The organism is Mongoliimonas terrestris (assembly GCF_001927285.1).
GTDB lineage: Bacteria > Pseudomonadota > Alphaproteobacteria > Rhizobiales > Pleomorphomonadaceae > Chthonobacter > Chthonobacter terrestris.
In genome coordinates this window covers 167,653-223,781 of record NZ_MSIG01000009.1, presented here as the reverse complement: position 1 = coordinate 223,781, position 56,129 = coordinate 167,653, and the positions used below count along the sequence as shown (strand labels likewise).

The 56,129-nt window shown below is 69.3% G+C and carries 54 protein-coding genes (2 of these 54 only partly in view); 14 read left to right on the top strand and 40 right to left on the bottom strand.

The window, feature by feature from the left end:
- A protein-coding gene (locus BUQ68_RS14895) for a DUF6513 domain-containing protein (RefSeq protein ID WP_075216767.1) crosses the window boundary here: on the top strand, positions 1–277 show its final stretch. It extends 1,283 nt beyond the left edge of the window; 277 of the gene's 1,560 nt are visible here — the last part of the coding sequence; its start codon lies off the left edge, out of view; it ends in the stop codon at positions 275–277.
- Positions 277–837 (top strand): DUF447 domain-containing protein, encoded by a 561-nt coding sequence (locus tag BUQ68_RS14890; RefSeq protein ID WP_075216766.1) that lies wholly within the window; start codon positions 277–279, stop codon positions 835–837. Before BUQ68_RS14895 ends, BUQ68_RS14890 begins: the two co-directional genes overlap by 1 nt.
- On the opposite strand, the gene BUQ68_RS14885 is transcribed toward BUQ68_RS14890, so the two are convergent.
- The 8 genes from BUQ68_RS14885 to BUQ68_RS14850 all read right to left on the bottom strand — a co-directional run bounded on the left by BUQ68_RS14885 (position 825) and on the right by BUQ68_RS14850 (position 8,594).
- A complete protein-coding gene (locus BUQ68_RS14885; protein ID WP_075216765.1) occupies positions 825–1,139 on the bottom strand; it encodes a type II toxin-antitoxin system RelE/ParE family toxin in 315 nt (104 codons plus the stop codon). The genes BUQ68_RS14890 and BUQ68_RS14885 overlap by 13 nt on opposite strands.
- The gene (locus BUQ68_RS14880) at positions 1,136–1,384 is read right to left on the bottom strand and encodes a hypothetical protein (RefSeq protein ID WP_075216764.1); all 249 of its coding nucleotides are present in this window, start codon (positions 1,382–1,384) and stop codon (positions 1,136–1,138) included. Before BUQ68_RS14880 ends, BUQ68_RS14885 begins: the two co-directional genes overlap by 4 nt.
- 107 nt (positions 1,385–1,491) lie before the next feature.
- The gene (locus BUQ68_RS14875) at positions 1,492–4,221 is read right to left on the bottom strand and encodes a valine--tRNA ligase (protein WP_075216763.1); all 2,730 of its coding nucleotides are present in this window, start codon (positions 4,219–4,221) and stop codon (positions 1,492–1,494) included.
- Between the two features lie 137 nt (positions 4,222–4,358).
- Entirely contained in the window at positions 4,359–5,210 is an 852-nt protein-coding gene (locus BUQ68_RS14870; protein ID WP_075216762.1) for an aminotransferase class IV, read from the bottom strand.
- The gene (locus BUQ68_RS14865; protein WP_075216761.1) at positions 5,207–5,791 is read right to left on the bottom strand and encodes an anthranilate synthase component II; all 585 of its coding nucleotides are present in this window, start codon (positions 5,789–5,791) and stop codon (positions 5,207–5,209) included. The genes BUQ68_RS14870 and BUQ68_RS14865 overlap by 4 nt, the downstream gene beginning before the upstream one ends.
- On the bottom strand, positions 5,788–7,188 hold the full coding sequence (gene pabB / locus BUQ68_RS14860) for an aminodeoxychorismate synthase component I (RefSeq protein WP_075216760.1): 1,401 nt from the start codon (positions 7,186–7,188) through the stop codon (positions 5,788–5,790). The genes BUQ68_RS14865 and pabB overlap by 4 nt, the downstream gene beginning before the upstream one ends.
- A gap of 117 nt (positions 7,189–7,305) precedes the next feature.
- A complete protein-coding gene (locus BUQ68_RS14855; protein WP_075216759.1) occupies positions 7,306–7,713 on the bottom strand; it encodes a carboxymuconolactone decarboxylase family protein in 408 nt (135 codons plus the stop codon).
- 53 nt (positions 7,714–7,766) lie between these two features.
- Positions 7,767–8,594 carry a cyclase family protein gene (locus tag BUQ68_RS14850; RefSeq protein ID WP_075216758.1) on the bottom strand — a complete coding sequence of 276 codons (828 nt, stop codon included), beginning with the start codon at positions 8,592–8,594 and terminating at the stop codon, positions 7,767–7,769.
- Positions 8,595–8,812: 218 nt separating this feature from the next.
- Here BUQ68_RS14850 and rimO point away from each other — a divergent pair, with 218 nt between their 5' ends.
- Positions 8,813–10,177: a 30S ribosomal protein S12 methylthiotransferase RimO gene (gene rimO, locus BUQ68_RS14845; RefSeq protein ID WP_075216757.1), complete on the top strand. Its 1,365-nt coding sequence runs from the start codon at positions 8,813–8,815 to the stop codon at positions 10,175–10,177.
- A gap of 417 nt (positions 10,178–10,594) precedes the next feature.
- Positions 10,595–11,920, top strand: coding sequence for an NAD(P)/FAD-dependent oxidoreductase (locus tag BUQ68_RS14840; RefSeq protein WP_075216756.1), 1,326 nt, complete (start codon positions 10,595–10,597; stop codon positions 11,918–11,920).
- A gap of 161 nt (positions 11,921–12,081) precedes the next feature.
- On the opposite strand, the gene BUQ68_RS14835 is transcribed toward BUQ68_RS14840, so the two are convergent.
- Positions 12,082–12,651, bottom strand: a complete 570-nt coding sequence (locus BUQ68_RS14835) for a TetR/AcrR family transcriptional regulator (protein ID WP_075216755.1) — start codon at positions 12,649–12,651, stop codon at positions 12,082–12,084.
- A 171-nt stretch (positions 12,652–12,822) separates the two neighbouring features.
- On the opposite strand from BUQ68_RS14835, the gene BUQ68_RS14830 reads away from it, so the two are divergent.
- On the top strand, positions 12,823–13,269 hold the full coding sequence (locus BUQ68_RS14830; RefSeq protein ID WP_075216754.1) for a DUF2214 family protein: 447 nt from the start codon (positions 12,823–12,825) through the stop codon (positions 13,267–13,269).
- Positions 13,270–13,314: 45 nt separating this feature from the next.
- Here BUQ68_RS14830 and BUQ68_RS14825 read toward each other — a convergent pair whose 3' ends face one another.
- Genes BUQ68_RS14825 through uraD form a run of 3 tightly spaced genes read right to left on the bottom strand, consistent with a single transcriptional unit; the run spans position 13,315 to position 16,350 of the window.
- Complete coding sequence (locus BUQ68_RS14825) at positions 13,315–14,532, bottom strand: ArgE/DapE family deacylase (protein ID WP_075216753.1); 1,218 nt, start codon at positions 14,530–14,532, stop codon at positions 13,315–13,317.
- A 4-nt stretch (positions 14,533–14,536) separates the two neighbouring features.
- Complete coding sequence (locus BUQ68_RS14820) at positions 14,537–15,808, bottom strand: allantoate amidohydrolase (RefSeq protein WP_245293266.1); 1,272 nt, start codon at positions 15,806–15,808, stop codon at positions 14,537–14,539.
- Entirely contained in the window at positions 15,805–16,350 is a 546-nt protein-coding gene (gene uraD / locus BUQ68_RS14815) for a 2-oxo-4-hydroxy-4-carboxy-5-ureidoimidazoline decarboxylase (protein WP_075216752.1), read from the bottom strand. The genes BUQ68_RS14820 and uraD overlap by 4 nt, the downstream gene beginning before the upstream one ends.
- Before the next feature lie 179 nt (positions 16,351–16,529).
- On the opposite strand from uraD, the gene BUQ68_RS14810 reads away from it, so the two are divergent.
- Positions 16,530–17,195, top strand: coding sequence for a MarC family protein (locus tag BUQ68_RS14810; RefSeq protein ID WP_075216751.1), 666 nt, complete (start codon positions 16,530–16,532; stop codon positions 17,193–17,195).
- A 7-nt stretch (positions 17,196–17,202) separates the two neighbouring features.
- Here BUQ68_RS14810 and BUQ68_RS14805 read toward each other — a convergent pair whose 3' ends face one another.
- A complete protein-coding gene (locus tag BUQ68_RS14805) occupies positions 17,203–17,601 on the bottom strand; it encodes a DUF2306 domain-containing protein (RefSeq protein ID WP_075216750.1) in 399 nt (132 codons plus the stop codon).
- A gap of 81 nt (positions 17,602–17,682) precedes the next feature.
- Positions 17,683–18,228, bottom strand: a complete 546-nt coding sequence (ssb, locus tag BUQ68_RS14800) for a single-stranded DNA-binding protein (protein ID WP_075216749.1) — start codon at positions 18,226–18,228, stop codon at positions 17,683–17,685.
- A 565-nt stretch (positions 18,229–18,793) separates the two neighbouring features.
- Here ssb and uvrA point away from each other — a divergent pair.
- From uvrA to trmFO, 3 genes are all read left to right on the top strand, one after another.
- Complete coding sequence (gene uvrA / locus BUQ68_RS14795; RefSeq protein ID WP_075216748.1) at positions 18,794–21,712, top strand: excinuclease ABC subunit UvrA; 2,919 nt, start codon at positions 18,794–18,796, stop codon at positions 21,710–21,712.
- Positions 21,713–22,262: 550 nt separating this feature from the next.
- Positions 22,263–22,412, top strand: coding sequence for a DUF1127 domain-containing protein (locus tag BUQ68_RS14790; protein WP_075216747.1), 150 nt, complete (start codon positions 22,263–22,265; stop codon positions 22,410–22,412).
- Between the two features lie 565 nt (positions 22,413–22,977).
- On the top strand, positions 22,978–24,393 hold the full coding sequence (trmFO, locus tag BUQ68_RS14785; RefSeq protein ID WP_075216791.1) for a methylenetetrahydrofolate--tRNA-(uracil(54)-C(5))-methyltransferase (FADH(2)-oxidizing) TrmFO: 1,416 nt from the start codon (positions 22,978–22,980) through the stop codon (positions 24,391–24,393).
- Between the two features lie 34 nt (positions 24,394–24,427).
- Here the strand turns inward: trmFO and BUQ68_RS14780 are convergent, their stop codons facing one another.
- From BUQ68_RS14780 to yajC, 5 genes are all read right to left on the bottom strand, one after another.
- A complete protein-coding gene (locus tag BUQ68_RS14780) occupies positions 24,428–25,291 on the bottom strand; it encodes a phytoene/squalene synthase family protein (RefSeq protein ID WP_075216746.1) in 864 nt (287 codons plus the stop codon).
- A 4-nt stretch (positions 25,292–25,295) separates the two neighbouring features.
- Entirely contained in the window at positions 25,296–25,712 is a 417-nt protein-coding gene (locus tag BUQ68_RS14775) for an Mth938-like domain-containing protein (RefSeq protein ID WP_075216790.1), read from the bottom strand.
- Between the two features lie 91 nt (positions 25,713–25,803).
- Positions 25,804–26,748: a protein translocase subunit SecF gene (secF, locus tag BUQ68_RS14770; protein WP_075216745.1), complete on the bottom strand. Its 945-nt coding sequence runs from the start codon at positions 26,746–26,748 to the stop codon at positions 25,804–25,806.
- A gap of 28 nt (positions 26,749–26,776) precedes the next feature.
- Positions 26,777–28,390 carry a protein translocase subunit SecD gene (gene secD / locus BUQ68_RS14765; protein WP_075216744.1) on the bottom strand — a complete coding sequence of 538 codons (1,614 nt, stop codon included), beginning with the start codon at positions 28,388–28,390 and terminating at the stop codon, positions 26,777–26,779.
- A gap of 221 nt (positions 28,391–28,611) precedes the next feature.
- Entirely contained in the window at positions 28,612–28,953 is a 342-nt protein-coding gene (gene yajC, locus BUQ68_RS14760) for a preprotein translocase subunit YajC (protein ID WP_075216743.1), read from the bottom strand.
- Positions 28,954–29,246: 293 nt separating this feature from the next.
- On the opposite strand from yajC, the gene BUQ68_RS14755 reads away from it, so the two are divergent.
- On the top strand, positions 29,247–30,125 hold the full coding sequence (locus BUQ68_RS14755; protein ID WP_075216789.1) for an ATP-binding protein: 879 nt from the start codon (positions 29,247–29,249) through the stop codon (positions 30,123–30,125).
- 79 nt (positions 30,126–30,204) lie between these two features.
- Here BUQ68_RS14755 and BUQ68_RS14750 read toward each other — a convergent pair whose 3' ends face one another.
- The 14 genes from BUQ68_RS14750 to BUQ68_RS14685 all read right to left on the bottom strand — a co-directional run bounded on the left by BUQ68_RS14750 (position 30,205) and on the right by BUQ68_RS14685 (position 46,356).
- A complete protein-coding gene (locus BUQ68_RS14750; protein ID WP_210215648.1) occupies positions 30,205–31,590 on the bottom strand; it encodes a peptidoglycan DD-metalloendopeptidase family protein in 1,386 nt (461 codons plus the stop codon).
- Between the two features lie 278 nt (positions 31,591–31,868).
- Positions 31,869–32,522: a protein-L-isoaspartate(D-aspartate) O-methyltransferase gene (locus BUQ68_RS14745; protein WP_245293264.1), complete on the bottom strand. Its 654-nt coding sequence runs from the start codon at positions 32,520–32,522 to the stop codon at positions 31,869–31,871.
- Positions 32,523–32,529: 7 nt separating this feature from the next.
- Positions 32,530–33,315 carry a 5'/3'-nucleotidase SurE gene (surE, locus tag BUQ68_RS14740; protein ID WP_075216741.1) on the bottom strand — a complete coding sequence of 262 codons (786 nt, stop codon included), beginning with the start codon at positions 33,313–33,315 and terminating at the stop codon, positions 32,530–32,532.
- 79 nt (positions 33,316–33,394) lie between these two features.
- A complete protein-coding gene (serS, locus tag BUQ68_RS14735) occupies positions 33,395–34,693 on the bottom strand; it encodes a serine--tRNA ligase (protein ID WP_075216740.1) in 1,299 nt (432 codons plus the stop codon).
- A gap of 59 nt (positions 34,694–34,752) precedes the next feature.
- On the bottom strand, positions 34,753–35,541 hold the full coding sequence (gene tatC, locus BUQ68_RS14730; RefSeq protein WP_075216739.1) for a twin-arginine translocase subunit TatC: 789 nt from the start codon (positions 35,539–35,541) through the stop codon (positions 34,753–34,755).
- Positions 35,538–36,125: a Sec-independent protein translocase protein TatB gene (gene tatB / locus BUQ68_RS14725; protein WP_075216738.1), complete on the bottom strand. Its 588-nt coding sequence runs from the start codon at positions 36,123–36,125 to the stop codon at positions 35,538–35,540. The genes tatC and tatB overlap by 4 nt, the downstream gene beginning before the upstream one ends.
- A gap of 76 nt (positions 36,126–36,201) precedes the next feature.
- On the bottom strand, positions 36,202–36,444 hold the full coding sequence (locus BUQ68_RS14720; protein WP_075216737.1) for a twin-arginine translocase TatA/TatE family subunit: 243 nt from the start codon (positions 36,442–36,444) through the stop codon (positions 36,202–36,204).
- Between the two features lie 105 nt (positions 36,445–36,549).
- Entirely contained in the window at positions 36,550–37,665 is a 1,116-nt protein-coding gene (locus BUQ68_RS14715) for an ABC transporter ATP-binding protein (protein WP_083656596.1), read from the bottom strand.
- A gap of 265 nt (positions 37,666–37,930) precedes the next feature.
- Positions 37,931–38,713 (bottom strand): SMC-Scp complex subunit ScpB, encoded by a 783-nt coding sequence (scpB, locus tag BUQ68_RS14710; RefSeq protein WP_075216736.1) that lies wholly within the window; start codon positions 38,711–38,713, stop codon positions 37,931–37,933.
- Positions 38,710–39,576 (bottom strand): segregation and condensation protein A, encoded by an 867-nt coding sequence (locus BUQ68_RS14705; protein ID WP_075216735.1) that lies wholly within the window; start codon positions 39,574–39,576, stop codon positions 38,710–38,712. Before BUQ68_RS14705 ends, scpB begins: the two co-directional genes overlap by 4 nt.
- 69 nt (positions 39,577–39,645) lie before the next feature.
- A complete protein-coding gene (gene nagZ, locus BUQ68_RS14700) occupies positions 39,646–40,659 on the bottom strand; it encodes a beta-N-acetylhexosaminidase (RefSeq protein ID WP_075216734.1) in 1,014 nt (337 codons plus the stop codon).
- Positions 40,660–41,615: 956 nt separating this feature from the next.
- A complete protein-coding gene (locus BUQ68_RS24445) occupies positions 41,616–43,193 on the bottom strand; it encodes an SPOR domain-containing protein (protein WP_139315249.1) in 1,578 nt (525 codons plus the stop codon).
- A gap of 90 nt (positions 43,194–43,283) precedes the next feature.
- The gene (gene argS / locus BUQ68_RS14690; protein WP_075216732.1) at positions 43,284–45,035 is read right to left on the bottom strand and encodes an arginine--tRNA ligase; all 1,752 of its coding nucleotides are present in this window, start codon (positions 45,033–45,035) and stop codon (positions 43,284–43,286) included.
- A gap of 73 nt (positions 45,036–45,108) precedes the next feature.
- Positions 45,109–46,356: a deoxyguanosinetriphosphate triphosphohydrolase gene (locus tag BUQ68_RS14685; RefSeq protein WP_075216731.1), complete on the bottom strand. Its 1,248-nt coding sequence runs from the start codon at positions 46,354–46,356 to the stop codon at positions 45,109–45,111.
- A 184-nt stretch (positions 46,357–46,540) separates the two neighbouring features.
- Between BUQ68_RS14685 and erpA the strand changes: the two genes are divergently transcribed.
- Complete coding sequence (gene erpA / locus BUQ68_RS14680) at positions 46,541–46,909, top strand: iron-sulfur cluster insertion protein ErpA (RefSeq protein WP_075216786.1); 369 nt, start codon at positions 46,541–46,543, stop codon at positions 46,907–46,909.
- A 19-nt stretch (positions 46,910–46,928) separates the two neighbouring features.
- Here the strand turns inward: erpA and BUQ68_RS14675 are convergent, their stop codons facing one another.
- Positions 46,929–47,750 carry a hypothetical protein gene (locus BUQ68_RS14675; RefSeq protein ID WP_075216730.1) on the bottom strand — a complete coding sequence of 274 codons (822 nt, stop codon included), beginning with the start codon at positions 47,748–47,750 and terminating at the stop codon, positions 46,929–46,931.
- Between the two features lie 128 nt (positions 47,751–47,878).
- Between BUQ68_RS14675 and xth the strand changes: the two genes are divergently transcribed.
- Both xth and BUQ68_RS14665 read left to right on the top strand, forming a co-directional pair.
- Positions 47,879–48,670, top strand: coding sequence for an exodeoxyribonuclease III (gene xth, locus BUQ68_RS14670; RefSeq protein WP_075216729.1), 792 nt, complete (start codon positions 47,879–47,881; stop codon positions 48,668–48,670).
- 260 nt (positions 48,671–48,930) lie between these two features.
- Positions 48,931–50,016 carry a glycosyltransferase family protein gene (locus tag BUQ68_RS14665; RefSeq protein ID WP_075216728.1) on the top strand — a complete coding sequence of 362 codons (1,086 nt, stop codon included), beginning with the start codon at positions 48,931–48,933 and terminating at the stop codon, positions 50,014–50,016.
- Positions 50,017–50,076: 60 nt separating this feature from the next.
- Here BUQ68_RS14665 and BUQ68_RS14660 read toward each other — a convergent pair whose 3' ends face one another.
- Together BUQ68_RS14660 and BUQ68_RS14655 are read right to left on the bottom strand one after the other, a co-directional pair.
- Entirely contained in the window at positions 50,077–50,925 is an 849-nt protein-coding gene (locus BUQ68_RS14660; protein WP_083656591.1) for a tetratricopeptide repeat protein, read from the bottom strand.
- Between the two features lie 677 nt (positions 50,926–51,602).
- Complete coding sequence (locus tag BUQ68_RS14655; protein WP_075216727.1) at positions 51,603–52,649, bottom strand: hydantoinase/oxoprolinase family protein; 1,047 nt, start codon at positions 52,647–52,649, stop codon at positions 51,603–51,605.
- Between the two features lie 66 nt (positions 52,650–52,715).
- Between BUQ68_RS14655 and BUQ68_RS14650 the strand changes: the two genes are divergently transcribed.
- A complete protein-coding gene (locus BUQ68_RS14650; protein ID WP_075216726.1) occupies positions 52,716–53,408 on the top strand; it encodes a HisA/HisF-related TIM barrel protein in 693 nt (230 codons plus the stop codon).
- A 160-nt stretch (positions 53,409–53,568) separates the two neighbouring features.
- Here the strand turns inward: BUQ68_RS14650 and fae are convergent, their stop codons facing one another.
- From fae to mch, 4 genes are all read right to left on the bottom strand, one after another.
- Complete coding sequence (gene fae, locus BUQ68_RS14645) at positions 53,569–54,075, bottom strand: formaldehyde-activating enzyme (RefSeq protein ID WP_075216725.1); 507 nt, start codon at positions 54,073–54,075, stop codon at positions 53,569–53,571.
- Between the two features lie 184 nt (positions 54,076–54,259).
- Entirely contained in the window at positions 54,260–55,078 is an 819-nt protein-coding gene (locus tag BUQ68_RS14640; protein ID WP_075216724.1) for a triphosphoribosyl-dephospho-CoA synthase, read from the bottom strand.
- On the bottom strand, positions 55,075–56,094 hold the full coding sequence (locus tag BUQ68_RS14635) for a RimK family alpha-L-glutamate ligase (protein WP_075216723.1): 1,020 nt from the start codon (positions 56,092–56,094) through the stop codon (positions 55,075–55,077). The genes BUQ68_RS14640 and BUQ68_RS14635 overlap by 4 nt, the downstream gene beginning before the upstream one ends.
- Positions 56,078–56,129, bottom strand: partial view of a methenyltetrahydromethanopterin cyclohydrolase gene (mch, locus tag BUQ68_RS14630; protein ID WP_075216722.1) — the final stretch only. It continues 926 nt past the right edge of the window; 52 of the gene's 978 nt are visible here — the last part of the coding sequence; its start codon lies beyond the right edge, outside the window; the stop codon is at positions 56,078–56,080. The genes BUQ68_RS14635 and mch overlap by 17 nt, the downstream gene beginning before the upstream one ends.

The following is a 56,129-nucleotide window of genomic DNA, read 5'->3' as shown; positions in this document are numbered from 1 at the left end:
CCTCGGCAAGCGCTACGCGCAGGACAATCCCCTCGACTGGGGCATAGCCGCCGACCGGCGCGAGGAGGATCGCACGCGGTTGCAGGAGGCCGGCCACACGCTGAAGGGCCGAAAGGCCAAGAAGGACGACAAGGACAGCGACATAGCCGCTACAGCGGCTACAAAGCCGCTACAAACGGGCGCTACATCCGGCGACATCGACGACAAAACCGGCGACAATCGCAACAACTTGTCCCCGAAAACCGCCCCTTCGCCGACCGACGGGGAGCCCCGCTGATGCCCTTCATCCTGGAGACCATCGTCGCCACGAAGAACGCGGACGGCAGCTTCCACGTCCGCCCCTACGGCCTCCACCAGGACGGCGAGGACTGGATCTTCCTGCCCTTCCGGCCCTCTCCGGCGATCGAAAATGTCGAGCGGCATCCGTATCTTACGGTCTCCGCCCCATCCGACGTCCGCGTCATCGCCGGCCTCCTGACCGGCCGCGACGTGGTCGAGACGGTGCCCGCCGACGTGATCGACGGCGTTCGCCTGAAGGACACCACCGGCCACCTGGAGCTGGAGGCGATTTCCTTTGTCGATCATGAGCTTAGGCCAAGATTCCGCTGCCGCGTCCTCCACCAGGCCGCCCACCGCCCCTTCGTCGGCTACAACCGCGCCCAAGCCGCCGTCCTGGAAGCCGCCATCCTCTCCACCCGCCTCGGCATGCTGCCACAAGAAAAGGTTGAGACCGAGATCGAATATTTGCGGATCGCGGTAGAAAAATGCGCAGGAGCCCAAGAACAGGAAGCCTGGGACTGGATCGTGGAGAAGATCGAAGCGCATTACCGCCGCTGAAGATTGTCGAGAATGGCGACGAGGTCTTGCCGGCCGTGAAGAATCTTGATCACCTGAACGACATCAACGTCGATCCGATAGAGGATAAGGTACGGACCTCCGACAAGTTTACGTAATCGAAGCGGGCGCGTGCTCCGAAGCACCGGAAATCGCTCGGCGCCATGGCCGAGCGCTTCGCAGCGCCGCAGCAATTGGTCAGTCACCGCGAGGGCGGCCATCGGATTGTCACGTTCAATCCATGCGTGGATGGCGGCTAAGTCTTGTTCGGCACTCCGGATTAATATTACCCGGCGCTTCTTCACGCACCCGACACTTCAGATCGCTTCTGCAGACGACCTCGAACATCGTCGACAGACGAATACTCGCCAGCAGCGATTTGCTGGTCTGCCTGCTCAGAGAGATTCTCCAGCCAACGCTCGGTTTCTTGCCGACGAAGCACCATCATGGCTTCGCCGACCACATCCTCCACCGAGGCAAAGCGGCCTTCATCCACCAGCCGCCGAGCCGCTTCCGCGGACGCCTCGTCGAGTTCGACCATCGTTCCCATGAAGAACGCTCCTCATCGTCGTCAGAGTGCCAGAAACGAGCCCGAACGCCAACCGCGGAAGCGCATTGTCCTGGGGAACGAAAACGCTCTCCCGTCTTCTGCGTTTCTCACCGGAGCCGCTTCAGCGCCTCCCGAACCTTGGCCAGCCGCTCCACATAGCCTTCCCGCTTGGTCCGCTCCTCCTCGACCACCTCCTCGGGCGCCTTCGCGATGAACTGCTCGTTCGACAACTTCTTGTCGATACGAGCGATTTCGCCCTCGAGCTTGGTCTCCTCCTTCATCAGGCGGGACCGTTCGGCGTCGAGATCCACAACGCCGGCGAGCGGCAGCGCCACCACGCCGTCGGCGAGCACGATCTGGGCGGACTGCGGCGGCGCCACGTCGGCGAGCGAGACCTCCGACACCCGGGCGAGCCGCTGGATGGCCGCCGTGTGGGTGGCGACCCAGCCGCGCACCTTGGCGGACCCGCCCACCAGCACCAGCGGCACCTGGATGCCGGGGGCGAGCCCCATCTCGGCCCGGACCGATCGGATCTCGGAGATGACGTCTACCAACCAGTTGATTTCGTTGGCGGCATCCGATTCCTCGAGCGGCAGGTCGGGCCAGCGGGTGAGCGCCAGGATCTCGGTCCGCGCGGGCCCCCACGCGCCCGTCGCCGCCCAGAGCTCCTCGGTGATGAAGGGCATGAAGGGGTGGAGGAGCTTCAGGATCTGGTCGATCACCCAGCCGCAGGTCGCCCGCACCTCGTCCTTGGCGGCGCCGTCGTCGCCGGTGAGGACGGGCTTCGCAAGCTCCAGGTACCAGTCGCAGAAGCCATTCCAGACAAAGCGATAAAGCGCCGCCGCCGCGTCGTTGAAGCGGTACGCGTCGATCGCCTCCGTCACGTCCCGGGCCGCCCGGGCGGTCTCGGTGACGATCCAGCGGTTCAGCGTCTCGGTGACGCCGCTCGGGTCGAAGTCGGCCACGCGGGCGCAGCCGTTCATCTCGGCGAAGCGGGTGGCGTTCCAGAGCTTGGTGGCGAAGTTCCGGTAGCCGGCGACGCGGCTCGTCGCCAGCTTGATGTCGCGCCCCTGGGCGGCCATCGCCGCCAGCGTGAAGCGCAGCGCATCGGCGCCGTACTCGTCGATGAGGTTCAGGGGATCGATGACGTTGCCTTTCGACTTCGACATCTTGGCGCCCTTCTCGTCGCGGACGAGGGCGTGGATGTAGACGTCGGAGAAGGGCTCCTTGTCCATGAAATGCAGACCCATCATCATCATCCGGGCGACCCAGAAGAAGATGATGTCGAAGCCTGTGACCAGCACGTTGGTCGGATAGTAACGGGCAAGTTCCGGCGTCTCGTCCGGCCAGCCGAGCGTGGAGAAGGGCCAGAGCGCGGAGGAGAACCAGGTGTCGAGGACGTCCTCGTCGCGGGTGAGCGCCGTCTCGGCACCATAGTGCGCGGCAGCCTCGGCGATGGCATCCGCTTCGCTTTCGGCAACGAACACCTTGCCGTCCGGCCCGTACCACGCCGGGATCTGGTGGCCCCACCAGAGCTGGCGGGAGATGCACCAGGGCTGGATGTTCTCCATCCAGTCGAAATAGGTCTTCTCCCAGTTCTTCGGCACGAAGGTGGTGCGGCCCTCGCGGACGGACACGATCGCCGGCCGGGCGAGCTCGGCCGCGTTCACATACCACTGGTCGGTGAGATAGGGCTCGATCGGCACGCCGCCGCGGTCGCCGTGCGGCACCATATGGGTGTGCGGCTCGATCTTCTCCAGAAGACCGCGCTCCTCCATCATGGAGACGATCGCCTTTCGGGCGGCGAAACGCTCGCGCCCGTCGAGCGCCACGATGGTCGCCGCAAGTTCGTCGGTCGATGCGAGGCCCGCCAGGAAGTCGGCGTTGTCCTTCAGAACAACATTCGCTTCCACGTCGAAGATGTTGATCTTAGGCAGATCGTGCCGCCGTCCGACCTCGAAGTCGTTGAAGTCGTGGGCGGGCGTGATCTTGACGGCGCCGGATCCCTTCTCCGGGTCCGAATACTCGTCCGCGACAATCGGGATCAGCCGGCCGACGAGCGGCAGGCGCACCTTGGCGCCGCGCGCCACCAGCGCCGCGTAGCGCTCGTCCTCCGGGTGCACCGCGACGGCCGTGTCGCCCAGCATGGTCTCCGGCCGGGTGGTGGCGACGACGATGTGGGTGGCCGGGTTCTCCGGATCGAAGGTCTCGCCCTCGATCGGATAGCGGAAGTGCCACAGGTTGCCCTTCACCTCGGTCTGGACGACCTCCAGGTCCGAAATGGCGGTGAGCAGCTTCGGGTCCCAGTTGACGAGGCGCTTGTCCTTGTAGATCAGCCCCTCGCGGTAAAGCTGGACGAACACCTTGAGGACGGCCTTCGACAGCCCCTCGTCCATGGTGAAGCGCTCGCGCGACCAGTCGCACGAGGCGCCGAGGCGCTTCAGCTGGTTGACGATGGTGCCGCCGGATTCGCCCTTCCAGGTCCACACCTTCTCCACGAAGGCGGCGCGGCCGATGTCGCGACGGCCCGGCTCCTGGCGCTCCATCATCTGGCGCTCCACCACCATCTGGGTGGCGATGCCCGCGTGGTCGAGGCCCGGTTGCCAGAGCACGTCACGCCCGCGCATGCGCATCAGCCGGACGAGGATGTCCTGCAGGGTGTTGTTGAGCGCGTGCCCCATGTGGAGCGAGCCGGTCACGTTCGGCGGCGGAATCACGATCGTGTAGGAGGCCGCGCCCGGCAGGGCGCTGCGGCCAGCGCGGAAGGCTTCGGCCTCTTCCCAGAGGCGGGAGATCTTGGGCTCGACGGCCGCCGCTTCGAAGGTCTTGTCCAGCATGATCGCCGCTGTGTGTCCGGATGGTGACGCGTGGGGCTTTCGGGTAGCCGGATGAGCCCCGGCAAGTCAAACGGAAAGCAGCCGGCCGCCGAGGCGGCGCGGAACCGGTCCCGAGACGGCCCGCCCGCCCGAGAGGCTCACATGCGGACGGGGTCCACCCCGCACTCGGCCACGATCACATCGAGCACCCGGTCGAGCACGCGGCGGATCAGGCCGTCGTCGCCGGCGAGCCGGCTGTTGTCGATGGCCGAGACGGGCTGCACCAGCCGCACCGAATTGGTGAGGAAGACGGTGCCGGACGCGATGAGGTCCCGGGCGGTCAGCGACTTCTCCACCGGCTTCAGGCCAAGCTCGGTGGCGGTCGCCAGCACGATGGAGCGGATGATGCCCGGCAGCACGCCGTCGCGGATCGGCGGCGTGAACAGGTGGCCGTCGGTGATGCAGAACACGTTGGCCGCCGTCGCGCAGGCGACGCGGAGCTGTCCGTTCAGCATCAGGGCATCCTTGGCGCCCTTGGAGAGCGCTTCCCGGAGCGCCAGCACGTTGTCCAGGTACTGGAGCGACTTCAGCCGCGCCAGCGGCGAGCCGTCGTTGCGTCGGATGGAGGAGGTGAAGAGCGTCGTCGGCTCGAACACCAGCTCGCGTCGGAACGGCGAGAGGGTGATCATCACCGTCGGGATCGGATCGGCCGGCGGCGCGAGCCCGCGCGCGCCCGGCCCGCGGGTGACGGTCAGGCGCATCACCGCGCCGTCCGGCGGCTCGTGCCCGGCAATGCGGATGATGTCCGCGTAGAGCCGGTCGCGCTCCACCGCAAAGCCCAGGACCTTCAGGCCGTGGTCCAGGCGATCGAGATGCGTATCCAGGCGGAAGACCGTGCCGCCGAACAGCGTCATGGTCTCGAACAGCCCGTCTGCGAGGGTGAGGCCGCGGTCGGTCAGATCGAACGGCGCGACGCTGCCCTCGACGAGCTCGCCGTCGAGAGAAATCATCGTCCCGTCCGCTCCGCGGCCAGCTTCAGGAAATTGGCCAGCATGGCATGTCCCCCTTCGGTGAGAATCGATTCCGGGTGGAACTGCACACCGTAGGTCGGATGTTCCCGATGAGCGAGACCCATAACCTCTCCCTTATCCGACCGGGCAGTCACCACCAGCGGGCTTTCGGGGTCGTCCACCTCCACGATCAGCGAATGATAGCGCCCCACCTTCAAGGGGTTGGGCAGGCCGGCGAAGACGTCGGTGCCCTCATGGGTGACGAGCGACGCGCGGCCGTGCATGGGTTCGCGGGCCCGCACGACCCGACCGCCCAGCACGTCGCCGATGCACTGGTGGCCGAGGCAGATGCCGAGGATGGGGATGCGTCCGGAGAGCGCCTGGATCAGTGGATTGGAGATCCCCGCCTCCTTTGGGCTGCACGGACCCGGCGAAATCACGATCGCGCGCGGGTTCAGCCCCTGGATCTCGTTGACCGAGAGCGCGTCGTTTCGCACGACCGTCACCGCCTCGCCGAGTTCGCGGAAGTAGCGGGCGACGTTGCCGACGAAGCTGTCGTAGTTGTCCACGATCAGGATCATGCCCCGCCCTCCGGCCGGAAGGTGGCAAGCACCCGTGACGCCTTCACGATGGTCTCGTCGTATTCGGCCGCCGGGTCCGACAACGCGGTGATGCCGCCGCCGCCGAACAGGATAGCCTCGCCGTTGACGAAGGTCACGGTGCGGATGGCGATGTTGGTGTCCGCCGCGCCGTCGAAGCCGAGATAGCCGATCGAGCCGCAGTAGATGCCGCGTTCCACCTTTTCCAGTTCGGTGATGATCTCCATGGCGCGGATCTTCGGCGCGCCGGTGATCGACCCGCCCGGGAAGGCGGCGGCGAGGAGGTCCACCACGTCCTTGCCCTCGTCGAGAACGCCGGTGACGACGGAAACGAGGTGATGAACGCTGGCATAGGTCTCCAGCACGTTGAGCGCCGGGACGTGCACCGTGTGGGGCCGGCAGACGCGGCTGAGATCGTTGCGCAGGAGATCGACGATCATCACGTTCTCCGCCCGGTCCTTCTCCGAATCCAGGAGCACGCCGGCGAGATTCATGTCCTCCAGCGGGTGGGCGGAGCGGCGGATGGTGCCCTTGATCGGTCGCGTCTCCACCCGTCCGTCGTAGACCTGGGCGAAGCGCTCCGGCGAGGACGAAGCGATCTTCAGCGGGCCGTAGTCGAGCCAGGCCGCGAACGTGGCGGCGTTCTTCACCCGGAGGCGCTGGTAGTAGGCGAACGGGTCGAAGTCGGCCGGGAGCCGGGCGGCGAATCGCTGGGCGATGTTGGCCTGGAAGATGTCGCCGGCGAGGATGTACTCCACCGTGCGGGCGATCACGGCCTCGTAGTCCGGCCGGGTGAAGTTGGACGCGAAGGCGAGCTCCGCCGTGCCGACGCCCGTGCCGGTGAAGAGGCCCGGCGCGGAAAGCCGCTCCTCGAACGCATCCGCCCGGGCGGCGGCGCGGCGGTCGCGGGCGGCCGGGTCCGTCTCCGGCCAGCCGGTGGAGACGAGCCAGGCCCGGTTCTCCCGATGGTCCCAGGCCAGCACCGTGTCGTAAAAGTGGAGAAGCACCTGCGGCACGCCGGGCTGCAGCGTCTCCGGCGTCGGCAAGCGCTCCAGCTCGCGGCCGAAATCATAGGCGAGGAAGCCGGCGGCGCCGCCCTGGAAGGGCGGCAGGCCGGGCACGCTCGCCTGCTGGTATTCGGCAAGCTTGCCCTTCAGGACGGCGAGCGCCGCCGGCCCACCTTCGGCCACCGGCTGGCCGTTCCAGGTGGCGACACCGCCTTCCACCTTGAAGGTGGCGAAGGGATCGGCGGCCACGAAGGAGAAGCGGCCGAGGGTGGCGTGCGCCATGGCGCTGTCGAGAAAGGTGACGTTCGGCAATCCCGAAAGACGGCGCACCGCCTCCACGGGATCGCGCAGGGACAGCGTCCGGACGAGCATGACGAATGGGACCTTGCGTGCCGGGCGCCCTCGACGCCCGCGATCATGAGACCGGAAGCTAGGCGGCGGGAGGGACCCTGTCGAGAGGGTGCGCCGTCGCGGCGCCGCGGGTGGGCGTCACCGGGCGCCCGTGCCCATGAAGGCCGGGTCTATCGGTACTTGCAGCGCCGTGACGATCCGGTTGGTCTCGCTCGCCATGCCGACGACGGCGACGAGCTCCATGAACTCCGCCTCCGTCATGCCCTTCGCCCGCGCGGCGGTGGTGTGCGAGCGGATGCAGTACTCGCAGCCGTTGGCGATGGAGACCGCCACATAGAGCATCTCCTTCACCTTCGGATCGAGCGCGCCGGGGCCCATCACGGCCTTCAGGCTCTCCCAGGTGCGCTTCAGAAGCGCCGGGTCGTTGGCGAGCGCGCGCCAGAAGTTGTTGACGAAATCGGTGTTACGCGTGGCGCGGATGTCGGCGAACACGGCGGCGGCTTCCGGCGACAGGGCGTCGTCGGCAAGAACGGGGACGGTCGACATGGCAAGGCTCCGGAAGGAACGGGCCGGCGAAGGGCGCCGGCCCGGCAGGATCGTCAGGCGATGGCGAGCACGCGGCTCGGGCCGCCGGTGCCGCCGCGGTGCTTCGGCGCGCCGACCACCAGGGTGGCGCCCGCCGCCGGCAGGGCGGCGAGGTTGGCGATGCACTCGATGCCCCAGCGGCCGGTCGGCAGCCAGCCGTAGTGGGTGGCGAAGTCCGGCGACATGCCGAAGTCCAGCGACAGGGTGTCGACCGCGATGCCGACCGCGTTGCCGTCCTCGATCAGCATCTGCGCCGCTTCCAGGTGGAAGCCGGGAAAGTGCATCACCTTGCCCTCGGCATCCACGTTTCGATACTTCTCCGTGGCCACATGAGCATCCCAGCCGGAGTTCATGGCCACGCAGCAGCCCTTCGGCAGCGGACCGTTGGCGCTCATCCAGGCCTTCAGGTCGTCCGGCGTCACCTGGGCGTCGGCGCTCTCGGCGGCCTTGGCGCGGATGTCGACGACGGCGAGCGGCACGACGAGGGACTCGACCGGGATTTCCGCGACGCTCATGCCGTTCTCGGAGAAGTGCAGCGGCGCGTCCATGTGGGTGCCGGTGTGCTCGTTCACCCGGAGTTCGAACAGGTTGAACTTGTGCTCGGCCCAATTGAACTTCTGATCCATCCAGAACTGCTGCGTGCCGAAGAATGTCGGGAAGTCCGGATGCAGCTCGTGGGTCAGGTCGAACGGCTTGCCGCTCGCCGCCACGGTTTGCGCCGCGGCCGGCGCCGGGGCGGCTGCCACAGCCGCCGTCGCCGCCGTGGCGGCCATGCCGGCGAAGAACGACCGGCGCGACAGCATCCGGCTTTTCACGCTTTCGATGACGCAGTGGTCACACATGGAAAGGCCCCTCTGTTATCTTGTTACACCATTGATCCGCAACGATGTTTGATGGCGAGCGAGTGTCCGCCCGCGGTCGTCGATTGGCAATGGGGAATGAGGGCGGGCGGGCGGAGTGCAGACCGCCGCGCCATCTTTCTTGACGCCGCCGCATTTGCCCGGCATCCATCCCGCAGCTTTTTCCGCGGGTCCGCCCGCCCGAGACGATCCCCGACCCCATGAGCACTCTCGACACCGCCGCACCCGGCGCGCTTTCGCCCATCGCCGGCGAGGCCGCGCCGAAGATCTCCTTCGTGAGCCTCGGCTGCCCGAAGGCGCTCGTCGACAGCGAGCGCATCGTCACGCACCTGCGCTCGGAAGGCTACGAGATCGCCCGCCGGCACGACGGGGCGGACGTGGTGATCGTCAACACCTGCGGCTTCCTGGACAGCGCCAAGGCGGAGAGCCTGCAGGCGATCGGTCTGGCCATGAAGGAAAACGGCCGGGTGATCGTGACTGGCTGCATGGGTGCCGAGCCGGAGCAGATCCGCGAGGCCTTTCCGGACGTGCTCGCCATCACCGGCCCGCAGGCCTACGAGAGCGTGATGAACGCGGTGCACGAGGCGGTGCCGCCCCGGCACGACCCGTTCGTGGATCTCGTGCCGCCGCAGGGCGTGAAACTGACGCCGCGCCACTACGCCTACCTGAAGATTTCCGAGGGCTGCAACAACCGCTGCACCTTCTGCATCATCCCGAAGCTGCGCGGCGACCTCGTCTCGCGCCCTGTGGTGGACGTGCTTCGCGAGGCGGAGCGGCTGGTGAAGGCGGGTGTCAAGGAACTACTCGTCATCAGCCAGGACACCTCCGCCTACGGGCTGGACATCAAGTATCAGGCGGGGATCTGGAAGGACCGGGAGGTGCGCGCCCGCTTCTTCGATCTCGCGCAGGCGCTCGGCGAGATGGGCGTGTGGGTGCGCATGCACTATGTCTACCCCTATCCACACGTGGACGAGGTCATCGGCCTGATGGCCGAGGGCAAGGTGCTGCCTTACCTGGACATTCCCTTCCAGCACGCCTCCCCGTCGGTGCTCAGGTCCATGCGCCGCCCGGCCCACCAGGAGAAGACCCTGGAGCGCGTCCAGAAGTGGCGCGCCATCTGCCCGGACCTTGCCATCCGCTCCACCTTCATCGTCGGCTTCCCCGGCGAGACGGAGGAGGACGTGGACGTCCTGCTCCAATGGCTGAGCGAAGCGAAGCTGGAACGCGTCGGCTGCTTCAAGTACGAGCCGGTGGCCGGCGCGACCGCCAACGACCTCGGCCTGCCCGCCGTGCCGCCGGAGGTGCAGGAGCGCCGCTGGCACCGGTTGATGGCGCACCAGCAGGCGATCTCGGCGAAACTCCTTCAGCGGCGCGTCGGCAAGCGCATCCCGGTGATCGTGGACGAGGCCAACGGCACCGTCGCCAAGGGCCGCTCCAAGTGGGACGCGCCGGAGATCGACGGCGCCGTCCACCTCACCAGCCGCCGCCCGATCCGCGCCGGCGAGATCGTCACCGTCAAGATCGACCACGCGGACGCCTACGATCTCCACGGCACGGCGGTGTGAGGGCGCGGGAGGTGTGGATGGTCCGCAGTCGAGTACCCTGACGGTCGGGACGGTTCGGGCTCGTTGGAGTGGTTGCTCGGCGCCCGAATCCGTATCGCTTTAGCCTTTGCCCTCCACGACCGTCATGGTCCGCGCAGGCGGACCAACCACGCATTTCCCTTTCCCGCTCGCCCGGTGCCCCGCAAGAAAGCGTGGCTGGTCCGCCTGCGCGGACCATGACGATCCGGGCGCTTGAGGCAGATGCCCCCTGGTCGACTTGATACTGCCCATCCGGCGCTCACCCGCGTCCCCGACCTCGTCCCCCCCCCCGCGACCTCGCGACGCAAGGCCTGAATGGTCATCCTTCGCCAACCGTTCGGAACATAGGCTTGCCTTTGGAGATCGGCGGAAGAGTCGGCACCGAGGGGGAATGCGGCCATGGCGAGAAGCAACGACGAGACCTTGCCCCATATCGTGGTGGTCGGGGGTGGGGCCGGCGGCCTGGAGCTGGTGACGCGGCTCGGCGACACGCTCGGCCGCAAGGGCAAGGCGCGGATCACCCTGATCGACGGGTCGCGCACCCACGTCTGGAAGCCGCTGCTGCACGAGGTGGCGGCCGGCTCCATGGACGAGGACCGGCACGAACTGGACTATCTCGCCCACTCCCACTGGCACCATTTCCGCTTCCGCTACGGCCGCATGGTCGGTCTCGACCGGGACCAGAAGCTCGTCCACCTGGCGCCCACCTATGACGAGGACGGCGAGGAGATCACCCCGGCGCGCTCGTTCAAGTACGACACGCTGGTGATCGCCATCGGCTCCACCACCAACGATTTCGGCACGCCCGGCGCCAAGGAGCACGCCATCGCGCTGGAGACGCCCGAAGAGGCAGCGCGCTTCAACCGGCGGATCGTCAACGCCTGCTACCGGGCGCACACCCAGGCGGCGCCGATCCGGCCCGGCCAGTTGCACGTGACCATCATCGGCGCGGGCGCCACCGGAACCGAACTGTCGGCCGAACTCCACCGCACGACCCGCGCCGTCGTGGCCTACGGCCTCGACAAGATCGACCCGGAGCGGGACCTGAAGATCACCCTCGTGGAGGCGGGTCCGCGCATCCTTCCCGCGCTCCCGGAGCGGCTGTCCGCCGCCACGGCGGCGCTCCTCGCCGACCTCGGCGTCCAGGTCCGCACCTATTCCAAGGTGATGCGCGTGACCGACGCCGGCGTGGAGCTGGAGGGCGGCGATTTCGTTGAAAGCGAACTTGTGGTCTGGGCCGCGGGCGTGAAGGGTCCGGACGTCTTGAAGGACATCGGCGGGCTGGAGACCACCCGCACCAACCAGATCGTGGTGGACCAGACGCTCGTCACCACCCGCGATCCGGACATCTTCGCCATGGGCGACTGCGCCGCCTGCCCGCGCCCCGGCGGCGGCATCGTCCCGCCGCGCGCCCAGGCGGCGCACCAGCAGGCAAGCCACCTCTACCGCCAGCTCCGCCGCCGGCTCGCCGGCAAGCCGCTGCAGCCCTTCGTCTACAAGGACTTCGGCTCGCTCGTCTCGCTCGGACACTATTCGACGGTGGGCAGCCTGATGGGCTTCGTGGTCGGCCGGTCCATGTTCATCGAAGGGCTGTTCGCCCGGCTGATGTACCGCTCGCTCTACAAGATGCACGAGGTGGCGCTGCACGGCTTTCCGAAGGTGGCTTTGGAAACCCTCGGCCGCAGCATCATGCGGCGCACCGAGCCGCAGGTGAAATTGCACTGATCAGGCGGAGGCGGCGACGGGCGGTTTTCGTCCGCGCGTTGTCGCCCTCACCCTTCGGCACCCACCGATCCCACCCTCGCTTATTTTGACGCCATCAAGACGGCTACGCACGAACCTCGCCGTCATCTGTACGCCAGACAGATAGGCGCCCGGGTTCTCGCTCACGGAGACCTCTGCACCAACGGTAGGCGATCGGCCAGATCTTCGAAGCGGCGGACGGGACTGTTCAGCGGCCCGATCCGGCCGGCGTTCTGCAGCGTGACGAGGCCGTGGACGGTGGCCCAGGCGAAGAGCGGCAGGTCCGGATCGCCCGTCTCCTGGCGCACGGTCTCGGCCATCACCGCAAAGCACGCCTCCGCGGCGGCGCGGAGCGCCGGGTGCTCGCCCTCCCCGTGCCGGCCGAACATCAGATCGTAGACGTGCGGGTTTTCGGTGCCGAAGCGCAGATAGGCCCGGCTGAGGGCGGAAATCCGGCTCGCCCGGTCCGGGCGACAGGCCTGCAGCATTTCCCGGCTACGGGCGGTGAGATCGTCGAAGCCCTCCCGCGCGAGTTCGGCCAGAAGCTCGTCCTTGCTGGCGAAATGACTGTAGGGCGCGTTGAAGCTCACTCCCACGGCCGTCGCCAGTTGGCGCAGGCTCAGCTTGGCCGGCGGCTCGGTACGCAGCGCCTCCTTGGCTGCCAGGAGGAGCGCGGTGCGCAGGTTTCCGTGGTGGTAGGTGTCCTTGGCCATGGGCTGCTCCCGGATTCGCAGCGCCAACTATACACCATCAACTTATAAGTTGACGCCGTGCAGTTTCGATCCTAGTCTTGACGCCATCAACATCGCCGAACGTCCACCGCCCTGACGGACCCGTCCTGGGGACCGTACGGCCCCGACCGGACGCGACCTGGAGGGTGTCTCATGGACGTCGCCTACCCGCTCGCCGCCGCCCATCATCTGGCGGTCTTTACCCTGGTCGCGGTTCTGGCGGCCGAGACCGCGCTGATCTTCGCGGGACCGCTGACAGCCCCGGTGCTTGCCCGACTCGGCCGGCTGGACCTCTTCTACGGGCTGGTGGCGCTTGCCGTGCTCGCCCTCGGGATCGGGCGCGTCTTTTTCGGCCTGAAGGACTGGACCTTCTACGCCGGCAATGCCTTTTTCTGGGCCAAGATCGCGGCCTTCCTGGCTGTCGGCGCCCTCTCGGCACCGCCCACCATCGCCTTCGGCCGCTGGGGCCGGGCGGTCCGGTCCGGCGGCGCCCTGCCCGGCATGGCCGAGATCGGCCGGGTTCGGCGCTTCGTGGTGGCCCAATGGGCGCTACTTGCCACCATCCCGCTGTTTGCCGCCGCCCTCGGCCAGAACCTCTGACCGAAGGCGGCGGACTACCGTGTTCGGAACATCCGGACGCCCGGATCAGGCCTTCTTCAACAGATCCGCCAGGGCGAGCGCCACCACTTCGGTGGCGGCCTTGAGGTCGGAGAGCTTCAGGTGCTCGTCCGCCGCATGGGCGTTCGCCTCCAGGATGGAGCGCGGGCCGGCGCCGTAGAGGATGGTCGGGATGCCGGCCGCCGCATAGTGGCGCGCGTCCGTGTAGAGCGGCACGCCGGTCGGCTCCACGGCGACGCCGAGCACGGCGGTCGCGTGGCGCTGCACCGCCTCCACGAGCTTCTCCACGCCCGGCAGCGGCCGCAGCGGCTCGGCGAGCATGATGCGGCGCACCTCCACCTCCAGTTCGGGAACCTTCGGCGCGGCGTCCTCGATCAGCCGGATCAGCGCCGCCTCCACGTCGAGGCCCACCTCTTCCGGGATCAGCCGGCGATCGAGGCGCATGACGATGCGGTCGGGCACCACGTTGGTGTTGATGCCGCCTGAGATGAGGCCGACCGTCAGCTTGGGCGAACCGATGCCCTTCTGCGCCGACACGGTGCCGCCGAGCCGGTGACGCTCCTCATAGAGCGCCTGGAGGATGGGCACCACATGCTCCAGCGCGTCGACGCCCGTCTCCGGCATGGCGGCGTGGGCCTGCCGGCCGCGCACGACCACCTCCAGATGGAGAACGCCGTTGTGGGCGGTGGTGATGGCGTAGGAGAAGCCGGCCGAGAAGGCGAGGTCCGGCTTGGAGAGACCCTGCTCGATCAGCCACTTGGGGCCGACGAAGCCGCCCGCCTCCTCGTCGTAGGTCAGGTGCAGTTCCACCGTACCGTCGAGGTCGAGGCCGGAGGCGATCAGCGCCTTCAGCGCGTAGGCATAGGTGGCGAAGTCGGACTTGGAGACCGCCACGCCGCGGCCGTAGATGGCGCCGCCGCGCTCTTCCGCCCCGTAGGGATCGGCGGTCCAGCCCTCGCCGGGCGGCACCACGTCGCCGTGGGCGTTGAGGGCGATCACCGGGCCGCTGCCGGCGCCGAAGGTGTGGCGCACGATCAAGTTGGTGACGGACCGCATGCCATGCTGGCGCACGAAGGGTTCGGGCACCGGCAGGCGCTCCACCTTGAAGCCCATGCTCTCCAGGAGCGCGGCCGCGGTCTCCGCGTGGGGCTCGCAGTCGCCTGGCGGATTGTCGCTCGGAACCCGCACCAGCGCCTTCAGGAAAGCCACCTCCTCGTCGAAGGCCGCCTCGATGATGGACTTCATCACGTCAAACCTCTCCCTGGCCGTCCGCGAGGGCCGTCAGCGCCCGGATGAGCGCTTCCACCGCCAGCCCCATGTCGGTCGCGTCGGCAAATTCGTTCGGATTGTGGCTTATACCAGCACGGCACCGGACGAACAGCATCCCGATGTCGCAAAGCGCGTGCATGGCGTGTCCATCGTGCCCGGCGCCGGAGGTCAGCCGCCGCACCGGCAGGCCGAGGTCCTCCACCGCGCGGGCGAAGGCGGCCTGGATGCGGGGCGACGCCGGCGTCGTCGGCGTGTCGTGGTAGCGGTCCATTAGGAAGGCCACGTTGCGCGCCTCCGCGATCTCCCGGAACCGCTGCTTGATGGCGTCCGCCGCGGCGGCGCGGGGCGGATCCGTCTCGGCGCGCAGATCCACCGTGAAGCTCACCCGGGCCGGAATGACGTTGACAGCACCCGGATCGAGCGACAAGCGGCCGACCGTCGCCACCATCTGGTCGGCCCGGCCGGCGCGCGCCACGGCCTCCACGGCCAGCATCATCTCGGCGCTCGCCGCCAGCGCGTCGCGGCGCATGGTCATCGGCACGGTGCCGGCATGACCGGCCTCGCCGGTGACCGTCACCATGTAGCGGGACTGGCCGGCGATCGACGTCACCACGCCGAGCGGCCGGCCCTCGATCTCGAGCACCGGCCCCTGCTCGATATGCACTTCCAAATAGCCGAGGACGCTCTCCGGCGCGTAGGCGGCAGCCGCCACCCGGTCCGGATCGCCGCCGAAGCCGACGAGCGCCTCGCGGAGCGACACGCCCGCTGAATCCCGCGCGCCGTCGAGGTCCGCCTGCTTGAAGACACCCGCCACGGCCGACGACGAGGCGAGGGTTGTGGGAAACCGCACGCCCTCCTCGTCGCCGAAGGCCAGCACGTCGAGCCCGAACGGCAGCTTCAGCCCCCGGGCCCGGATCTCCTCCACGGCGAGGATGGCGGCCACCACGCCGAGCGTCCCGTCATACCGGCCGGCGTCCACCACCGTGTCGATGTGCGAGCCGACCAGGTAGCGGCGGTTGGCGAGCGGGCCGGGGACAGCCGGCGGCAGGTGGCCGCGCACGGTGCCGAGCGCGTCCTCGCTCACCGCCATGCCGGCCGCGCCCATCCAGCGGGCGACGAGGTCCGCCGCCCGTCGGTGGGCGGGCGACAGGTAGAGCCGGGTGATCCGGCCATCCTCGTCGGAAAGCGCCGCGAGCGCGTCGAGCATGGACTGGGCACGGCGGCCAAGATCGGCGATCACGGCGGTCGTCACGAGGCCGGCTCCTCCGCGGCGGCAGCGATGCGATCCTCCAGGCGAAACCGGAAGATGCGCGCCACCTGGCCGAGCGCGGTGGCGAGTTCCGCCTCGACCGCGTTGCCGAGGCGGTCCTCGAAGGCGTCCAGGATCATGTGCTTGGTCGCGCCCTTCACGGCGAAGATGAAAGGAAAGCCGAACCGCGCGCGGTAGCGTTGATTGAGGTCCGTGAAGCGGGCGTACTCGGCGGCGGTGAGGCTGTCCAGGCCTGCGCCCTTCTGCTCCGCCCGACTGTCCGCCGCGATCTCGCCCCGGAGCGCGGCCTTGCCGGCAAGATCCGGATGGGCCCGAAGGAGCGCCAGACGCGCGGCCGGATCGGCCGCCTCCACCACCGTCTCGAACGCCGCGATCACGGCCTCCCGGTCGGCAAAGGGCCGCCGGCGCGCCACCGCCGCCGCCACCCAGCGGGAGTGTTCGGCCACATCGCCGAAGCGGGCCACGAAGTCGTCGTCGGAAAGGGCGTTCACGTCGGAAACACTGAGCGGGAAGGCGGCCGTCATGGGGCGGTCGAGACCATTCGGAGAAGGAGTCGGATCGCCTACCGTGACATTCTCCTGCGTTCGTCCGCAACGGCTTTCAAGACCGCCCGCACGGGTGCCGACGGAGCCGACGCGAGACAGCCTTGCGCCCGCGCACGATCGCCTGCCACTCTGCGCGGCCAAAGGGGAGACGCCGACCGATGGGCAACTATCTCATGAATGCCTTCGCGACGCTCCTGGTCACCATCGACCCGATCGGGCTCGCGCCGCTCTTCCTTGCCGTCAGCCGCGGCGCCTCGCCGGCCATGCGGCAGGCGATCGCCATGCGAGCCTCGGTGATCGCCGCCGCCATCCTGGTCGGCTTCGCGCTCACCGGCACGGCGGTGCTCACCTTCCTCGGCATCTCGCTGCCCGCCTTCCGCATCGCCGGCGGGCTGCTGCTCTTCTGGATCGCCTTCGAGATGGTGTTCGAGAAGCGGGAGCGGCGGAAGGCCGCGTCGGCCGAACAGGCCCGCGCCAACGCCCCGGCGGGCCCGCACCCGCACGCCGCACCGATCGCCCAGGAGGACCTCCGCCATCTGGCGGTGTTCCCGCTCGCCATCCCGCTGATCGCCGGACCCGGCGCCATCTCGGCCACCATCCTGCTCGCCGCCCAGGCGGCGGATACGCTGGCGCTTGTGCTCCTGATCCTCCTCGTGTTGGCGATGATCGGGAGCTGCTATCTCGTCTTCATCGCCTCCGACCGGGTCGACCGCTACCTCGGCGACACCGGCCGCAGCGTGCTGACGCGCCTCCTCGGCGTGCTCCTGTCGGCGCTCGCGGTGCAGTTCGTGGCGGACGGCGTGAAGGCCATCATGCGGGTGTGAGACCGGCCTACCAGCCGAACACCACCTGCCCCATGATCCGGCCCGGCAACAGGGTGAAGACCCCGGCACCCACCAGCGCGGCCCAGAACAGCCAGGTCATCGCCTGGGCATGCGCCCCGATCCGACCACGGCGCGCGAACCACACGGCCACCGGTACGTTCAGCAAGGTCCAGGCCGCCAGCCCGTGGATGAGGCTGAACCCCATGAACTGGTCGATGCCGTGGATCCAGAAGGACGACACCGCCGCCACCAGCATCAGGCCGACCCACCCCCAACCAATCGCCCGATGCGCAATGGTGCCCTTCGGTCCAGCCATCTGAAGGATGCCGAGGGCGAGCGCAGCCAGCGCCGTCACCGCGTGCCAGAAGACCACGGGCGGCGCGGACAACAAGGGAGAAAGCGTCATGGGAAAGTCCCGCCAGAGATGGCCGGCACTCTCCCACGCCAGTGTATTTTTGACAATGCCGGCAATCGGTCGCCGCTTTGCTCAGAACGGGATTTCGTCGTCCATGTCCGAGCCGAAATTCGACGGTGCCTGACTGCCGCCGCCACCGCCGCCCGATCGCGGCGCGCCGCCGGACCGCTGGCCGCCGCCGTAGCCGCCGCGGCTTTCCATGGGGCTCGACGCGCCGAACTCGCCGCCGCTCTCACCATAGTCGTCGCCGCCGCCGGCCCGGTCGCCGCGGCCGCCGAGGAGCGTCAGTTCGCCCCGGTAGCGCTGCAGCACGATCTCGGTGGTGTAGCGTTCCTGACCCGACTGGTCCTGCCACTTGCGGGTCTGCAGTTGGCCCTCGATGTAGACCGTGGAGCCCTTGCGCAGATACTGCTCGGCGATCTTGGCGAGGTTCTCGTTGAAGATCACCACCGAGTGCCACTCGGTCCGCTCCTTGCGCTCGCCGGAGGCCTTGTCGCGCCAGTTCTCCGAAGTGGCGATCCGGAGGTTGACCACCGGCTCGCCGGATCCGAGCCGCCGCACCTCGGGGTCGCGACCCAGGTTGCCGACGAGGATCACTTTGTTCACGCTGCCAGCCATGGCACTCACTCCTGCTTCGTTGCACGGCAGCCGTCGGCACGGAAGAGGGCATCGCCCTCACCCCACCGTCGCGCTCGGATCCGGCCGGGCTCATGCACCCGCGTTTCGGACAGCCGCCTTCCTAGCCAACCGGCACCCTACGCCCCAAGCCGGCCGTGCGGAACCTGCGACCCCGGTCCCCGGCCGAGTGCGTCCGGTTTTCCACAGCCGTTAGGAAATCGTTAGCACGTTTCCGCTGTTCCTGCTATGTTCTTTGTGGACTGTTGGCGGAATTCCAACACAGCCTATATGTCAGCCAGTCCGACGGGGTTTCATCCGAACAGCCGATCATGGGAGACCGGGCCTTGGTGCGCCGGACGCTGCTGACGCCGCACGTCAGCAGCGGGGGCCTAGCGTGGTCCGCCTCGCAACTGCTGGGCATGGTCCTTGCGAGGCGCCCGGCTGGCCTCTCTAGATTGCCGGCGTGCCGCCGGGGATCGGACCATCGGGCGGCGCACCGGGGTTCGGTCGGGCAAAGCATCGGGTGACGTCGCGGGTCGGGTGAGCGAAGGGCGCGGGTGAGCGAATGACGAAGCCGAAGACGAGCGCGTTCGATACGGCGCGGCGGACCATCTCGATCCGTGGCGCGCGCGAGCACAACCTCAAGAACGTGGATCTCGACCTGCCGCGCGATTCGCTGGTGGTGATGACGGGCCTGTCCGGCTCGGGCAAGTCGTCGCTCGCCTTCGACACCATCTATGCCGAAGGCCAGCGCCGCTATGTGGAGAGCCTTTCCGCCTATGCGCGCCAGTTCCTGGAGATGATGCAGAAGCCGGACGTCGACCAGATCGACGGCCTGTCCCCGGCCATCTCCATCGAGCAGAAGACCACCTCGCGCAATCCGCGCTCCACAGTCGGCACCGTCACCGAGATCTACGACTACATGCGCCTGCTGTTCGCGCGGGTGGGCGTGCCCTACTCGCCGGCGACCGGGCTGCCGATCGAAAGCCAGACCGTCAGCCAGATGGTGGACCGGACGCTCGCCCTGCCGGAGGGCACGCGGCTCTACCTGCTGGCGCCGATGATCCGCGGCCGCAAGGGCGAGTACCGCAAGGAACTGGCGGAGCTGCAGAAGAAGGGTTTCCAGCGGGTCAAGATCGACGGCGCCTTCCACGAGATCGCCGACGCGCCGGCGCTCGACAAGAAGCTGAAGCACGACATCGACGTGGTGGTGGACCGCGTGGTCGTCCGCCCCGACATGGCGACCCGCCTCGCCGATTCGTTCGAGACCGCGCTCGGCCTTGCCGACGGCATCGCGGTCATCGAGTTCGCCGACGAGAAGGACGACAAGGGCGCCGCCCGGCGCATGCTCTTCTCGGAGAAGTTCGCCTGTCCGGTCTCCGGCTTCACCATCTCGGAAATCGAGCCTCGACTCTTCTCGTTCAACAATCCGTTTGGCGCCTGCCCGGCCTGCGACGGCCTCGGCGTGACCATGAAATTCGAAGCGGCGCTCGTGGTGCCGGACGACAGCCTGTCGCTACGCGGTGGCGCGGTCCTGCCGTGGGCGAAGACGGGCTCGTCGTCGCCCTATTACGCCCAGACGCTGGAAGCCATCTGCCGGCACTTCAAGGTGTCCATGACCGCCCCCTGGCGCGACCTGCCGGACCGGGTCAAGGAGGTGATCCTGATCGGGTCGGGCGCCGAGGAGATCGAGTTCTCCTACGACGACGGCCTTCGTGGCTACAAGACGCGGAAGCCCTTCGAGGGCGTCGTCAACAACATCGAGCGGCGGTGGAAGGAGACCGAGAGCGACTGGGTGCGCGAGGAACTCGGCCGCTTCCAGTCCGACCACCCCTGCCCCACCTGCAACGGCTATCGGCTGAAGCCGGAAGCGCTGGCGGTGAAGATCGACGGGCGCCACATCGGCCAAGTGTCCGAGCAGTCGATCCGCCGGGCGGCCGCCTGGTTCGAGGACCTGCCGGCGCGTCTGACCGACAAGCAGAACGAGATCGCCGGCCGCATCCTGAAGGAGATCCGCGACCGGCTGCGCTTCCTCAACGACGTGGGGCTCGAATACCTGACGCTCGCTCGCGCGTCCGGCACCCTGTCGGGCGGGGAGAGCCAGCGCATCCGCCTCGCCTCGCAGATCGGTTCCGGCCTCACCGGCGTGCTCTACGTGCTGGACGAGCCGTCCATCGGCCTCCACCAGCGCGACAACGACCGGCTGATCGAGACGCTGAAGCGCCTGCGCGACCTCGGCAACACGGTGATCGTCGTGGAGCACGACGAGGACGCGATTCTCGCCGCCGACTATGTGGTGGACGTGGGGCCGGGCGCCGGCATCCACGGCGGCCGGATCGTCGCCGAGGGCACCCCCGCGGAGGTGATGGCCGACCCGAACTCCCTGACCGGGCAGTATCTCTCCGGCGCCCTCGGCATCCCGGTGCCGAAGGACCGGCGCAAGCTCCAGAAGGGCAAGCAGATCCGGGTGGTCGGCGCGCGCGGCAACAACCTGAAGAACGTCACCGCCGACATCCCCATCGGCACCTTCACCTGCGTCACCGGCGTCTCGGGCGGCGGCAAGTCCACCTTCCTGATCGACACCCTGTTCAAGGCGGCGGCGCGCCGGCTGAACGGTGCCCGCGAACAGGCGGCGCCGCACGACCGGATCGAGGGCCTGGAGTATCTGGACAAGGTCATCGACATCGACCAGTCGCCGATCGGCCGCACGCCGCGGTCCAACCCGGCCACCTACACCGGTGCCTTCACGCCGATCCGCGAGTGGTTCGCCGGCCTGCCGGAGGCGAAGGCGCGCGGCTACCAGCCGGGGCGCTTCTCCTTCAACGTCAAGGGCGGCCGCTGCGAGGCGTGCCAGGGCGACGGCGTCATCAAGATCGAGATGCACTTCCTGCCCGACGTCTACGTCACCTGCGACGTCTGCAAGGGCAAGCGCTACAACCGCGAGACCCTGGACGTGCAGTTCAAGGGCAAGTCGATCGCCGACGTGCTGGACATGACCGTGGAGGAAGCCTGCGACTTCTTCCAGGCGGTGCCGGCGGTCAGGGACAAGATGACGTCGCTGCGCGATGTCGGGCTCGGCTACATCAAGGTCGGCCAGCAGGCCACCACGCTTTCGGGCGGCGAGGCCCAGCGGGTGAAGCTCGCCAAGGAGTTGTCGCGGCGGGCGACCGGCCGCACGCTCTACATCCTCGACGAGCCGACCACCGGCCTGCATTTCCACGATGTTGCCAAGCTCTTGGAAATGCTCCACGAATTGGTCGACCAGGGCAACACCGTGGTGGTCATCGAACACAATCTGGAGGTCATCAAGACCGCCGATTGGCTCGTGGACCTCGGCCCGGAAGGTGGGGACGGCGGCGGCACCATCGTGGCGGCCGGCCGGCCGGAGGACGTGGTGAAGGTCGACGCCTCCTACACCGGCCGCTACCTGAAGGATCTGCTCGGCCGCCGTCCGGCGCGGCCCGGCCGGGTCGCCGCCGAGTAGGCGTCCGGGACCGGACCGCCCGCAAAGCGCGATTCGCGCTGCACTCCCGTGTCTTGTGGGCGGTCATCCAGCCAGGGCGCCGACGATTCGATCGATTGCGCCGACCTCTCCCGACCCGCGGCACCCGCTGCCTGAGATCGTTTTCGGACGCCGGCCAGGGTCCGAGGCAGGGCGAAACGCCCTGACATCGCTGTCACCCATGGGACAAGCTGCCGCAGGCCCCCGTGTGGCATTCAAGCCACAAGTCCTATTGTGCGATGCAAAAAACTTATAGAGGTCGAAATAAAACGGTTTAGGACGGAGCAAGAGCGACAAAAACCCGCTGAACCGCGGAATTCCGTCGTTTCGTTGCCAAAACCGTTAAAGAACTCTGAATGATTCCTCGGCCCGATTCATGTTGCCCCGCAACAAATGCATCGCTGGCATGCGATTGCCCCTCTCCCAACGCGTACGACCTTCGCCTATCTCTGGGTTCGTCAAAGGCGACGCACCGCAGGCCACCCGGCCAGTGTAGAGCGATCCCTCCACCAGTTTCGTGAAGGAACACGTCATGTTCGACACCGTTGTCAAGAAGCTCCGCACCTACCGCAAGTATCAGGAAACCTATCGGGAGCTCGCTCGTCTTTCGACCCGCGAGCTCGACGACCTCGGCATCGCCCGGTCGGATATTCCGACCATCGCCCGTCGGGCGACTTTCTGATCCAGGAACAACTGGCGCTCAGCGCCATAACTCTTGAAGACTCGTTTCTCGGTCGCCACATGTTGGCTTGAAACGGAAACGGCCCTCAAGGGTTCAAGACATCGGACGCCGCCGCATCCGCATCCTCCTCCCTGTCGGATGCGTTGGGCGCCGATCAGGGTCCGGGCAGACCTCCTCCCCTGCCCCGACCCGCTGCCGGCTCGACGAACCTCCTCCCTCGTCCAGCTGGTGTCATACGGTCGCTCGTCGGATCTCCTCCCCCGCCGAGTCGCCGTCCCTGGAAGTCCGGACGCAACGGCCAACCTCCTCCCTGGCCACCGTCCGGCAAATCCGGCCCCGATCTCCTCATCGGGCCGGTGGCCGCGGCGACCTCCTCCCCGCCCGGCCCGAGCCATGAAGCGGACCTCCTCCCCCGCGTTCATGGCGTTATGCAACGCCCGCCGGATCTCCTCCCCCGGCGGGCGTCTGCTTTTTCGGCTCTTCCCGTAGCCTCGACCCCCTTCGGCAAGCAGGAATCAGCCAACCTCCGTTGAAGCGCGGGCCGGGCCGCCCTATGGTCCCGGCCATGACGAACAGCACCCACGCCCCCATTCACGTGATCGGCGGCGGCCTCGCCGGATCCGAAGCCGCCTTCCAGATTGCGGAGGCCGGCATCCCGGTCGTGCTCCACGAGATGCGCCCAGAGCGGCGCACCGACGCGCACGGCACGGACAAGCTCGCCGAACTCGTTTGCTCCAATTCCTTCCGCTCCGACGACCACACCCAGAATGCGGTCGGCCTGCTGCACGAGGAGATGCGGCGCGCCGGCTCGCTCATCATGGCGTCGGCCGACCGCAACCAGGTGCCAGCCGGCGGGGCGCTGGCGGTCGACCGGGAGGGTTTCGCCGAAGCGGTGACCGCTGCCATCGAGGCCCACCCGCTGATCACCGTCGACCGCCGCGAGGTGGCCGGCCTGCCGCCCTCCGACTGGCAGAGCGTGATCGTCGCCACCGGCCCGCTCACGTCGCCAGCACTCGCCGAGGCGGTGCGCGGCCTCACCGGCGCGGAAAGCCTCGCCTTCTTCGACGCCATCGCGCCCATCGTGCACTTCGACAGCATCGACATGAGCAAGGCCTGGTTCCAGTCGCGCTACGACAAGACGGGACCCGGCGGCACCGGCGCCGACTACATCAACTGCCCGATGAACCGCGACGAGTACGAGGCATTCATCGACGCGCTGATCGCCGGCGAGAAGACCACGTTCAAGGAATGGGAATCGACGCCCTATTTTGACGGCTGCTTGCCGATCGAGGTGATGGCGGAGCGCGGCCGCGAGACCCTTCGCCACGGGCCGATGAAGCCGGTGGGTCTCACCAACCCGAACGACCCGACCGTCAAGGCCCATGCCATCGTGCAACTGCGCCAGGACAACGCCCTCGGCACGCTCTACAACATGGTCGGCTTCCAGACCAAGCTGAAGTATGCCGAGCAGGTGCGGGTGTTCCGCATGATCCCGGGCCTGGAGGGCGCCGAGTTCGCGCGTCTCGGCGGCCTCCACCGCAACACCTATCTGGACAGCCCGCGCCTCCTCGACGGCGCCTTGCGGCTGAAGGCCGATCCGCGGCTGCGCTTCGCCGGCCAGATCACCGGCTGCGAGGGCTATGTGGAATCCGCCGCCATCGGCCTCCTTGCCGGGCGGTTCGCCGCAGCGGAGCGGCACGGCGAGGCGCCGTTGCTGCCCCCGCCGACCACCGCCTTCGGGGCGCTGCTCGGCCACATCACCGGCGGTCATCTGTCGGTGGAAGGCGAAGGCCCGCGCTCCTTCCAGCCCATGAACGTGAATTTCGGCCTGTTCCCGCCGATCGAGGTGCCGCGCGAGCCCGGCAAGCGTCTGCGCGGCCCGGAAAAAGCGGCCGCCAAGAAGCGGGCGTTGACCGGCCGGGCGCTCGCCGATGCCGACGTCTGGCTCGGCCGCGCCCCTGCACGCGACGCGGCGGAATAGGCCGCGGCCTCCAGACCCGACGCCCGCCCCCCGCTCAGCCGAGCCGGCGGGCGAAGCGCCAGAGGTGCACGGGCTTCATCCAGCCGGGAATGTCGGCAACGCTTGCGAACGGATCGGTCTGCCGGTCCAGCGCCTTCAGATAGGGCGCCACCAGGCCGAGCGGCACGAAGGCCGGCCGCGCGCGGGGGTCCGCTTTCGGGATCGCCGCCAGCGCCCGGTCCAGGTGGTGCCGGGCATGGTCGCGCATCTCGGCGAGCGCTCCGGCGATCGACGGCGTCAGAAGCGCATCCCGGAGCACCTCGGCGCTGGTGCCGTGGCGCGCCAGCACGTCTTCCGGCACGAACACCTGCCCGCGCCGAGCGTGGATCGGCAGCGCGCGCAACAGCCCGGTGATCGCATAGGCAACGCCCGCGTGGCCGGCGGCGTCCGCCGCACGCGGATCGTCCCCGTCGCAGAGCACCAGGGCGGCCGCCTGAAAGAGGACGGACGCGGTCTCGCCCGCGTAGCCCTCCAGGTCGAGGAGGGTCGGCATCGGGTCGTCGTAGAGGTCGAACACCCGTGCGTCGACCAGGGCCTGCAGGGTTGCCACCGGCAGGCGGAAGCGGTCGACCGTGTCGAGGAGCGCTGCCGCGAGCGGGTTGCCCGTCACGTCGCCGTGCCCGGTGCCGTCGAGCGCGTCGCGCCACCACTGCAGCCGCACCTCGCCGGGCAGCGGTTCGCGAACGATTTCCCGCACGCGGGCGACCTCGGCGGAGAAGGCCTGAAGGGCGAAGACGTGACGTCGACGGTTCGCCGGCACGAAGAGACCGGCGAGCCAGCGGTCCCGGTCGCCATCACGCACGACAGCCTCCGCGTGGGCGTAGACGTCCGCCAGCCGGTCCGGGGGCGCGTCGCTCATCCGATCACGCGACGGCAAGGAGGGCCGCGGCCACGGGCCGATTCTCCCCGAGCATGATGTTATAGGTGCGCACCGCCGCCCCCGTTGGCATCACGTCGGCCCGTAGGCCGCGCTCGCGGACGGCGAGGCGCAGGGCTTCGGGCATGGGCGTGATGGAGCGGCCGGTGCCGATCAGCAGCACCTCGAACTGGTCCGCCTCGGCGAAGGCCCTGGCGAGGCTTTCCTGGTCGATGTCCCCCGCCTCGGCCGCGTCCCATCCGTGAATGCCGGACGGCAGGCAGAGAATGGAGCCCCGGTGGGACATTTCGGCGAAGCGGAAGCCGCCGTTGCCGTAGGCGCTGATCGCCGCCCGGCCGGGAAAGTGCTGCGCGCGCTGGACGATACCGTGCGCGCCGCGGGGTTCGAACAGCTTGCCGACCATCGCGTCCTCTGCCCGGTTGCCCGTGTCCGCCCGCGGCGAACCCGGATGGACGGCCGAGGCGCCGCCCACGGCGACGCCCGACCTTGCCTGATCAGGCCGGCTTCGCCTCCGCCGTGCTTTCGTCCTCATCGGTGCCGCGCGGGGCGAGATCCGGATCGAGGAAGATCAGCACCGGCGCAGCGATGAAGATCGACGAATAGGTGCCGACCAGAACGCCGAACAGCATGGCGAAGGTGAACGACCGGATCACCTCTCCGCCGAAGATGTAGAGCGACAGGAGCGCGATCAAGGTGGAGGCGGCCGTCATCGTGGTCCGCGCCAGCGTCTGGTTGATCGCAAGGTCCAGCAGGGTGATCAGATGCATCCGCTTGTACTTGCGGCGAAGCTCGCGGATGCGGTCGTAGACCACCACCGTGTCGTTCAGCGAATAGCCGAGGATGGTGAGGATGGCCGCGATGGAGGAGAGATTGAACTCCAGTTGCAGCGCCGCGAAGAGACCGATGGTCAGCACCACGTCGTGGAGAGTGGCGATGATGGCCCCGACCGCATACTGCCACTCGAAGCGGAACCACACGTAGATCATGATGCCGAGGAGGGCGAGCAGCACGCCGAAGGTGCCGTTCTGCGCCAACTCGCCGGAAACACGTGGCCCTACCACCTCGATACGGCGATAGTCCACCTCGTCGCCGAACGCCTCCTGCACCTGCGCCACCGCGGCCTGCTGGCCCTCGTCCCCGCCCTCCTGGCGGACGATGCGGATCAGCACGTTCTCCGGCGAACCGAACTCCTGCACCTGCACTTCGCCAAGGTTCAGCGCGTTCAGCCGCTCGCGCACGGCGCTGAGATCGGCCGGACCATCGCGGGTCTGGATCTCGATCAGGGTGCCGCCCTGGAAGTCGATGCCGGTGTTCATGCCCATCAGGAAGAAGGCCAGGAAGCACAGAACCGACAGGAGGCCGGAGATCGGAAAACTGAGCCGACGCCACCGCATGAACGGGTAGCGCGTGTCGTCGGGGAAGAGGCGGAGAAGACGCATCAGTGTGTTCCTTGCCGGACCGGCTGGCTCAGATCGGCACCGTCGTCGGGCGACGGCGGCGGACCCAGAGGGCGATCAGCAGGCGGCTGAAGGTGATGGCGGTGAAGATGGTGGTAAGGATGCCGACCGTCAGCGTCACCGCAAAGCCGCGGACCGGGCCGGAGCCGAGCTGGAACAGCACCGCCGCGGCGATCAAGGTCGTCACGTTCGCGTCCATGATGGTGCCGATGGCCCGTTGGAAGCCTGTGTCGATGGCCGTGACGGCCGACCGGCCGAGCCGTTGCTCTTCGCGGATCCGTTCGAAGATCAGCACGTTGCTGTCCACCGCCATGCCCATGGTGAGCACGATGCCGGCGATGCCGGGCAGGGTCAGCGTGGCCTGCAGCAGCGTCAGCACCGCGAAGATCAGGATCACGTTGACGACGAGCGCGATGTTGGCGAACACCCCGAACAGGCCGTAGCAGACGAGCATGAAGAGCGCGACGGCCACCGCGCCTATGACCGAGGCGATCTGACCGGCCGCGATGGAGTCGGCGCCAAGGCCCGGGCCGACGGTGCGCTCCTCGATGACGGAAAGCCGGGCCGGCAACGCGCCGGCACGCAGCAGCACCGCGAGGTCGTTGGCGCTCTCCACTGTGAAGTTGCCGGAGATCTGGCCGGAGCCACCGGTGATTGGCTCGCGGATGACCGGCGCCGAGATCACCTCGTTGTCGAGCACGATGGCGAACGGGCGGTTGACGTTCTCGTTGGTGATCTGCGCGAACTTCCGCGATCCGCCGGTGGACAGGCGGAAGGAGACGATCGGCTCGTTGGTGCGCTGGTCGAAACTGGTCTGGGCGTCGACCAGATCCTCGCCGGAAAGCAGCGGCGCCTCCTCCACCACATAGGGGATGGCCGGTTCGTCCAGCGATTGCAGCACGATGGTGCCCGGAGGCGCGCTGCCGGCGAGCGCGTCGGCCGGGTTGGTGTTCACGTCGACCAGATGGAAGGAGAGCTGCGCCGTGCGGCCGATGATGTCCTTCAGGCGGGCCGGGTCCCGTTCGCCGGGGGCCTCCACCAGAATGCGCTCGGCGCCCTGACGCTGGATGGAGGGCTCGGTCGTCCCGAGCTCGTCCACGCGCCGCCGGATCACCTCGATCGACTGGTTCACCACGGTGGCGAGCCGCTGCTCGAGCCCTGCGTCGGTGAATTCCATGCGGAAGAGGCCCTCGCCGGCGTCCTCCACGGCGAACTCCGTCACGCTCGGTCCGCCCAGCACCGCTGTGCTCAAGGGGTTCACCAGTTCCTGCAACCGGGTGCGGGCGTCCTCCAGCCGGGCCGTGTCGCGGATGCGCAGCTGCACCGCGTCGCCCTGGATGCCAAGGCCCGTGTAGCCGATGCGCGGCTCCTGGCGCATGGCGTTGCGGATGTCGCCCTCCAGGCTCCTCATGCGCTTGGCCCGGTAGTCGGCGGTGTCCACCTCGTAAAGCAGGTAGACGCCACCCTGAAGGTCGAGGCCGAGCACGATCTGCCGGCCGGGCAGCCAGGACGGCCAGGTCTCGCGCAACTGGGTGGTCGACAGGAAGTTCGGCAACAGCACGATCAGGCCGAGCAGGACGGTGCCCAGGATCGCCGTGATCTTCCAGCGGGAGAAGTAGAGCATGTAAACCTCGTGCCCCGTTGGCTCGCGGGGCTCCATCAGTTCGAGACAGCCTTCGCCGGGCGCTGTCGATCGCCCCGGCCCCGGGACGATTGAAGCGCCCCCCGAAAGCGGGGCGCTCGCCGTCGCCACCGCCGGACATCCGGCGGCACCCGCGGCGCCGGCCGGATCCTACGGCCGGACCGGGCCCCTCCCCATTATGGAGGCCGGACCCGCCCCGCCCGTCAGTCCTTGACCGGCTCGCCCTTGGAGCGGAGTTCGGCCACGGAGCCGCGCGCCACCCGCACCTTGATGCCGCCCGGACCCTCGCCGATGTCGAGCACCATCTCGGTCTCGTCCACCACCTTGGAGATCTTGCCGATCAGGCCGCCGGCCATCACCACCACGTCGCCGCGGCGCAGGTTCTTGATCATGTCCCGGTGCTCGGCGGCTCGCTTCTGCTGCGGCCGAATGAGCAGGAAATACATGATCACGAAGATCAGGATGAACGGCATGAACTGGATCAGGAAGGCGGTGGCGCCCGCCGGCTCTCCAGCGGCCTGCGCAAACGCGGGGGTCACGAACATCCGTTCTGGCTCCTTGACGACGGTCGGGATCATGCGCCCCGACATCAGCGAGGCGACCGGGGACACCGGCCCGCCGTGGCGACCCGGATACCCCTTCGAAAGCGCGCGGACTATACCGAGACCCCGCCGGAAAGCAAACGGGGCGTAAACGGCCATGAGCGGACCCTTGCGGCGCCGCTCAGCCGCCTTTCGATCCGGCCTTCCCGGACGGGTTTGCAGTCGGCTCCAAGCTGGGTTTTAAGTCGGACCGATCCGCCCTCTTCTCCAGCCTCGAGGTCAGCGTGCCGAAAGACCTGCCGGACGACGCCGTCGCCGCTCTCAACCATCACCTCGCCCGCCTGGTCTCCCTCCTGGAGCGGAGCGTTCCGCCGCTGCCCGTCGCGCCCGATTTTTCCGCCGCCGACGCCTTCGTCTGGCAGGCCTCCGCACGGGCGCTGCAGCCGGTTCCCCAGGTGAACCGGGTGGCGATGGACCTCCTGAAGGGAATCGACCGGAGCCGCGACATCATCACCGACAACACAGAACGCTTCGCCGCCGGCCTGCCGGCCAACAACGCCCTCCTCTGGGGCGCCCGCGGCATGGGCAAGTCGTCGCTGGTGAAGGCCGCCCACGCCACGGTGAACGAGACCCGCCGGGCCGCCGGCGAACGGACGTTGAAGCTGGTCGAGATCCACAGGGAGGACATCGAGACCCTGCCGGACCTGATGACGCTCCTGCGCCCGGACCCGCACCGCTTCATCGTCTTCTGCGACGATCTCTCCTTCGACCACGACGACACCTCCTACAAGTCGCTGAAGGCAGTGCTGGAAGGGGGAATCGAGGGCCGGCCGGAGAACGTGCTCTTCTACGCCACCTCGAACCGGCGCCATCTCTTGCCGCGCGACATGATGGAGAACGAGCGCTCCACCGCCATCAACCCGAGCGAAGCGGTGGAGGAGAAGGTGTCCCTCTCCGACCGCTTCGGCCTCTGGGTCGGCTTCCACAAGTGCTCGCAGGACGACTATCTGGACATGGTGTTCGCCTACGCCGACCGGTTCGGCCTGACGGTGCCGGCCGAGACGCTGCGCGCCGAATCGCTGGAGTGGTCTACCACCCGCGGCGCCCGGTCTGGCCGCGTCGCCTGGCAGTACGTGCAGGATCTCGCCGGCCGGCTCGGCGTCCGTCTGGGCTGACCGTCCTCTTCACGCGAAACGCGAAGGGGCTGCGACACCGTCGCAGTCCCTTCGTCCAAGTCATTGACAGTTTTGGCGATCAGCCGTTCAGGTGCGGCAGCGGATCGACCGGGCGGTTGCCGTTGCGGATTTCGAAGTGAAGCTGCGGCCGGTTCACGCTGCCGGTGGCGCCCACCTTGCCGAGCGTCTGCCCGCGCATCACAGTGTCGCCGCGCTGGACGAGGATTTCGCTGGCGTGGGCGTAGGCCGACACGAAGCCGTTCGGATGCTTCACCAGCACCAGGTTGCCGTAGCCCTTCAACTCGTTGCCGGCATAGATCACGGTGCCGCCCTCGGCCGCCTTGATCGGCGTGCCTTCGGGCACCTCGATGTTGATGCCGTCGTTGCGCTCGCCGCTCGCCTTGGCGCCGAAGCCGGAGATCACGCGGCCACGCACCGGCCAGCGGAAGTTGCCGGCCTTGGCGCTCTCCACGCCGCCGCTCTGCTCCACCTCCCGCGGCTTGGTCGGCTGAACGGCCGCCTGCTGCTGGACCGGCGGTGCCGACGCGGGCGGCTGCTGAACGGTCGCCGCCGGCACGGCCGGCTGCCCCGGCGTGACCGCCGGCAGGCGCGGCACGGCGGCCGGCTGCAGCGAGGCGTCGGTGAGCGTGTTGGTGGCGACGGCCGCCACCTGGGTGTTCGGCTGGCCAGGGACCGGGATCGTCAGCTTCTGCCCGATGCGGATGGGCGCGGCCGGGTCGATGCCGTTGGCGCGGGCCAATTCGGTCGACTTCATGCCGTTGCGGTTCGCGATCTTGCCGAGGCTGTCGCCCGGCTGGACCGTGTAGAGGCTGCCCTGCCCCGCCGTGGCGGTCTGGGTGGCGCCCGAGCCGGGCATCTGGCCGAGGGTGCCGGCGCCCGGCGCGGTCGTCGGCTGCGTCGTCGCCACCGCCGCCGGGGCGCCGCCGGACGAGAAAGTCGGGATCACGATCTGCTGGCCGGGCTGCACCGCGCTCGAGGCGGTGAGATTGTTGGCCGCCCGCAGCGACTTCTCCGGCACGCCGTAGCGGCGGGACAGATCGGCGATGGTCTCGCCCTGTCGCAGGGTGACGGTGGTGCCGCCGTCCGGGCTCCAGCCCGCCGCGCGCGGCACTGTTGCAACCGCCCCTGGCGCGACCGGCGGCAAGGTGGCGACGGACGGCGCGCCGCCCACGGGCGGCAGCGGCGCCACGGACGTCGGCTGGGCATAGGGGTCGGACCCGGCCAGCGGGGAATTCTGATAGGGCGCGTTCGACACCACGGCGCCGGGCGCCGGCGGCAGCGTGCCGGACGTCACCGCCGGGGCGCGGTAGCCGCCGCCCGACTGGACCGATCCGGTCACCATGTCGTCGTTATAGGTCGGCGCCGCCGCGGCCGGCTGGGGCGCCTGCGCGACGATCTGCGAGCGGTTGCCGGTCTCGTCGAACAGGGTCCCGAAACGGGTCACGTCCGAACTGCAGGCAGCCGATCCGCCCGCGATGACGGCCACGGTGGCAACCCGAGCCAGGAGAGAGCCTTTGGAAGGTCGGGTGGTCATGCAAATCCTCGGAGTTCTCGCCACGCTTCACCGGATGACGAGATTAAAGCCGAGTAACGTTTATAAACCTTTAAAACCATCGCACCGGCTGCGGCCCGTACGGACGGAAACCGGCGGTTTTGCGCGGTTTCCCACAGCCGAACGTGACCTTCCTGCAACGGTCTGGCAGCATGTGCGCCGTTGCGAAATCAAAGCCGCGCGGCGATGCCGTCCATCAGTGGAACGAAGCGGACGGTGCCGATCTCCTCGCGCTGGAACAGCCGCCCGTCGCGCACCACCCGCACCAGGGTCTGGGTGGTGCCGGTGCCGACCGGAGCGACGAGGATGCCCTTCTCGCCCAGTTGGTCGAGCAGCGGCGGGGGGATTCGGCCGACCGCGCCATCGACCAGAATGCGGTCGTAGGGCGCGTGGCGGGTGAAGCCTTCCAGCCCGTCCGCCACCAGGGCGTTGATGTTCTCGATCTTCAGGGCGGCGAACCGGTCCTCGGCGAGTTCCACCAGACTGCGGAAGCGGTCGACCGTCACCACACGCGTCACCATGCGGGCCAGGACGGCGGCCTGATAACCGCTGCCGCAGCCGACCTCCAGCACCTTGTGGTCGAGCTTCAAGTCGAGCGCGGCGAGCAGGATGGCCGTCACCGAGGGCGCGCTCATCACTTGCCCGCATTCGATCGGCAGGGCCTTGTCCATGTAGGCGCTCGGCTGGTAGGGCGCGGCGACGAACACCCGGCGCGGCACGCCCGCGATGGCGGACAGGATCCGCCGATCGGTCACGCCGTCCCGCTTGAGGCCCGCGAGCATTTCCACGAGGGCCACCTTGTCGCGCGCGCTGAGGGCGATCACCGGCGTCTCACCTCCCCTGGGTGTCGGCGGCGAGCACCGGGCCGAGCACGTCGGCGAGCCGGGCGAGACCGTCGTGGTCGGTCATGTCCAGCCGGAGCGGCGTCACCGAGATGCGGCCGGCTGCCAGCGCGTATACATCGGTGCCCGGCTCCGGCGGCGTGGTGGAGCGCGCGTAGGCGAGCCAGTAGTAGGGCTTGCGCCGGCTGTCGATTCTCGCCTCCGCGGTCAGCCCGTGGGTGGCGGTGCCCTGGCGGGTGATCTCGGTGCCGACCACGTCGTCCGGCGCGCAGTCCGGGAAGTTGAGGTTCACGAGCGTGCCGCGCGGGATCCCGGCAGCCAGCACTCGGCGCACGATGTCCGGCGCGTGGGCCTCGGCGGTTTCATAGGGAATCACCGCGCCTTCGCGCCAGCTGAACCCCTGGCTGAGCGCGATCGACGGAATGCCGAGGAGCGTGCCCTCGATGGCGCCGGCCACGGTGCCCGAATAGGTCACGTCGTCGGCGATGTTGGAGCCGGCGTTGACGCCGGAAAGGATCGCGTCCGGCGGCGACGGCATCAGTTCGCGGACGGCCATGATCACGCAGTCGGTGGGGGTGCCGCGCACCGCGAAGCTGCGGGTGTCGATCTGGCGCACCCGCAGGGGGTCGTGCAGCGTCAGCGAGTGGGCGAGGCCCGACTGGTCCGTCTCCGGCGCCACGATCCACACTTCCGTGCCGACGGCGGCGGCGATGCGGGCGAGCGTCTGCAGCCCGGGGGCCAGAATGCCGTCGTCGTTGGTGATCAGAAGGCGCATCGGATCCTCGAATGAACGGAAGGGTTCAGGCGAAATTCGGATCGAGGCGCCTTGTCGCGCCCCGTTCCGGCGGATCCGGTCAGATCCGGTCGATGCGGTCGAGGCCGCCCATGTAGGGCCTCAACACGTCGGGCACGGTGATGGATCCGTCCTCGTTCTGCCACGTCTCCATGACGGCAATGAGGGCGCGGCCGACGGCCGTGCCGGATCCGTTCAGCGTGTGCACGAACCGGGTGCCCTTGGTATCGCCCGACGGCCGGTAGCGGGCGTTCATCCGTCGCGCCTGGAAGTCGCCGCAGACCGAGCAGGACGAGATTTCGCGATACTGGTTCTGGCCGGGCAGCCAGACCTCGATGTCGTAGGTCTTCTGGCTGCCGAAGCCCATGTCACCGGTGCAGAGGGTGACGACCCGGTAGGCGAGGCCGAGGCGCTGCAGAACCGTCTCGGCGCAGGTCAGCATGCGCTCGTGCTCGTCGCGGGAGGTCTCCGCCGCCGTGATGGAGACGAGTTCCACCTTGTAGAACTGATGCTGGCGCAGCATGCCGCGCACGTCCCGGCCGGCCGACCCGGCTTCGGAGCGGAAACAGGGCGTTAGCGCGGTCATGCGGAGCGGCAGCGCCTTCTCCTCCAGGATCTCGCCGTAGACGAGGTTGGTCAGCGGCACCTCGGCCGTCGGGATCAGCCAGCGCCCGTCGGTGGTGCGGAAGAGATCCTCGGCGAACTTCGGCAGCTGGCCGGTGCCGAACATGGCGTCGTCGCGCACCATCAGCGGCGGCTGCACCTCCATGTAGCCGTGCTCGGTGGTGTGGACGTCGAGCATGTATTGACCGAGGGCGCGCTCGAGGCGGGCGATCGGGCCCTTCAGCACCGTGAAGCGGGCGCCGGAGAGGCGGGCGGCCCGCTCGAAGTCCATGCCGCCGAGGGCCTCGCCGAGCTCGAAATGCTCCTTCGGGGCGTAGTTGAAGCCCTTCGGCTCCCGGTGGCGGCGGTATTCGACGTTGTCGTGCTCGTCCTTGCCGTCCGGAACGTCGTCCGCAGGCACGTTGGGGATGACGGCGAGCGCGCCCTGGAGGGCGAGGTCGAGGTCGCGCTCCTTCTGCTCGCCTTCCTGGATGAAGCTCTTCAGCGCGCCGACCTCGGCCATCAGGGCAGCGGCGGCGGCTTCGTCCTTGGCGGCCTTGGCTTTGCCGATGTCCTTGGAGGCGGCGTTGCGGCGCTCCTGCGCCTCCTGGAGGGCCTTCAGGTGCTGGCGGCGGGCGTCGTCGGCGGCGATGACCTCGTCCACGGTGGCGCGCGCCACCGCTTCCGGCTGGTTCCGGCGCATGAGGGCGCGGACAAGCGCCTCGGGCTCCTCACGGATCCACTTGATATCGAGCATGGAGCGACCTTGATCCCGGAACGCGAGGGCACCGGGCCCGGCGACTGCCCGTCAACGGGTCAGGTCTCGGCCGTGGTCCGCCGCTCCTCGTCGCGCTTCTTCATGAGTCTGAGGGCGATGATGCTGACTTCGTAGAGAAGCATCGTGGGCACCGCAAGAAGGATCTGGCTGAGCGGATCCGGCGGCGTCAGGATGGCGGCGGCCACGAAGGCGCCGACGATCGCATAGCGGCGCTTCTCCCGAAGGGTCTCCTCCGTCAGCACCCCCGCCCGGCCGAGCAGGGTGAGGATCACCGGCAGCTGGAAGGTGATGCCGAAGGCGAAGATCATCGTCATGATCAGGCCGAGGTACTCGGACACGCGCGGCAGGAGCGAAATGGATGCCTGCCCCTCCCCGCCTTCCTGCTCCATGGACAGGAAGAAATTCATGATCGTCGGCATGACCAGGAAGTAGACGAGCATCGCGCCAAGCAGGAACAAAATCGGCGTCGCCACCAGGAACGGCAGAAAAGCCTGGCGTTCGTTCTTGTAGAGGCCCGGCGCCACGAACATGTAGATCTGCGAGGCGATGACCGGAAAGGCGATGAACAAAGCGCCGAACAGTGCGATCTTCAGCTGGGTGAAGAAATATTCCTGCGGTGCCGTGTAGATCAGCTGGACGTCCTGGCCGACGCCGGCCGCCTGCTCGTATGGCACAACCAGAATGTTGAAGATTCCGGTGGCGAAATAGAAGCAGACGATGAAGCAGAAGAAGATGGCGATCAAAGACTTGATCAGCCGGGACCGCAGCTCGATCAGATGATCGATCAATGGCGCGCGGGACGCTTCGATGTCGTCTTTGTCGCTCAACGCTCAGCTCCGTCGCCGGCGGTGCCGGTCCTGGTCAGGTCGAGGGGCGCGCCGATCACCGGGGCCTGGACCGGCTGGGCCGGGGGCACCGGCTGCGGCGCTGCGACCGGCTGGGCCGGCGGGGTCGATGCGGCGGCGCCGTTCGCCGGTGCGGTCACCGGTGTCGGCTGGCTCGCCGGGGCGGCGGATGCGGGCACGTCGGCCGCATGGCCGGTCTTCAGCGGTTCGGCGGCGACGGGCGCGTCCGATGCGGTCGGGGTTGGCGAGGCCATGGGGGCCGCGCCGATCTGGTTCAGGTCGCGCTTGATGTCGTTGCCGATCGATCGCACCGGGTCGAGGGCGGATTTGACCTCGGACAGCGGGTTGATCGACTCCAGGTTCTTCTTGGTCTCCAGGAGATCGACCTCGCGCTCGGCTTCCCGGAGCGCGGCGTTGAACTGCGACTGAAAATCGCCGGCCATGCGACGGGCCTGACCGATGAAGCGACCGACCGTGCGCAAGAGCCGCGGCAGATCCTTCGGGCCGACGACCACGATCGCCACCACGGCGATCACCATGATTTCCGTCCAACCGATTTCAAACATGACGTGACGTCCGCACGGGCGTTACGCGCGGGCCTCTGAAGCCCGCCCGCGTCCACGCCCCCCTCTGGAGGACCGATCAGGCCTTGTTGACGTCCTGCGTCTTGCCGGCGATCGGATCGGCCGGCTTGTGGTCGAGCGTCCTCATGTCCACCGGCTTGGCGACCTCGGCAGTCTCGTCGTCCTTGTCGGCGAGGCCCTTCTTGAAGTTCTTGATGCCCTTCGCAAAATCACCCGCGAGCTCAGGAATTTTGCCACGGCCGAAGAGAAGAAGCACGACCACCAGCACGATGAGCCAGTGCCAGATGCTGAACGAACCCATACCTCGAAACTCCCCGCTGAAGCGGTGCCCTTGATTTGGCCGGCACCATTGCACAAAGGGATTGGCACCGCAACAAAACCCCTTTGACCCCGAGCATGTGGGGTCTCATCGGGAAAATACGAGGACGTCTCGGGGATCCGTGCCGACGAAAACGTCCGTGCCGACCGCATAGGGCGCCGCCGGTGCCCGCATCCTGGCCTTCAGCGGCCGGTCGAGGCCGTCGACGACCACCTCCACCAGGCAGACCTCGCCGAGGAAGCGCTGTCGGAGCACCCGGCCCGGAGTGCCGCCCTCCGGCGGGTCGAGGAGGAGGCCCGGGAGGCGGACGCAGACGTCCACGGCGGCCCCGTCCGCAAAGCCGGGCGCGGCGAAGCGGCCGAGCGCGGTCGCCACCGAGCCGGCCTGGGCGACACCCGGTATCACGTTGACTTCAGAGAAGAATCGGGCGGCGAAGAGGTCGACCGGGCGGGCGTAGAGGTCTTCCGCCGTGCCGATCTGGACGAGCACGCCGCCGCGCATGAGGGCGATCCGGTCGGCCATCCGCATGGCCTCCTCCGGGTCGTGGGTGACCACGAGCGCGGTGGCGCGGGTCTCGCGGAGGACGGCGATGGTCTCGTCCCGGACGTTGTCGCGGAGGCGCCGGTCGAGGCCGGAAAAAGGTTCGTCCATGAGGAGAACGGACGGACGGGGGACGATGGCGCGGGCGAGCGCCACCCGCTGCTGCTCGCCGCCGGAAAGCGCATGGGGATAGTCGTCGGCGTAGGCCTCCAGCCCGACCCGGCCAAGGGCGGCGCGGGCCGCGCGTTCGGCCGCGGGGCGATCCAGAAAGGTGAGGCCGAACATGACGTTGGCGAGAATCGTCAGGTGCGGGAAGAGGGCGTAGTCCTGGAACATCAGGCCGACGCCGCGCTTCTCCGGCGGCACGAAGCGCTGCGGGCCGGCCATCTCGACGCCGTCGATGCTGACGCGGCCGCTGGAGGGCTGCTCCAAGCCGGCGACGATGCGCAGGAGCGTGGTCTTTCCGCATCCGGAATGACCCAGAAGGCAAACGATTTCTCCAGGCGCCACGTCGAGAGAAACGCCCTTCAGGGAGGGCACGCCGTCATAGGCGTGGGTGACCGCCTCGAAGGTCAGCCTTGAGGCGATGATGGCCGGCGCGGTGCCCCGCTGGCCCCAGTCCGGCAGGTCGGCGGCGGCGTTCTTGGCGGCGAGATCGGGCATGAGGCGCGGGCTGTCTTCCATCGGATCCGTCCAGCGGGTTCTACCAGCTTGTATCCCGTTGCGAAGCCGCAGAAACGCGCAACCGACGCATAACCTGTAGCCTACGAAGCCCGGATGTGGGGGTTACGTCGCGCTGCAACAAGGTTGTTTGAGCGCGGTTTTCCGGCTTCTCGGCAGCGATGTAGCCGCTACGAAGCGGCCATGTCGCCGGATGTAGCGGGGATGAAGCCGACACGCGCGTCTCCGACCCCTCCCGGCGGTCCGCTCAGCCGTCGTCGTCCCCGTCGTCGCGGTCGGGTCGCGATCGATTGCCGTCGTTCGATGTGTCCTCGTCCCTGTCGCCGGGGTCGAAATCCCCCTCGTCGGGGTCGACGTCGTCGAGCGGCTCCTCGTCGGCGCGAAGGCCCTCGTCGCGCGGGGTCGGGATGGAGAAGCCCGGCGGGATGTTGCCCTCCAGGAGACCGGCCCCGCGCAACTCGTCGAGGCCGGGGAGATCGGAGAGGCTGTCGAGGCCGAAGTGGATCAGGAAGGCCTCGGTGGTGCCGTAGGTGACCGGCCGCCCGGGCGAACGGCGCCGGCCACGCATGCGGACCCAGCCCACTTCCATCAGCACGTCCATGGAGCCCTTCACAGTGCTGACGCCGCGAATCTCCTCCACCTCGGCGCGGGTGACCGGCTGGTGGTAGGCCACGATGGCGAGGGTCTCCAGGGCGGCGCGGGAGAGCTTGCGCTGCTCGCGGGCTTCGTGGCGGAGGAGGAAGCCGAGGTCGTCGGCGGTGCGGAACATCCACTGGCCGCCGACCCGGACGAGCTGGACGCCGCGTCCGGCATAGAGCGCCTGCAGGTCGGCCATCACGGCGGCGACCGGCACGCCCGCCGGCATGCGGGCGGCGAGCGCGGCTTCCGAGAGGGGGGTGGCGGAGGCGAAGAGCAGCGCCTCGGCGATGCGATGGGCGAAGAGGCGCCGCTCCTCGGCGGTGTCGCCGGCAGGATCGTCTTCGGGGCCGCGGGCCTCGTCGTCGGGCGGGTCGGCGTCGTCGGCGGTCACGCGCTCTCCTCCTCCCCATCGGAGACGGCGCGCGGCATGGCGGCGCGGACATAGAGGGGGCCGTAGGCCTCCGACTGGCGGAGCTCCATCTTGCCCTCGCGGACGAGTTCCAGGGTCGCCGTGAAGGTGGACGCTCGCACCGTGGCGCTGACGTCGGGGGCGGTCATGTAGGGGCGAAGAAAGCTGTCCAGCGGCACCCAGTCCGCGTGCCGGCCGATCAGGCGCTGCAGGATGTCCCGCGCCTCGGCGAGCGACCAGACGGCGCGGCGGCGGACGTGGACCCGGGTGACGATGTGGCGCTGGCGCTCGGCCGCGTAGGCGGCGAGGAGATCGTAGAGCGTCGCCTCGAAGGCGGTCGTGGTGTTCACGGTGACCGGCTCCGGGGCGCCGCGCGCGAAGACGTCGCGGCCGAGCCGCTGGCGCTCCATCAGATGGGCGGCGGCGGTGCGCATGGCCTCCAGGCGGCGGAGGCGGAAGGCCAGATGGAGGGCGAGTTCCTCGCCGGTCGGCTCGTCGTCGTCGGCGGGCGGGTCCGGGATCAGCAGGCGCGACTTCAGGTAGGCGAGCCAGGCCGCCATGACCAGATAGTCGGCGGCAAGTTCCAGGCGGAGCTTGCGGGCCTCCTCCACGAAGAGGAGGTATTGCTCTGCAAGCGCCAGCACGGAAATGCGGGCAAGATCCACCTTCTGGGTACGGGCGAGGGTGAGGAGAAGGTCGAGCGGGCCTTCAAAGCCGTCCACGTCGACGATGAGGGCACCGTCCCCGGCCGGCCGGATCTCCGGCCCGCCGGCGGGCCGGATCTCCGGCCCGCCGGCGGGCCAGTCGTCCGGTGCCGATGACTTGCCCTCGCTGCCTTCGTCCATGGCTCGTCCGTTCCGCCGCCCCGTCCCCACGCGCCGACCCGCTCCGGTGCCGGCCGGGCGGGCCTGGCATCAGAGGCCGACGCCGGACCCATCGGCGGCGAGCGCCGCGTCGAGGCGGGCGTGGAGCGCGTCGAGGTCGACCCTATCCGGCTCGCGGACGTGGCTCAACGCCCGTTCGGCCCGCTCCAGCGCCCTCCCCTCCAGCATCGGTGCCACGGCGGCGACCGCCTCCATCTCGGCCATCAGGCCGTTGCAGTGGAGGGCGATGTCGCAGCCGGCGGCGAGCGAGCGGGCGGCCCGGTCGTCCACCGTTCCGGTGAGGGCATTCATGGAGACGTCGTCGGAGAGGAGAAGGCCGTCGAAGCCGATGAGGCCGCGGATGATCTCGCCGATCACGACGGCCGACTGGGTGGCCGGCCAGTCCGGATCGAGCGCGGTGTAGACGATGTGGGCCGTCATCGCGGCGGGCAGATCCGAGAGCGCCACGAAGGGGGCGAAGTCCGTGGCGGCAAGGTCCTCGAAGCGGGCGGTGACCACCGGCAAGTGGTGGTGGCTGTCGACGGTGGCGCGGCCGTGCCCGGGCATGTGCTTGATGACCGGCAGGACGCCGCCCGCCAGGAAACCCGCGGCGGCGGCCCGTCCGGCGGCGGCGACGGCAGCGGGATCGCCCGCATAGGCGCGGTCGCCGATCACCTGGCTCTGGTCCGGCAGGCCGAGGTCGAGGCACGGGGCGCAGTCGACGGTGATGCCGGCGGCGCGAAGATCCGCCGCCATGGCGCGGGCGGTGTCGCGGATCAGCGAGAGATCGCCGGCGGCGGCGGCGTGGAGGCGGCGGGCGGACGGGTATTTCCGCCAGAGCGGCGCCGTCAGCCGCTGCACCCGGCCGCCCTCCTGGTCGACCAGCACGGGCGCGTCGCGGCCGACCGCCTCGCGAAAGGCGTCGGTGAGGGCGCGGAGCTGGTCGGGCGTCGCCACGTTGCGGCGGAACAGGATGAGGCCCCAGGGATCCGCCTCGGTGAGAAAGCGCCGCTCGTCGTCGGTGAGGACGGGGCCGGCGAGGCCGGTGATGAAGGCGCGCGGCATGGGCGTGGGCTCCGGCGGGTAGGGGACGGGGCGGTTGGGGACTCGCTTATGCCGGAAGCGGGGGGAGATTGGAATGCGGGGGGTGGGGGGAGGTTGGATGCGGGGGTTCGAGCCCCCTACACGCTCCACCCGCACCCGTCATCCCGGCGAAGGCCGGGATCCAACCGTCGGTGGGGGTTCTTCGCGGGTGAGGGTGACGGTGCGGTCGGTTGGGCCCCGGCTTTCGCCGGGGTGACGACCGGGGGAGACCGGAGCGAAAGCGCCTCGGGGCAATGCGCCTGCCGGTGATCACCGGCGCCGTCCTCGTGATGGTCCGCGGAGACGGGACGGCCATGCGTTATGGGGCGGGTGGCCGGGCAAATGCGTGGGTGGTCCGGATGAACCGGACCATGACGGTGGAGGAGGATGGGGGAGCCGGTAGGGCTGATCCGGTCGGTGGCGCTCCGCAGCTTATTCCACCGCCGCCATCGTCATGGTCCCCGGAGACGGGACGGCCACGCGTTATGGGGCGGGTGGCCGGACAAATGCGTGGGTGGTCCGGATGAACCGGACCATGACGATCAAGGAGGATGGGGGAGCCGGTGGGGCTGATCCGGTCGGTGGCTCTCCGCGGTTCATTCCACACCCGCCATCGTCATGGTCCGCGGAGGCGGACCACCCACGCTTTGCGGGTGAGCAAATGCGTGGGTGGTCCGGATGAACCGGACCATGACGGTGGAGGAGGATGGGGGAGCGGGTGACGCGATTGCCTGTGGGGTCGCGCTCATCCCCTTCGTCACACCCGCCGTCGTCATGGTCCGCGGAGGCGGACCAGCCATGCTTTTCAGGGACGGTGGCCGGGGGAATGCGTGGGTGGTCCGCCTCCGCGGACCATGACGGTGGCGGAGGATGGGGGTGCCGGCGGGGGCGGTCCGTTGGGTGGGATGCGCCCGCCGGGCTGGGCGGCTTCGGCCCGGTCAGTTGCGGGCGATGAGGCAGTCGCCGCCGGCGGACTTGAGGCGTTCGCAGAGGTTGATGGCGGCTTCGCGGGTGGGTTGGCCGATGCGGGCGCGGTAGTAGATGCCCTTTTCGCCGAGGTCGGCGCGCTGGACATCGGGGCTGACGCCGCCGAGGAGGGACGGGAACTTCTTCTGCAGGGACTGGAAGGCCGAGACGGCGGCGGCTTCGGAGCGCTGGGAAGAGACCTGGACGAAGGCGGCCGATCCGGACGCCGGGGCGGTGGCAACCGGGGCGGGAGCGGCGGCGACCGGCGCCGGGGTGGCGATCGGGTCGGCGGCGGCAACGGCGAGGGGCGCGGCGGCCTCGGCGCTGACCGGCGCACTGCGGGGCGCGGCCGGGCGGCTGACCGGGACCGGAGCGTTCACGGCGACGGGAGCCTCGGCGACCGGCGGCTGGCCGGCCTGGGGCTCGCCGAACGCCGCGTCGGCGGGCGCGGTCACAGGCGGCACGGAGCCCGGAACGGTGACGGGGCTGACGGCCTGCGGGGCGATCGCCTCCGGGGTCGCGGTGGCGAGGGCGCCGATGTCGGTGGCCGGGTCGAGCGGCGGCAGCGGCTCCAGCGAGGCGGTCTGCGTCTGGACAGGCTGCGCGGGGGCGTTGGCGAGCGCGGCGATGGGATCGACCTGCTCCGGGGTCGGCAGGATGCCGGCGGTGGTCATCGGGTCGCCGTCGACGCCGGGCGCGTCGGCACCGGTGGCCTCGGCCGACGCCGGGGCGGCGCGGTTGGCGAGCGACGGGACGGGGCCGTCCGGCGCGTCGATGATGGTGCCGTCCGGCTTGACGAGCACGGTGCGGACGCGGCGCGGGCCGGCGTCGACCAGATCGGTGTCCGGAATGACTTCCTCGCCGTTCGGCAGGATGACCGGGGAGCCGGGGGTGCGGACGCCCGGCAGGTCCGGCACGGTCTCGGAGCGGGTGAGAAGGCGGTCCTCGCCCTTGTCGGGCATGGCTTCGCGCGGGCTGAAGACCGGCGGAGGGGCGTCGGCGACCTCGGTGGTCTCCGGCACGACCTTGTAGGGGCCGTCGGGCGCGCGGACGAGCTGCGGCTCGCCGAGGCCGGACACGCCGCCGACGAGCGCGTAGGCGGCGGCACCGACGCCGGCGACGACCACGAGGCCGGCGAGCGCCATCATGCCGAAACGGCGGCGCGGCGCCGGGGCGGCGTGCTCCTCCGCGTAGGAATGGGGCGGCAGCATGCCGGCGTCGAACCGGTCGGGCTCGGCCTCGGTGAAGGTGATCAGCTCTTCCGAATAGGCGTCGAGGGCGTCGTCGTCCCACGCGTCCGCGTAGGTCTGCTGGCCGCGCTGGGCGACCGGACGGCCGGTGTCGAGGTCGACCGGATCCATGGACCCGTAGGTGCGGTCGAACTCGGCGGCGAGCGTCTCGGTCATGTCGTGCGGGCCGTTGACCCGGCGCACCGAAGCCTGCAGATCCTCGTCCACCAGCCGGGCGAGTTCGGCCATGGCCTCATCGTCGTCCCAGCCCTGCTCCGCGGGAGCCGGTGCCTGGGCATGGAACGTTTGGGCGCGACGCATGTTGAACATCGGGTACGGTTCTTTCTGTCACCGATCCTCATCCGCGCGGCCGTGAAGGTCCGTCCGGACAACGGTCGTGGCTGCCGACGGTCAACGCATTTCGTCCGGGGCATTCACGCCGAGTATACTTAGACCCGACTGAAGCACAATCATGACCGCCCGGACGAGAGCGAGACGGGCTCGGGTCGACAGTGGCTCATCAGGGTTAACGAACCGCAAACGCGGGTTCTCCTTCCCCCGGTTCCAGTGGCCGTGAAACTCCCCGGCGAGGTCGGTCAGATAGAAGGCCAGCCGGTGCGGCTCGTAGGCCTCCGCGGCCGACTCGACCACGCGCGGGTACTCGGCGAGCCGCCGGATGAGGGCGAGCTCGCCCGCGTCGTCGAGCCGCTCGAACGGCGCGTCGGCGGGGTCGGCGTCGGCGAGCTCCGGTGCCTGCTCGCGGGCCTGGCGGAAGATGGAGTGGCAGCGCGCGTTGGCATACTGCACATAGAAGACCGCGTTGTCCTTGGACTGCTCCTTCACCTTCACGAAGTCGAAGTCGAGCGGGGCGTCGTTCTTGCGCATCAGCATCATGAAGCGCACCGCGTCGGAGCCGACCTCCTCCACCACCTCGCGCAGGGTGACGAAGTCGCCGGAGCGCTTGGACATCTTCACCGGCTCGCCGGCCCGGTAGAGCTTGACGAGCTGGCAGAGCCGCACGACCACCTTGGCCTTGCCACCCGAGATGGCGTTGCCGACGGCTTCCAGCCGCTTGACGTAGCCGGAATGGTCGGCGCCAAGGATGAAGATCATCTCGTCGAAGCCGCGCTGCACCTTGGAGCGCATGTAGGCGACGTCGGCGGCGAAATAGGTGTAGCTGCCGTCGGACTTCTGGAGCGGCCGGTCGATGTCGTCGCCATAGGCGGAGGCGCGGAAGAGGGTCTGCTCGCGGTCCTCCCAGTCCTCCGGAAGCTGGCCCTTGGGCGGCGGAAGCGTGCCCTGGTAGACGAGGTCGCGGCCGCGGAACTCCTCCAGCATGCCGTCGATCTCGGACGGGGCGTTGCCGACGCGCTCGTGCAGGGACTTCTCCGAGAAGAAGACCTCCTGGGCGACGCCCAGCATGGCGAGGTCGTCGCGGATCATCGCCATCATCATGGCGACGGCGACCGGCTTGACGATCGGCAGCCAGGCGGCCTCGTCCATGGCGAGGAGCGCGTCGCCGTGGGCGGCCTTGAGGGCTTCGCCGACCGGGACGAGATAGTCGCCGGGGTAGAGGCCTTCGGGGATGGTGATGGTCTCGCCAAGGGCTTCCCGGTAGCGCAGGAAGGCGGAGCGGGCGAGCACGTCGATCTGCCCGCCGGCGTCGTTGATGTAATACTCCTTGGTGACTGCGTGGCCGGCGAAGGCCAGGAGCCCGGCAAGCGCGTCGCCCACCACGGCGCCGCGGCAGTGGCCGACGTGCATGGGACCGGTGGGGTTGGCGGAGACGTATTCCACGTTGACCTTGTGGCCGTGGCCGACGGTGGAGCGGCCGTAGCCGGCCGGGTCGGCGACGACGGCCCGGGCAAGGTTCGCCCAGAAGCCCGCGGCGATGCGCAGGTTGATGAAGCCGGGGCCGGCGACCTCCACGGCGTCCACGTCCGGATCGGCGCGGAGCGCGACGGCGATCTCCTCGGCAAGGTCCCGCGGCTTGCGGCCGAGGGGCTTGGCCAGCACCATGGCGGCATTGGTGGCGATGTCGCCGTGGCTGGCGTCGCGCGGCGGCTCCACGGTGACGCGGGCGAGCTCGGGCTCGCCGACGGCGAGGCCGAGACCGCGGATCGCCGAGCGGATCCGATCGCCGAACACCTGGAAAACGTTCATCACGACCCCTTTGGACGCGCGCCCGCCCACTGCGGGCGGACACGTCATAAAACGCGGAAAAATCGGCCGGGGCCTAGCGCAATTCCGGGGTTTCGTCAAACCAGCGCCGGTGTTCCTGCACGGCGAAACGGTCCGTCATGCCGGCGATGTAGTCGCCGACGCGCCGGGCGAGCGTGGCGGCGTCGAGGCGCGGCAGGTCCTGGCACCACTCGTCCGGCAAGGTCTCCGGCCGGGCGACGAAATGGGCGTAGAGGTCGCGGAGGATGAAGTCCGCCCGCGCGCGGACGCGCACCACGTCCGGGTGGCGGTAGACGTGGGGGAAGAGGAAGGCCTTGATGGCCTTGTCGACGGCGGCGATCGACGGCGAGAAGGTGGCGATCACCCGGCCGGCGGCGCGCACCTCGTCGGCGGAGCGCGGGGCGATCTCCTTCAGGTTGTCGAAGGACACGGCGATCACGTCCTCCACCATGGCGGTGATCAGCCGGCGGGTGAGTTCGTGGATGGTGCGGTTGCGGTCGAGGTTCGGGTAGCGGCGGGCGATCTCGGCGAGGAAGTCACCGATGAGCGGCATGTCGGCGAGGTCCGGCACGTCGAAGAGGCCCGCGCGCAAGCCATCGTCCAGGTCGTGGGCGTCGTAGGCGATGTCGTCCGCGATGGCGGCGACCTGGGCTTCCAGGCTCGGCCAGGTGTGAAGGTCGAGGCCGCGCCAGGCGGGGTAGCTGGTGAGCGCGAGGGGCAGGCCCTTGGAGGCGTAGCGGGCGACCGGGTGGCCGGCGGCGTCCACCATGGGGCCGTTGTGCTTGACGAGGCCTTCCAGCGTCTCCCAGGAGAGGTTCAGGCCGTCGAACGCCGCATAGTGGTTCTCCAGCAGCGTGACAATGCGGAGCGACTGGGCGTTGTGGTCGAAGCCGCCGTGGTCCTCCAGGCAGGCATCGAGGGCGTCCTCGCCGGTGTGGCCGAAGGGCGTGTGGCCGAGGTCGTGGGCGAGTGCCAGGGCTTCGGCGAGATCCTCGTCGAGGCGGAGCGCGCGGGCGAGCGCGCGGGCGATCTGCGCCACCTCGATGGTGTGGGTGAGGCGCGTGCGGAAGTGGTCGCCCTCGTGATAGACGAAGACCTGCGTCTTGTGCTTCAGGCGGCGGAAGGCGGTGGAGTGGATGATGCGGTCGCGGTCGCGCTGGAAGGGCGTGCGCGTGGGGCTCGCCGGCTCGGCCTGCAGCCGCCCGCGCGAGGCGGCGGGATCGACCGCATAGGGCGCCCGCGGTTCGACACCGAACCCGAGTGCGCCGAACTCCGATCCGGCGACGCCTGCTTTGACGACCACGCGTCCTCCCTTCGCCGCAGCCCCTGCGGCAGCGCATGACCGGATCGCGGCCTCCCGCGTTGACCGGCGCGTCTTCGCTACTTACCTATTGGCAGAGCAAGATGACAAGGTGGCGGCGGGTTCCATGCCGGCCACCGCACGCGGTATGATGTCCCGACCGCTGAACAAGGATCAGGTGCCCTCGATGACGACCGATGTGATCGACAGGACCGCCGAACCCGTGACCGCCGACGGCGTGTCGGTGACCGACCGGGCGGCGCGCCGCATCCGCAAGATCATGGACAAGGACCCGACCGCCGGCGCGCTCCGCGTCTCGGTGGAGGGCGGCGGCTGCTCGGGCTTCTCCTACAAGTTCGACCTGACGGCGAGCCGTGCCGACGACGATCTCGTGATCGAGAAGGACGGCGCGACCGTCCTGATCGACCCGACCTCCCTGCCCTTCATGGCGGGCTCGGAGATCGACTTCGTGGACGACCTGATGGGCCAGTCGTTCCAAATCCGCAACCCGAACGCCACCGCCTCCTGCGGCTGCGGGACGAGCTTCGCGGTCTGACGAGCCGGACGGTTCCGGTTCAGCCGAGGTCGAGGGCGACGTCGTCGATCGCCACCACGTGGTGGAGGCGGGCGAGGTCGCGCGCCTCCTCGCAGAAGGGCGCGACGGTCCATGACCAGCTGTCGGATTCGGCGGGAAGCCGGATGCCGGGCAGGAGATCCCCCTCGTCCACGATGGTGTCGGCCCTGTCGACGAGAGCGTAGCTCGTGTCGGTGAGGAGAAGCGTGCGCGCGGCGAGGCCGGCGAGGCTGTCCACGTGCATGGCCTGGAGCTGCTGGTTGATGAGCGCGGCGGCGTGACCGCCCGGGCCGCCGTAGTTCGGCCGGCGGGCGGGCGCCTTGGCGATCCGGCTCAGCACCATGGCGGAGACGACGAGATCCACGTTAGGGATCCTGCGCACGAAGGCCAGCGGATCGAGCCGGCCGCCGACGTCGGCGGCGCCGGCCCGGCGCTGCAGGCGCTGACGCTCCAGGAGGGCGTCGTAGCCGGAGATGTCGGTGGCGAGGAAGCGGACGTTGGTCCAGCCGTTGCCGCGGACCTTCAGGCGGACGGCGGCGAGGTGGACCGCATCGACCAGCACCACCGTGTGGAACATGGACGCCATGCGGGCGATCGGCACGTCGTCGAGGAGGCCGGAGCCGAGGACGACGGCGGTGTGGCGACGCGGCAGATGGTCGATGGCGGCGTCGACCGCCGCCCGGCAGGCGGCGTGGTGGGGCGCCCAGGCGGCGCGACAGCGACGCGACCGCGACCAGAGACGCACGGCATCGCCGAGGAATCCGTGCCGGCGGGCTTCCAACGAGGCCGGCGTGACGAGATAGTGGGCAAGGTCTGCGAGCATGCGGGTCTTGATCGATTCGGCCGACGGACGATACCAGAGCGGACGGGCCTCGCGGCGCCTGCGCCGACAAGCCCCCTGCCCCATCCGGCCGCGGCCCCGCGGCGGGACACGACCATGCCGGAGCCTTCATGCGGATTGCCACCTGGAATATCAACGGGGTCAAGGCCCGGATCGAGACTGCGCTGAGCTGGCTGGAGGAGGCCGCGCCGGACGTGGTCTGCCTGCAGGAGATCAAGTCGATCGACGAGGGCTTTCCGCGCGAGGCGTTCGAACGGCTCGGCTACAATGTGGAAACCCACGGGCAGAAGGGCTTCAACGGGGTGGCGCTCCTCTCCAAGCTGCCGTTCGACGAGGTCTCGCGCGGGCTGCCGGGCGATCCGGACGACGTGCAGGCGCGCTTCATCGAGGGCGTCGTCTCGGTGAAGGGCGGCGTGGTGCGGGTGGGCTGCCTCTATCTTCCGAACGGCAATCCGATCGGCACGGAGAAGTTCGACTACAAGCTTGCCTGGATGCGCCGGCTGGAGGCCCACGCCCGCGAACGGCTGCTGCTGGAGGAACCGTTCGTGCTCGCCGGCGACTACAACGTGATTCCGGACGGCAAGGACGCCTGGGATCCGCGCGCCTGGGTGAACGACGCGCTCTATCAGCCGGAAAGCCGGATGGCCTTCCGCAGCCTCCTCAACCTCGGCTTCACGGATGCGCTCCGCGCGGTGGACGACAGCCCCGGCCGCTACACCTTCTGGGACTATCAGGCGGGATCCTGGCAGAAGAACTGGGGCATCCGCATCGACCACCTGCTGCTCTCGCCGCAGGCCGCCGACCGGCTGCAAGGCTGCGAGGTCGCCAGCCACGTGCGCGGCTGGGAGAAGCCGAGCGACCACGTGCCGGTGGTGGCGATGCTGGGGTTCGAGGGGGTTTAGCCTCACGCGTCGCGGTCGGTTGCTTTTGGATCGTCATCCCGGCGGACGCCGGGATCCAGCCGACGGTGGGGTTTCGGGACCGGCGCGGATGATCGCGCCGACGGTTGGGCCCCGGCTTTCGCCGGGGTGACGTCGGAGCGTTGCGTTCGGGCGTGTCGTGCGGCCGGCCGTTGTGCTTCCGGTCAGCCCGCTTTCTCGCCCTCGGCGCGTGGTCGCCCTATGCTTCTTGCTGAATGAGCGAATCGGCGAAGGGATCTGGCATGACGGGGCGGCCGCGGGCGCTGATCCTGACCAACCACCTGCACGCCTTCGGCGGATCGGAGATCCTGAGCCTGGAGGTGGCGGAGACGCTGGTGGAGCTGGGGTTTGCCGCCACGATCCACTGCAACGCCCTGACGGACGCCATGCGGGGCGAGACGCTGGCGACGATCGCGATCTCGGATGGGGATGGGATCCCGGACCTGCAGGACTTCGACTTCGTGTGGATCCATCACCTGATGGGTCCGCTCGCGCTCGGCGACGGCGGTCTCCGGCCCGGGCGGCGGCCGCTGGTGGTGTCGGCGCACCTGTCGCCCTTCGAGCCGTTCGAGCACCTGGGGCTGACCTTCGCGCGCGACATCCGGGCGACCATTGTGGCCAATTCCGCCGAGACCGCCGGGGTGCTCGGCATCCTGACCGGCGCGGCGGTGCCGATCGTGAACCTGCACAACGCCTGTCCGGACCGGTTCTGGACCCCCGCCCCTACCCGCGCCGAGCGGCTGACGCGGGTGCTGGTGGTCTCCAACCATGTGCCGGAGGAGCTGGCACGGGCGGCGCAGCACGCGGCGGCGGCCGGCGTGACCTTCGCCCACGTGGGCAAGGGCGGCACGGCGGTGCGGCTGAAGCCGGAGCACATGGACGGGTTCGACGCGGTGGTGTCGATCGGCAAGACGGTGCAGTACGCCATGATGCGCGGCAAGCCGGTCTACTGCTACGACCACTTCGGCGGGCCGGGCTGGCTGACGGAGGACAATCAGGCGCGGGCCGAGGCGTTCAACTATTCGGGCCGCTGCACGCGCACCCGCAAGGACCCGGCGGCCATCGCCGAGGAGCTGGTGTCCGGCTACGGACGTGCGGCGGACGCGGTGCTGCGGTTTCGGGACGGGCTGCGGCCGCGCTACTCCCTGCAAGGCTTCCTGAAGGCACTGATCGCCCGGGACGCAGCCGGCCCGGTGGTGATCCACCCGGCGGACGCGGAGCGGCTGCGGGTGCCGCTGATGAACGAGCGGACGAAGGCGCGCGTGGTGCGCGACCTCTATCGCCATCAGTGGAAGCTGCGAGAGGCGCTGGAGGGGCGCGGCAACTGAGCGGCGCGGCCCTCGCATTGACACGGCGAGGGTTGAGGGCTGCCTCCGGTCCGCTTGCCCCTACTGACCGGCGGTGACGACGGCGTGGTTGTCGGCGAGCCACTGGTCGGCGAGGCGGGTGGCCTTGCGGCGGACGTCCTCGGTGGCGAGCGAGAAGGCCTGCTCGTGTTCGGCGCGCACCATGTCGAGGTCGCGGCCGGTCGCCTGCGCCTGCTTCAGCGCGATGGTGAGCCACATCAGCCCGTGCACCGGGTTGGGCTCGATGTCCTCGCCGAGGAAGAGCATGCGGCCGAGACGGGCCTGGGCGTCCACCTGGCCCTTGCGGGCGGCGAGCAGGAACCAGCGGGCCGCCTGACGGGGGTCGCGCTCGCCGCCGAGGCCGTCGAGGAACATCCGCCCGAGGTTCAGCTGCGCCAGCGCGTCGCCGAAGTAGGAGGCCGCGTAGGTGAAGATCTCGCGCGCCCGGCTGACGTTCGGCTCGACGGCCGAGTTGTCGATGCCGGTGAGATAGTAGGAGCCGATCTCCACGAAGGCGTTCGACACGAACGGCGCCTGCGGCGACGACGGGCTGTCCTCCGCGTGGGCGGCGATGACCTTGTTGAAATAGTCGAACGCCTTCAGGTCGTCCTCCTGGACGCCGTCGCCGTTCTGGTACATGCGGCCGAGCTTCCACTGGGCGGCCGGGTGGCCGTTCTCGGCGGCGGCCTGCAGGCCGTCGAGCGCCGAGGCGGTGTCGCCGGCGTAGTAGGCGCGGGTGCCCTCGCGGAAAGCCTCGATGACGTCGTGGTCGCTCCAGTTGCGCGACCCGGAGCCGGGCAGATCGAAGGCCGCGGCCGGCGACGCCAGCAGCGCCATGCCAAGGCAGAAGGCCCGCATCCCCATCCGAAACACCGTATCCGCCTCAACCATGTCTCGTCTTCTCAATGACCACGCCGTCCCCACCGGTCGAAAGCCCGCCCGAAGGACGGACGCCGCCTCTGCCCCGGCCGCGCCGATCAGGCGCCGCCGGCTGCGTCGAGCCGCGGGAACCGCGATTGCCTCCCTGGTACGCCACGCTGGCACACGACCCGTAAAAGCCGGGTTCTCTTCTTGCGCCGGCGAGAGAACCGACTCCCGCCCCTCGCCGTCGAGCCGCCGACGCAAGTCGGCGGCAGGAAAAACAGAGGACGAAACCCGGACATCGCCAACCGCGCGTGCCTCGATCACGCCACGGTCGCTTAGATTTTCGGCATTTCTACGGCCGACGCGGCTGCTGATCTTCGGTCGGTTCAGAATCGATTGTGTGGTGAAGAGAGCGTTGCGGATCCGTCTCTGCAGCCCCTGATCTTCGATCCGTTGCGCCAGCCACCCATCTGCCGCCAGACCCACTTTTTCTCTCAGCCGCGTCCTGCCCACCATGGATCCACCTCGGATCGACCGGCCGGCACCCACGCCGGCGTCGGTTTCGACCTTATCGCCCCGGGATGGGACGCTCGGGTCCGAAAATGGCTGAATAGGGGCATGATCCGGGCCAGCACGGCCCCTGTCATGACTCAACCTGAACTGTTGCTGAATCGTCACGGGAATGGAGGGCTCCGCCGCGCCTTTCAGGCGAGGCAGGCGACAGCGACGGCGGGGGCGCAGGCGCGGGCCCAGGACCGGAGGGCGGCGTCGGTCGGATCTTTGAGCGGCATCAGGTCGCCGACGTCGACGAGCGGGCGGCGGAGGCGTTCGGCGAGACCGGCGACGGCGGCGCGGCCGATGCCGCAGGCGACGACGGGGGCGTCGGACGGGAGCGGGACGGCGGAGAGGACGAGGGCGGCGGCGTCGTGGACGGCGCGGAGCTGCGCCTCGGCGAAGGCCTCCGCAAGGGCGGCCCAGGCGGCGTCGGGAAGGTCCGCCACGTCGCGGCCGATCATGCGGGAGAGGCGCAGGCGGCTTTCACCGGGCGACTTGCCGCGGCCGTCGGCGGTCGGGTGCTGGTCGTCGTCCGCCCCGAGCCGGCCGAGGAGGCGGTTGGCATCCGCCATGGTGGCGAAGTGCTCGGCCATCACGGTGGTCCAGGCCCCGCCGACCGGCACCCGGGCGGCGACTGCCATCAGGGGCGTGCGGGTGGCGCCGGTGTAGACGAGTTCGCCGCTGACGAGGCGGGCGGCGTCGGTGGCGCCGCGGGCGGCCACGCGGCCGGCGGCGACCGGGATGAGATCGGTGGTGGTGCTGCCCATGTCGACGAGGAGCGCGTCCGCCCGCCGGGCGGCGACGAGGGCGGCGGTGGCGTGCCAGTTGGCGGAGGCGATGGCGTCCACGTGGGCGTCCGCGGCGTCCGGGGGTATGAGCCCGGCGGCGCCGGCGTAGACCGTAACGCCGCTGAGGCGGGCGACGGCGCGGCCGGTGAGCGCGGCGACGCCGGAGCGGCGGTCGGCGAAGAGGTCGACCAGCTCGCCCGTCATGGTGACCGGGTTGACGGGCGCGGTGCCGAGGCGGGCCTCCAGATCGGCGAAGGCGGCGTCGAGCCGGTCGAGGCCCTGCCAGAGGGCGCACGGCGCCTGGGCGACGGCGACGACGCGACCGGCCTCCAGACGGGCCGCCTTCAGGTGGGCGCCGCCGATGTCCCAGCCGATCACCGCTTGCGCGGACGAACCGCTCGATGTCATCGTTTTTGCACTCCCTTCCATCGACGAACCGCCGTTACGGCGGCTCCTGCCCCACGGACATCCCACATGCGCGTCATCCCGGTCATCGATCTCAAGGGCGGCCTGGTGGTGCGCGCCCGCGCCGGCGAACGGGACGCCTACCGGCCGATCGAATCGCCGCTGACGGCAAGCGCCGAACCGGACGACGTGGTGGCCGGGCTGATGTCGGTCTTCCCGTTCGACACGCTCTATATCGCGGACCTCGACGCCATCGAAGGCCGCGGCCACCATCGCGACACCGTGGCCCGGCTGGCCGCCCGGCACCAGGGCCTTTCCGTGTGGCTAGACGAAGGCGCGGCGAATCGCGCCACAGCGGACGGCGCGGCGGCGATCGGCGCGCGGCCGGTGATCGGCAGCGAGAGCCAGGCGGACAGCGGACTGGTGCGGGGCGCCGGGCGGGGGGCGGTGCTGTCGCTGGACTTCCGGACGGGATTCGTCGGGCCGGCGGAGATCCTGGACACGCCGGGGATCTGGCCGGGCGACGTGATCGTGATGACGCTGCAGCGGGTGGGCGTGGACGCCGGGCCGGATTTCGAGCGGCTGGCCGCCGTGCGCACGGCGGCGGGGCCGGAGCGGCGGGTCTACGCCGCGGGCGGCGTGCGCGGGGCGGCGGACCTCGACCGGCTGAAGGCGGAGGGGATAGCCGGCGCGCTGGTGGCGACCGCGCTCCACGACGGGCGGATCGACCGGGCGGTGATGGACCGGCTGGCGGGGGGCTGAAGGGGGCGGGGCGGCTTGTGCCGCCTGAAGCTTAAAGGAAAGCGGGGGCGGCTTGCGCCGCCCCCGGGGGTCTCGATCATCCAAAGAACTTGGCCATCAACCGCTGGAGCAGTGACCGCGGCATCGCCGGGGCAGAGGCCTGCCCAGAGTTGTCCCGGATCTAAGCGCCGAAGGGGTGCTTAGCGGTGTCCTTCTGGGCGTTCACTTCCGCGGCGGTCGGCTTGCCGGCGACGGCGCGCTCGATCGACAGCTTGGTGGCCTCGTAGTTGTACTGCTGGATCTTGGCGTCGTCATCCGCCTCCCAGTGGATGAACACGCCAACGAGGACGTACAGATCGTCGGCTTCGTCGAGCGGGATGGTGCCGTTGGCAACGCAATCCTGCACGGCCTTGGCGACGCCATACTGGGCCGGGCCGAACATCTGGACGGCCTGCTTGGCGCCCTTGATGGTGACCTTGTTGAAGAGGATGGTGTTCGGCTTGCACGGCAGGTTCGGGGCGATAACCGCGAGCAGCGTGGTGAAGCCGTCCTTGTTGTTGGCGAGCGCGTTCACGAACGCGACCTCGGCGGCCGAGTTGCGCGGCCCGATGATCAGGTCGATGTGGGCCACTTCGTTGCCGTCGCCGACAAGCGCCTCACCGAGCATTACCTTGTTAATCTTCGCCATCGGTCAAACCTCCCAATTGAAACCGAACTAACGGCCGATCGCGTAAGCGACGACCGTCCCCCGTCGATCCTTGTTCTCTGCGTTTGGCGAGCCAAACCGGTTGGCCGGACACGAGGTGGTTGCCAGACGGGGTGGAGCCTAATCCGGCCCTCCCCCTGCGGCAAGGGAAGGCGTATACGTATTCTCACTTATCTTCAAGGACGCGAACGAGAAATTCGACTGCTACCGTAAGATCCGCCGATGTCCCTGGATTGACGCCGAGAAGCTTCAACTCCCGATCGAAATCAAGAAGCGCAGGGAGGTCATATTGCGCTGCGATTTCAAGCTTTTCCGCGAAAAGCCGGCGAACATGCTCCGCAACCTCCGGTCCATGCTTCCGGGAGACGTGGGTGTCGGGCCACGTGGACGCAAAGGTGAAGTATACGGCGAGCGTGCGACGAAGAGGGTCAGCGCTCCTGTCAAAAGACTGCCACACAGGGGCTCCGACCGTGAATAAATCACCAAAAGAGGTGATGTATTGACGCGCTATACGATCGCGATGGGCCGCTTCTGCCATGGCCTGCGTCAACGTGACCGTGGGCTCGGCGGCGACATCATGCGTATCGGCGCGGCCCAGTCCGCCCGGATTGGCGATCCGGATGGCTTCGAACACTGCGCCGGCGTCCTCCACCGTGGATTCCGCGAGAATCGCCCCGAGGTTCTGGCGAAGATCGCCAGGGCGCTCGCGCGCCGCCGCAAGGGGCGCGGCGAGGAGCAGGATGCCGAGGTTGGTGTTGCAGCCGACCGAGTCCATGGTGGCCCGCATGGCGCCGAGCACCCGCGCGCCGATCGGCTGGCCCCGCGCCGCGATGAAGGGCGCGGCCGCGGCGGCGCTCACCTCGAAATCGCGCACGGTCATGCGGTGGCCGGGCGCGAAGTCGTGGACGTTGCCGGGCTTGGGGGCACGCAACTCGGCGCGGCACGCCGCCTCGAAGGCGGCGGCGAGGCGGGTGTCGACGGTCACGGCAGGGCCGGTTCGGAGGCGGCGACCCGCTCACCGGCATCGGCTGTGGACGACGAGGCGGCGGGCGACGGCTCGGCGGGCCGGGCGGACGGGATGCCGGCGGCGGCGAGGAGATCGTCTACCACGGCGGCGGCCACGTCGCGGCCCGCGACCTTCTGGAGGCCGCGCCAGGCGGGCATGGAGTTGACCTCCAGCACCATCAGGCTGCCGTCCTGGCCCTCGATGAGATCGACGCCGGCAAAGTCCGCCCCGACGGCTGCGGCGGCGGCGAGCGCCATCGCCTCCATGGGCGCCGTGACGACGAGGGCCTCGGGCGTCGCGCCCTGGTGCACGTTTGTGATCCAGGTGGCGCCGACCCGCACCATGGCGGAGACGACGCGCCCGCCGGAGACGAACACCCGCATGTCCTTGAAGCGGCCGTCGCGGGCCGGCACGAAACGCTGCAGGTAGAAGGCGCCGAAGACGGTGTCCTCGTCGGGAAGGTCGCGGACGCGGGAGAGAAGGCGCAGGCCCTTGCCCTGGCTGCCGAACAGAGGCTTCAGCACGACCTTGTTGCCGAAGCCGATCTCGGCGGCGAGAAAATCGAGCGCGCGGCCCCGGTTCTCGGTGACGAGGGTGCGCGGCGTGGGTAGGCCCGCCCGGACCAGCGCGAGGCTGGTGGCGGCCTTGTCGACGCAGCGCTCGATCGCCCGGGCGCTGTTCCAGACGACGACGCCGGCGTCGGAGAGCGCATGCAGCACGCCGAGGCGGAGCGTGATCGCCTCGAAGCTGCCGGCGGCGATGCCGCGCACCAGCACGGCGCGCGGAAGCCGGCCGTTGAGGCCCGGGATGGCGAGCGGCTGGCGGGCGCCGATGTCGAACGCCACCTGCCGCAGGGAGGTGACGACCGGCTCCACGCCCGCCGCCTGGAAGGCCGTCCGCACCCGCTTCAGGTGCCAGTCCACCTGATCGGTGAAGACGACCACGCGGCCGGAAGCGGTGGACCCGGACGGCTTGGAATCAGGCGAAGGAGGCATCGACGAGGTCCGGCGCGACGGCCCCGCCGCGGAAG

Coding starts and splice junctions, on each gene's coding strand:
- BUQ68_RS14890 (WP_075216766.1), top strand. CDS start 277: ATGCCCTTCATCCTGGAGACCATCGTCGCCACGAAGAACGCGGACGGC.
- BUQ68_RS14880 (WP_075216764.1), bottom strand. CDS start 1,384: ATGGGAACGATGGTCGAACTCGACGAGGCGTCCGCGGAAGCGGCTCGG.
- BUQ68_RS14875 (WP_075216763.1), bottom strand. CDS start 4,221: ATGCTGGACAAGACCTTCGAAGCGGCGGCCGTCGAGCCCAAGATCTCC.
- BUQ68_RS14870 (WP_075216762.1), bottom strand. CDS start 5,210: ATGATTTCTCTCGACGGCGAGCTCGTCGAGGGCAGCGTCGCGCCGTTC.
- BUQ68_RS14865 (WP_075216761.1), bottom strand. CDS start 5,791: ATGATCCTGATCGTGGACAACTACGACAGCTTCGTCGGCAACGTCGCC.
- pabB (WP_075216760.1), bottom strand. CDS start 7,188: ATGCTCGTCCGGACGCTGTCCCTGCGCGATCCCGTGGAGGCGGTGCGC.
- BUQ68_RS14855 (WP_075216759.1), bottom strand. CDS start 7,713: ATGTCGACCGTCCCCGTTCTTGCCGACGACGCCCTGTCGCCGGAAGCC.
- BUQ68_RS14850 (WP_075216758.1), bottom strand. CDS start 8,594: ATGTGTGACCACTGCGTCATCGAAAGCGTGAAAAGCCGGATGCTGTCG.
- rimO (WP_075216757.1), top strand. CDS start 8,813: ATGAGCACTCTCGACACCGCCGCACCCGGCGCGCTTTCGCCCATCGCC.
- BUQ68_RS14840 (WP_075216756.1), top strand. CDS start 10,595: ATGGCGAGAAGCAACGACGAGACCTTGCCCCATATCGTGGTGGTCGGG.
- BUQ68_RS14835 (WP_075216755.1), bottom strand. CDS start 12,651: ATGGCCAAGGACACCTACCACCACGGAAACCTGCGCACCGCGCTCCTC.
- BUQ68_RS14830 (WP_075216754.1), top strand. CDS start 12,823: ATGGACGTCGCCTACCCGCTCGCCGCCGCCCATCATCTGGCGGTCTTT.
- BUQ68_RS14825 (WP_075216753.1), bottom strand. CDS start 14,532: ATGAAGTCCATCATCGAGGCGGCCTTCGACGAGGAGGTGGCTTTCCTG.
- uraD (WP_075216752.1), bottom strand. CDS start 16,350: ATGACGGCCGCCTTCCCGCTCAGTGTTTCCGACGTGAACGCCCTTTCC.
- BUQ68_RS14810 (WP_075216751.1), top strand. CDS start 16,530: ATGGGCAACTATCTCATGAATGCCTTCGCGACGCTCCTGGTCACCATC.
- BUQ68_RS14805 (WP_075216750.1), bottom strand. CDS start 17,601: ATGACGCTTTCTCCCTTGTTGTCCGCGCCGCCCGTGGTCTTCTGGCAC.
- ssb (WP_075216749.1), bottom strand. CDS start 18,228: ATGGCTGGCAGCGTGAACAAAGTGATCCTCGTCGGCAACCTGGGTCGC.
- uvrA (WP_075216748.1), top strand. CDS start 18,794: ATGACGAAGCCGAAGACGAGCGCGTTCGATACGGCGCGGCGGACCATC.
- BUQ68_RS14790 (WP_075216747.1), top strand. CDS start 22,263: ATGTTCGACACCGTTGTCAAGAAGCTCCGCACCTACCGCAAGTATCAG.
- trmFO (WP_075216791.1), top strand. CDS start 22,978: ATGACGAACAGCACCCACGCCCCCATTCACGTGATCGGCGGCGGCCTC.
- BUQ68_RS14780 (WP_075216746.1), bottom strand. CDS start 25,291: ATGAGCGACGCGCCCCCGGACCGGCTGGCGGACGTCTACGCCCACGCG.
- BUQ68_RS14775 (WP_075216790.1), bottom strand. CDS start 25,712: ATGGTCGGCAAGCTGTTCGAACCCCGCGGCGCGCACGGTATCGTCCAG.
- secF (WP_075216745.1), bottom strand. CDS start 26,748: ATGCGTCTTCTCCGCCTCTTCCCCGACGACACGCGCTACCCGTTCATG.
- secD (WP_075216744.1), bottom strand. CDS start 28,390: ATGCTCTACTTCTCCCGCTGGAAGATCACGGCGATCCTGGGCACCGTC.
- yajC (WP_075216743.1), bottom strand. CDS start 28,953: ATGTTCGTGACCCCCGCGTTTGCGCAGGCCGCTGGAGAGCCGGCGGGC.
- surE (WP_075216741.1), bottom strand. CDS start 33,315: ATGCGCCTTCTGATCACCAACGACGACGGCATTCTGGCCCCCGGGCTG.
- serS (WP_075216740.1), bottom strand. CDS start 34,693: ATGCTCGATATCAAGTGGATCCGTGAGGAGCCCGAGGCGCTTGTCCGC.
- tatB (WP_075216738.1), bottom strand. CDS start 36,125: ATGTTTGAAATCGGTTGGACGGAAATCATGGTGATCGCCGTGGTGGCG.
- BUQ68_RS14720 (WP_075216737.1), bottom strand. CDS start 36,444: ATGGGTTCGTTCAGCATCTGGCACTGGCTCATCGTGCTGGTGGTCGTG.
- BUQ68_RS14715 (WP_083656596.1), bottom strand. CDS start 37,665: ATGCCCGATCTCGCCGCCAAGAACGCCGCCGCCGACCTGCCGGACTGG.
- BUQ68_RS14705 (WP_075216735.1), bottom strand. CDS start 39,576: ATGGACGAAGGCAGCGAGGGCAAGTCATCGGCACCGGACGACTGGCCC.
- nagZ (WP_075216734.1), bottom strand. CDS start 40,659: ATGCCGCGCGCCTTCATCACCGGCCTCGCCGGCCCCGTCCTCACCGAC.
- BUQ68_RS24445 (WP_139315249.1), bottom strand. CDS start 43,193: ATGCGTCGCGCCCAAACGTTCCATGCCCAGGCACCGGCTCCCGCGGAG.
- argS (WP_075216732.1), bottom strand. CDS start 45,035: ATGAACGTTTTCCAGGTGTTCGGCGATCGGATCCGCTCGGCGATCCGC.
- erpA (WP_075216786.1), top strand. CDS start 46,541: ATGACGACCGATGTGATCGACAGGACCGCCGAACCCGTGACCGCCGAC.
- BUQ68_RS14675 (WP_075216730.1), bottom strand. CDS start 47,750: ATGCTCGCAGACCTTGCCCACTATCTCGTCACGCCGGCCTCGTTGGAA.
- xth (WP_075216729.1), top strand. CDS start 47,879: ATGCGGATTGCCACCTGGAATATCAACGGGGTCAAGGCCCGGATCGAG.
- BUQ68_RS14665 (WP_075216728.1), top strand. CDS start 48,931: ATGACGGGGCGGCCGCGGGCGCTGATCCTGACCAACCACCTGCACGCC.
- BUQ68_RS14660 (WP_083656591.1), bottom strand. CDS start 50,925: ATGGTTGAGGCGGATACGGTGTTTCGGATGGGGATGCGGGCCTTCTGC.
- BUQ68_RS14655 (WP_075216727.1), bottom strand. CDS start 52,649: ATGACATCGAGCGGTTCGTCCGCGCAAGCGGTGATCGGCTGGGACATC.
- BUQ68_RS14650 (WP_075216726.1), top strand. CDS start 52,716: ATGCGCGTCATCCCGGTCATCGATCTCAAGGGCGGCCTGGTGGTGCGC.
- fae (WP_075216725.1), bottom strand. CDS start 54,075: ATGGCGAAGATTAACAAGGTAATGCTCGGTGAGGCGCTTGTCGGCGAC.
- BUQ68_RS14635 (WP_075216723.1), bottom strand. CDS start 56,094: ATGCCTCCTTCGCCTGATTCCAAGCCGTCCGGGTCCACCGCTTCCGGC.